General features: G+C 69.8%; 53 protein-coding genes and 1 riboswitch (1 of these 54 cut by a window edge). Of the genes, 29 read left to right on the forward strand and 24 right to left on the reverse strand.

The annotated features are described in order from the left end of the window. From ACIBH4_RS29450 to ACIBH4_RS29460, 3 genes are all read left to right on the forward strand, one after another. Positions 1 to 547: the 3' portion of an RNA polymerase subunit sigma-70 gene (locus ACIBH4_RS29450; protein WP_362765161.1), read on the forward strand. The gene continues 500 nt to the left of window position 1, outside the view; the window shows 547 of its 1,047 coding nt (coding positions 501-1,047); its start codon lies beyond the left edge, outside the window; the stop codon is at positions 545 to 547. Then, positions 547 to 834 carry a hypothetical protein gene (locus ACIBH4_RS29455; RefSeq protein ID WP_362502051.1) on the forward strand — a complete coding sequence of 96 codons (288 nt, stop codon included), beginning with the start codon at positions 547 to 549 and terminating at the stop codon, positions 832 to 834. Before ACIBH4_RS29450 ends, ACIBH4_RS29455 begins: the two co-directional genes overlap by 1 nt. A 155-nt stretch (positions 835 to 989) precedes the next feature. Beyond that, a complete protein-coding gene (locus ACIBH4_RS29460; RefSeq protein WP_362765158.1) occupies positions 990 to 2,117 on the forward strand; it encodes a serine hydrolase domain-containing protein in 1,128 nt (375 codons plus the stop codon). A gap of 38 nt (positions 2,118 to 2,155) precedes the next feature. Here ACIBH4_RS29460 and ACIBH4_RS29465 read toward each other — a convergent pair whose 3' ends face one another. From ACIBH4_RS29465 to lpdA, 8 genes are all read right to left on the reverse strand, one after another. Next, the gene (locus ACIBH4_RS29465; protein WP_362765155.1) at positions 2,156 to 2,968 is read right to left on the reverse strand and encodes a class I SAM-dependent methyltransferase; all 813 of its coding nucleotides are present in this window, start codon (positions 2,966 to 2,968) and stop codon (positions 2,156 to 2,158) included. Then, positions 2,968 to 3,648 carry a DUF4191 domain-containing protein gene (locus ACIBH4_RS29470; RefSeq protein ID WP_350947439.1) on the reverse strand — a complete coding sequence of 227 codons (681 nt, stop codon included), beginning with the start codon at positions 3,646 to 3,648 and terminating at the stop codon, positions 2,968 to 2,970. The genes ACIBH4_RS29465 and ACIBH4_RS29470 overlap by 1 nt, the downstream gene beginning before the upstream one ends. Positions 3,649 to 3,777: 129 nt before the next feature. Next, complete coding sequence (gene lipA / locus ACIBH4_RS29475; RefSeq protein WP_362502058.1) at positions 3,778 to 4,707, reverse strand: lipoyl synthase; 930 nt, start codon at positions 4,705 to 4,707, stop codon at positions 3,778 to 3,780. A 130-nt stretch (positions 4,708 to 4,837) separates the two neighbouring features. Beyond that, positions 4,838 to 5,515, reverse strand: a complete 678-nt coding sequence (lipB, locus tag ACIBH4_RS29480; protein WP_362502060.1) for a lipoyl(octanoyl) transferase LipB — start codon at positions 5,513 to 5,515, stop codon at positions 4,838 to 4,840. Positions 5,516 to 5,543: 28 nt separating this feature from the next. After that, the gene (locus ACIBH4_RS29485; RefSeq protein ID WP_362502062.1) at positions 5,544 to 6,281 is read right to left on the reverse strand and encodes a peptidase E; all 738 of its coding nucleotides are present in this window, start codon (positions 6,279 to 6,281) and stop codon (positions 5,544 to 5,546) included. Between the two features lie 49 nt (positions 6,282 to 6,330). After that, positions 6,331 to 7,227: a TIGR01777 family oxidoreductase gene (locus ACIBH4_RS29490; RefSeq protein WP_362765152.1), complete on the reverse strand. Its 897-nt coding sequence runs from the start codon at positions 7,225 to 7,227 to the stop codon at positions 6,331 to 6,333. A gap of 154 nt (positions 7,228 to 7,381) precedes the next feature. After that, on the reverse strand, positions 7,382 to 8,854 hold the full coding sequence (gene sucB / locus ACIBH4_RS29495; protein WP_362502067.1) for a 2-oxoglutarate dehydrogenase, E2 component, dihydrolipoamide succinyltransferase: 1,473 nt from the start codon (positions 8,852 to 8,854) through the stop codon (positions 7,382 to 7,384). Between the two features lie 37 nt (positions 8,855 to 8,891). After that, on the reverse strand, positions 8,892 to 10,271 hold the full coding sequence (gene lpdA / locus ACIBH4_RS29500; protein ID WP_362502069.1) for a dihydrolipoyl dehydrogenase: 1,380 nt from the start codon (positions 10,269 to 10,271) through the stop codon (positions 8,892 to 8,894). A gap of 11 nt (positions 10,272 to 10,282) precedes the next feature. Here lpdA and ACIBH4_RS29505 point away from each other — a divergent pair, with 11 nt between their 5' ends. Further along, entirely contained in the window at positions 10,283 to 10,414 is a 132-nt protein-coding gene (locus tag ACIBH4_RS29505) for a hypothetical protein (protein WP_362502071.1), read from the forward strand. Between the two features lie 66 nt (positions 10,415 to 10,480). Here ACIBH4_RS29505 and ACIBH4_RS29510 read toward each other — a convergent pair whose 3' ends face one another. After that, on the reverse strand, positions 10,481 to 12,037 hold the full coding sequence (locus ACIBH4_RS29510) for a leucyl aminopeptidase (RefSeq protein WP_362765149.1): 1,557 nt from the start codon (positions 12,035 to 12,037) through the stop codon (positions 10,481 to 10,483). A gap of 90 nt (positions 12,038 to 12,127) precedes the next feature. Between ACIBH4_RS29510 and ACIBH4_RS29515 the strand changes: the two genes are divergently transcribed. The 3 genes from ACIBH4_RS29515 to ACIBH4_RS29525 all read left to right on the forward strand — a co-directional run bounded on the left by ACIBH4_RS29515 (position 12,128) and on the right by ACIBH4_RS29525 (position 14,723). Further along, a complete protein-coding gene (locus ACIBH4_RS29515) occupies positions 12,128 to 12,475 on the forward strand; it encodes a GntR family transcriptional regulator (protein ID WP_350947448.1) in 348 nt (115 codons plus the stop codon). Beyond that, on the forward strand, positions 12,472 to 13,509 hold the full coding sequence (locus ACIBH4_RS29520; protein WP_362502076.1) for a DUF1648 domain-containing protein: 1,038 nt from the start codon (positions 12,472 to 12,474) through the stop codon (positions 13,507 to 13,509). Before ACIBH4_RS29515 ends, ACIBH4_RS29520 begins: the two co-directional genes overlap by 4 nt. A 290-nt stretch (positions 13,510 to 13,799) precedes the next feature. Further along, positions 13,800 to 14,723 (forward strand): CPBP family intramembrane glutamic endopeptidase, encoded by a 924-nt coding sequence (locus ACIBH4_RS29525; protein ID WP_362502078.1) that lies wholly within the window; start codon positions 13,800 to 13,802, stop codon positions 14,721 to 14,723. A gap of 132 nt (positions 14,724 to 14,855) precedes the next feature. Here ACIBH4_RS29525 and ACIBH4_RS29530 read toward each other — a convergent pair whose 3' ends face one another. After that, positions 14,856 to 15,821, reverse strand: a complete 966-nt coding sequence (locus ACIBH4_RS29530) for an adenosylcobinamide-GDP ribazoletransferase (RefSeq protein ID WP_362765146.1) — start codon at positions 15,819 to 15,821, stop codon at positions 14,856 to 14,858. A gap of 216 nt (positions 15,822 to 16,037) precedes the next feature. Next, positions 16,038 to 17,279, reverse strand: a complete 1,242-nt coding sequence (locus ACIBH4_RS29535) for a bifunctional adenosylcobinamide kinase/adenosylcobinamide-phosphate guanylyltransferase (protein ID WP_362502082.1) — start codon at positions 17,277 to 17,279, stop codon at positions 16,038 to 16,040. Between the two features lie 396 nt (positions 17,280 to 17,675). Between ACIBH4_RS29535 and ACIBH4_RS29540 the strand changes: the two genes are divergently transcribed. Then, the gene (locus tag ACIBH4_RS29540; protein ID WP_350947453.1) at positions 17,676 to 17,882 is read left to right on the forward strand and encodes a hypothetical protein; all 207 of its coding nucleotides are present in this window, start codon (positions 17,676 to 17,678) and stop codon (positions 17,880 to 17,882) included. A gap of 76 nt (positions 17,883 to 17,958) precedes the next feature. Here the strand turns inward: ACIBH4_RS29540 and ACIBH4_RS29545 are convergent, their stop codons facing one another. Together ACIBH4_RS29545 and ACIBH4_RS29550 are read right to left on the reverse strand one after the other, a co-directional pair. Next, positions 17,959 to 18,957: an aldo/keto reductase family protein gene (locus ACIBH4_RS29545; RefSeq protein ID WP_362502084.1), complete on the reverse strand. Its 999-nt coding sequence runs from the start codon at positions 18,955 to 18,957 to the stop codon at positions 17,959 to 17,961. A gap of 355 nt (positions 18,958 to 19,312) precedes the next feature. After that, complete coding sequence (locus ACIBH4_RS29550) at positions 19,313 to 19,921, reverse strand: DUF3043 domain-containing protein (RefSeq protein ID WP_362502086.1); 609 nt, start codon at positions 19,919 to 19,921, stop codon at positions 19,313 to 19,315. 148 nt (positions 19,922 to 20,069) lie between these two features. Between ACIBH4_RS29550 and ACIBH4_RS29555 the strand changes: the two genes are divergently transcribed. The 7 genes from ACIBH4_RS29555 (at position 20,070) to ACIBH4_RS29585 (ending at position 27,201) form a co-directional block, all read left to right on the forward strand. Beyond that, entirely contained in the window at positions 20,070 to 20,909 is an 840-nt protein-coding gene (locus ACIBH4_RS29555) for a PspA/IM30 family protein (protein ID WP_362502088.1), read from the forward strand. Next, on the forward strand, positions 20,906 to 21,184 hold the full coding sequence (locus tag ACIBH4_RS29560) for a hypothetical protein (RefSeq protein WP_362502090.1): 279 nt from the start codon (positions 20,906 to 20,908) through the stop codon (positions 21,182 to 21,184). The genes ACIBH4_RS29555 and ACIBH4_RS29560 overlap by 4 nt, the downstream gene beginning before the upstream one ends. Before the next feature lie 9 nt (positions 21,185 to 21,193). Next, the gene (gene htpX, locus ACIBH4_RS29565; protein ID WP_362502092.1) at positions 21,194 to 22,099 is read left to right on the forward strand and encodes a zinc metalloprotease HtpX; all 906 of its coding nucleotides are present in this window, start codon (positions 21,194 to 21,196) and stop codon (positions 22,097 to 22,099) included. Between the two features lie 56 nt (positions 22,100 to 22,155). Next, positions 22,156 to 22,746, forward strand: a complete 591-nt coding sequence (locus ACIBH4_RS29570) for a hypothetical protein (protein ID WP_362502094.1) — start codon at positions 22,156 to 22,158, stop codon at positions 22,744 to 22,746. Between the two features lie 324 nt (positions 22,747 to 23,070). Further along, positions 23,071 to 25,587 carry a protein kinase gene (locus ACIBH4_RS29575; RefSeq protein WP_362502096.1) on the forward strand — a complete coding sequence of 839 codons (2,517 nt, stop codon included), beginning with the start codon at positions 23,071 to 23,073 and terminating at the stop codon, positions 25,585 to 25,587. Position 25,588: 1 nt separating this feature from the next. Further along, the gene (locus tag ACIBH4_RS29580; RefSeq protein WP_362502098.1) at positions 25,589 to 26,341 is read left to right on the forward strand and encodes a maleylpyruvate isomerase family mycothiol-dependent enzyme; all 753 of its coding nucleotides are present in this window, start codon (positions 25,589 to 25,591) and stop codon (positions 26,339 to 26,341) included. Positions 26,342 to 26,475: 134 nt separating this feature from the next. Beyond that, positions 26,476 to 27,201 carry an SIMPL domain-containing protein gene (locus tag ACIBH4_RS29585; protein ID WP_362502100.1) on the forward strand — a complete coding sequence of 242 codons (726 nt, stop codon included), beginning with the start codon at positions 26,476 to 26,478 and terminating at the stop codon, positions 27,199 to 27,201. A 222-nt stretch (positions 27,202 to 27,423) separates the two neighbouring features. Here ACIBH4_RS29585 and nadA read toward each other — a convergent pair whose 3' ends face one another. Continuing rightward, entirely contained in the window at positions 27,424 to 28,578 is a 1,155-nt protein-coding gene (gene nadA, locus ACIBH4_RS29590; protein ID WP_362502102.1) for a quinolinate synthase NadA, read from the reverse strand. A 210-nt stretch (positions 28,579 to 28,788) separates the two neighbouring features. On the opposite strand from nadA, the gene ACIBH4_RS29595 reads away from it, so the two are divergent. Both ACIBH4_RS29595 and ACIBH4_RS29600 read left to right on the forward strand, forming a co-directional pair. Then, a complete protein-coding gene (locus tag ACIBH4_RS29595) occupies positions 28,789 to 29,142 on the forward strand; it encodes an iron-sulfur cluster assembly accessory protein (protein WP_030910261.1) in 354 nt (117 codons plus the stop codon). A gap of 210 nt (positions 29,143 to 29,352) precedes the next feature. Then, a complete protein-coding gene (locus ACIBH4_RS29600; RefSeq protein WP_362502104.1) occupies positions 29,353 to 30,339 on the forward strand; it encodes a carbohydrate kinase family protein in 987 nt (328 codons plus the stop codon). 284 nt (positions 30,340 to 30,623) lie between these two features. On the opposite strand, the gene ACIBH4_RS29605 is transcribed toward ACIBH4_RS29600, so the two are convergent. The 3 genes from ACIBH4_RS29605 to ACIBH4_RS29615 form a co-directional block, all read right to left on the reverse strand. Continuing rightward, entirely contained in the window at positions 30,624 to 31,046 is a 423-nt protein-coding gene (locus ACIBH4_RS29605) for a CBS domain-containing protein (RefSeq protein ID WP_362502106.1), read from the reverse strand. A 62-nt stretch (positions 31,047 to 31,108) separates the two neighbouring features. After that, positions 31,109 to 31,378, reverse strand: a complete 270-nt coding sequence (locus ACIBH4_RS29610) for a sulfurtransferase TusA family protein (protein ID WP_362502108.1) — start codon at positions 31,376 to 31,378, stop codon at positions 31,109 to 31,111. A gap of 25 nt (positions 31,379 to 31,403) precedes the next feature. Then, entirely contained in the window at positions 31,404 to 32,540 is a 1,137-nt protein-coding gene (locus tag ACIBH4_RS29615; RefSeq protein WP_362765143.1) for an aminotransferase class V-fold PLP-dependent enzyme, read from the reverse strand. 295 nt (positions 32,541 to 32,835) lie between these two features. Here ACIBH4_RS29615 and coxB point away from each other — a divergent pair, with 295 nt between their 5' ends. The 4 genes from coxB to ACIBH4_RS29635 all read left to right on the forward strand — a co-directional run bounded on the left by coxB (position 32,836) and on the right by ACIBH4_RS29635 (position 36,943). Further along, a complete protein-coding gene (gene coxB / locus ACIBH4_RS29620; protein WP_362502112.1) occupies positions 32,836 to 33,507 on the forward strand; it encodes a cytochrome c oxidase subunit II in 672 nt (223 codons plus the stop codon). Further along, positions 33,504 to 35,162 carry a cytochrome c oxidase subunit I gene (gene ctaD, locus ACIBH4_RS29625; RefSeq protein WP_362502114.1) on the forward strand — a complete coding sequence of 553 codons (1,659 nt, stop codon included), beginning with the start codon at positions 33,504 to 33,506 and terminating at the stop codon, positions 35,160 to 35,162. The genes coxB and ctaD overlap by 4 nt, the downstream gene beginning before the upstream one ends. Beyond that, positions 35,159 to 35,554, forward strand: coding sequence for a cytochrome c oxidase subunit 4 (locus tag ACIBH4_RS29630; protein ID WP_362502116.1), 396 nt, complete (start codon positions 35,159 to 35,161; stop codon positions 35,552 to 35,554). The genes ctaD and ACIBH4_RS29630 overlap by 4 nt, the downstream gene beginning before the upstream one ends. 159 nt (positions 35,555 to 35,713) lie before the next feature. Continuing rightward, a complete protein-coding gene (locus ACIBH4_RS29635; protein WP_362502118.1) occupies positions 35,714 to 36,943 on the forward strand; it encodes an Ig-like domain-containing protein in 1,230 nt (409 codons plus the stop codon). A 277-nt stretch (positions 36,944 to 37,220) separates the two neighbouring features. Here the strand turns inward: ACIBH4_RS29635 and ACIBH4_RS29640 are convergent, their stop codons facing one another. The 4 genes from ACIBH4_RS29640 to ACIBH4_RS29655 are packed head-to-tail and all read right to left on the reverse strand — an operon-like array spanning position 37,221 to position 41,461. Next, positions 37,221 to 38,903 carry a cytochrome bc complex cytochrome b subunit gene (locus tag ACIBH4_RS29640; protein WP_362765140.1) on the reverse strand — a complete coding sequence of 561 codons (1,683 nt, stop codon included), beginning with the start codon at positions 38,901 to 38,903 and terminating at the stop codon, positions 37,221 to 37,223. Next, the gene (locus ACIBH4_RS29645) at positions 38,903 to 40,015 is read right to left on the reverse strand and encodes a Rieske 2Fe-2S domain-containing protein (protein WP_362502122.1); all 1,113 of its coding nucleotides are present in this window, start codon (positions 40,013 to 40,015) and stop codon (positions 38,903 to 38,905) included. Before ACIBH4_RS29645 ends, ACIBH4_RS29640 begins: the two co-directional genes overlap by 1 nt. Then, the gene (locus ACIBH4_RS29650; RefSeq protein ID WP_362502124.1) at positions 40,012 to 40,827 is read right to left on the reverse strand and encodes a c-type cytochrome; all 816 of its coding nucleotides are present in this window, start codon (positions 40,825 to 40,827) and stop codon (positions 40,012 to 40,014) included. Before ACIBH4_RS29650 ends, ACIBH4_RS29645 begins: the two co-directional genes overlap by 4 nt. Before the next feature lie 16 nt (positions 40,828 to 40,843). Then, positions 40,844 to 41,461, reverse strand: a complete 618-nt coding sequence (locus ACIBH4_RS29655) for a heme-copper oxidase subunit III (RefSeq protein ID WP_362502126.1) — start codon at positions 41,459 to 41,461, stop codon at positions 40,844 to 40,846. A 195-nt stretch (positions 41,462 to 41,656) separates the two neighbouring features. On the opposite strand from ACIBH4_RS29655, the gene ACIBH4_RS29660 reads away from it, so the two are divergent. The 3 genes from ACIBH4_RS29660 to ACIBH4_RS29670 all read left to right on the forward strand — a co-directional run bounded on the left by ACIBH4_RS29660 (position 41,657) and on the right by ACIBH4_RS29670 (position 44,192). Then, positions 41,657 to 42,055: a hypothetical protein gene (locus tag ACIBH4_RS29660; RefSeq protein WP_362502258.1), complete on the forward strand. Its 399-nt coding sequence runs from the start codon at positions 41,657 to 41,659 to the stop codon at positions 42,053 to 42,055. Positions 42,056 to 42,087: 32 nt separating this feature from the next. Next, complete coding sequence (gene trpD, locus ACIBH4_RS29665; protein ID WP_362765137.1) at positions 42,088 to 43,152, forward strand: anthranilate phosphoribosyltransferase; 1,065 nt, start codon at positions 42,088 to 42,090, stop codon at positions 43,150 to 43,152. A 92-nt stretch (positions 43,153 to 43,244) separates the two neighbouring features. Continuing rightward, positions 43,245 to 44,192 (forward strand): histidine kinase, encoded by a 948-nt coding sequence (locus ACIBH4_RS29670; RefSeq protein WP_362502130.1) that lies wholly within the window; start codon positions 43,245 to 43,247, stop codon positions 44,190 to 44,192. Between the two features lie 189 nt (positions 44,193 to 44,381). On the opposite strand, the gene ACIBH4_RS29675 is transcribed toward ACIBH4_RS29670, so the two are convergent. The 3 genes from ACIBH4_RS29675 to ACIBH4_RS29685 form a co-directional block, all read right to left on the reverse strand. Beyond that, entirely contained in the window at positions 44,382 to 44,669 is a 288-nt protein-coding gene (locus ACIBH4_RS29675) for an Lrp/AsnC ligand binding domain-containing protein (RefSeq protein WP_350947478.1), read from the reverse strand. A 55-nt stretch (positions 44,670 to 44,724) separates the two neighbouring features. Beyond that, a complete protein-coding gene (locus tag ACIBH4_RS29680) occupies positions 44,725 to 46,449 on the reverse strand; it encodes a DEDD exonuclease domain-containing protein (RefSeq protein WP_362502133.1) in 1,725 nt (574 codons plus the stop codon). A 191-nt stretch (positions 46,450 to 46,640) separates the two neighbouring features. After that, positions 46,641 to 47,771 carry a phosphotransferase family protein gene (locus tag ACIBH4_RS29685; RefSeq protein ID WP_362502135.1) on the reverse strand — a complete coding sequence of 377 codons (1,131 nt, stop codon included), beginning with the start codon at positions 47,769 to 47,771 and terminating at the stop codon, positions 46,641 to 46,643. Between the two features lie 238 nt (positions 47,772 to 48,009). On the opposite strand from ACIBH4_RS29685, the gene ACIBH4_RS29690 reads away from it, so the two are divergent. The 5 genes from ACIBH4_RS29690 to ACIBH4_RS29710 all read left to right on the forward strand — a co-directional run bounded on the left by ACIBH4_RS29690 (position 48,010) and on the right by ACIBH4_RS29710 (position 53,261). Next, entirely contained in the window at positions 48,010 to 49,272 is a 1,263-nt protein-coding gene (locus ACIBH4_RS29690; RefSeq protein ID WP_362502137.1) for an NYN domain-containing protein, read from the forward strand. Between the two features lie 100 nt (positions 49,273 to 49,372). Further along, positions 49,373 to 50,005 carry a hypothetical protein gene (locus tag ACIBH4_RS29695; RefSeq protein WP_362502139.1) on the forward strand — a complete coding sequence of 211 codons (633 nt, stop codon included), beginning with the start codon at positions 49,373 to 49,375 and terminating at the stop codon, positions 50,003 to 50,005. A gap of 315 nt (positions 50,006 to 50,320) precedes the next feature. Then, positions 50,321 to 51,271, forward strand: coding sequence for an NlpC/P60 family protein (locus ACIBH4_RS29700; RefSeq protein WP_362502141.1), 951 nt, complete (start codon positions 50,321 to 50,323; stop codon positions 51,269 to 51,271). 125 nt (positions 51,272 to 51,396) lie between these two features. After that, the gene (locus ACIBH4_RS29705; protein ID WP_362502143.1) at positions 51,397 to 52,095 is read left to right on the forward strand and encodes a class I SAM-dependent methyltransferase; all 699 of its coding nucleotides are present in this window, start codon (positions 51,397 to 51,399) and stop codon (positions 52,093 to 52,095) included. Between the two features lie 339 nt (positions 52,096 to 52,434). After that, a riboswitch (cyclic di-AMP (ydaO/yuaA leader) is annotated at positions 52,435 to 52,594 on the forward strand. Positions 52,595 to 52,676: 82 nt separating this feature from the next. After that, positions 52,677 to 53,261: a C40 family peptidase gene (locus tag ACIBH4_RS29710; protein ID WP_362502145.1), complete on the forward strand. Its 585-nt coding sequence runs from the start codon at positions 52,677 to 52,679 to the stop codon at positions 53,259 to 53,261. Positions 53,262 to 53,456 lie beyond the last annotated feature (195 nt).

A 53,456-nucleotide genomic window follows, 5' to 3' on the forward strand; every position in this document is an offset into this window, starting at 1 on the left:
GCGGGTGGTACTGATCCTGCGCGACGTGCTCGGCTGGTCGGCGCAGGAGGCCGCCGCCCTGCTGGAGGTGAGCGTCGTCTCGGTGAAGAGCACCCTGCAGCGGGCCCGGTCGACGATGCGGGAGAACCTGCCCGCGCGACGGCTGGAATGGGCGCCGTCGTCGGATCCGACCGGTGAGGAACGCGCGGTGCTGCAGCGCTACATCGACGCCGTCGAGCAGGCCGATCCCGCCATCCTGGCCGGGGTGCTGCGCGCGGACGCGTGGCAGTCGATGCCGCCGGCGCCGATCTGGATCCTGGGCGGACCTTCGATCGTCGACACGTGGCGCCCCGCCATGATCGGTCCCGAGGCGTGGGGGGATTGGCGGGTCCTGCCCACCCGCGCCAACCGGCAGCCCGCCGCGGCGGCGTATGTCAGGCGTCCCGGCGAGTCCGAGTACCACGGCTCGTGGCTCGGGGTCCTGCGGGTCGAGGAAGGGCTGGTCACCCAGATCACGACCTTCGGCGCCGAGATCTTCCCGGCTTTCGACCTTCCCCCGACGTTGTGATGGGCGCCGGTGAGGACCCGGCGCCCATCCCTCCCGGAGGGGCCGGGCCGGCGTTCGACGTGCGCAGGGTCGTCGTCGCGCCCGGGGACTCGCACGTCCGCGACGGGGACGAGTGGCGGGGGGCGATCGTCCTGCTGGAGCGAGGGCGGATCGAACTGGTCTGCTCCGACGGCGATCGCCGGGTTTTCCTGCGCGGTGACGTGCTGTGGCTGGACGGGCTCACCGTGCGGGCCCTGCGCAACCCGGGGCGGGAGCCCGCCGTCCTGCTCGCGATCTCCCGGCGCTGATCTTCCTGCGCTGTTTCCCCTCCCGGTTTTCCGGCGCCGACCTCCCGTGACCGGGCGGCGCCGGACCTCGGAGCGAATTTCTCCTCCCGGACCGATTCCTTTCCCGGCCTCCCGCCGTCGTACAGGTCACACACCTCATCACGAAGGGCGAGACGATGAACGATATGCAGAAGCGGGTCCAGGAAGCGGCCGACAAGCTGGTGGAGTCCGGCGCCGAGCGGGGCCTGCAGGTCGCCGCCTACCGGCACGGCGAGCCGGTGGTCGACGTCGTCGCGGGCGTCGCGGATCCGGCCACCGGGCGTCCCGTCACACCGGACACGCCGATCTGGAGCGCCTCGACCGGCAAGGGCGTCACCTCGACGGTGGTGCACGTGCTGGTGGAACGGGGCGTCCTCGGCTACGACACGCCGATCGTCGAGCTGTGGCCGGAGTTCGGTGCCTACGGCAAGGAGCGCGCGACCGTACGGCACGCCCTCACCCACTCGACGGGCGTGCCGGGCGTACCGGTGGCCACCACGCCGGAGGACCTGTGCGACTGGGAGGGGATGTGCGCGGTGATCGCCGACGCCAAGCCCTGGTGGGAGCCGGGCGCCGGCAGCGGCTACCACCCCCAGTCGTTCGGCTACATCGTCGGCGAGATCGTCCGCCGGGCCACCGGCAGGCCGATCTCCCAGGTCCTGCGGGAGGAGATCGCCGGACCGCTGGGTGTGACCGACGAGCTGTTCTTCGGCGTCCCCGAATCCGAGCTGGGCAGGCTCGCCCGCCTGGAGGACGCCCCGAGCGACTTCGAGATGTCCCCGGAGATGTTCGCGGACATCCCGTTCTTCAGGGTCGTGGACGGCTACACGGCGGCGCCGATGGCGGCGATGCCCGACGCCGGTTTCGGCAACCGCGCCGACGTGCTGACCTCCGACATCCCGGCGGGCGGCACCATGTCCGCCCGTGCCGTGGCCCGGATGTACGCCGCCCTGCTGGGCGAGGTGGACGGTGTCAGGCTCGTCTCGCGGGAACGGCTCCGCGAGATCACCGCGGTGGAGTTCAGCGGGACGGACGAGATCACCGCCTTCCCCGCCACCCGGTCACTCGGATACGCCCTCGGCGCCACCGAGCTCCTCAGCAACCCCACCCTGTTCGGCATGGCGGGGAGCGGAGGGTCGGCCGCGTACGCCGACACGGCCACCGGGATCTCGGTCGCCGTGACCAAGAACCTCGTCTCCGCCGGGGATTTCACCACTTTCGACATCCTCGGCGGACTCGTCATGGATCTCGGCGGCGACCGTTAGGGCGTCGCTCGGCGCGAGCGCGCCATCCCACCGGCTGTTCAGGCGGGATGGCGCGCCTGGCGTGCGCAGGTGAAGATCGCGGTGCCGGGCAGGTGGCGGCCGCGCAGCGGACTCCAGCCACCCCACTCGCGCTCGTGACCCGGCGGCCACTCGGGCTCGACCAGCCCTCGCAGCATCAGCCCTGAGGCGGTGATGAGCCCGACCCAGTCGGCCATCGTGCGGTGGTGCTCGACGTAGGAGGGCCGTCCGTCCTCGCCGATCTCCACGTACGCGGAACGGTCGAAGTAGGAGCGGTCGGAGGTGAGCCCGGCGGGGCCGGGGTCGTCGGGGAAGGCCCAGCGGATCGGATGGCTCACCGAGAAGACCAGCAGGCCCCCGGGGCGCAGCACCCGATGGATCTCGGCCAGCACGGCCCCGGCGTCGGCCACGAAGGGCAGCGCGCCGTACGCCGAGCAGGCCAGGTCGAACGTCCGGTCGGCGAAGGGCAGGACCTCGGCGTCCGCCTGGACCACCGGCAGCGCCGACCCGGCGTCCAGGTCGATCCGGCCGGAGTGCTGCAGTTGCCTGAAGGACAGGTCGAAGGCGGCCACCCTGGCCCCCTGCCCGGCCAGCCAGCGCCCGCACTGTCCGGCACCGCAGCCGATCTCCAGCACGTCCTTGCCCGCGACGTCGCCCAGCAGGCGGGCGTCGGCCTCGTCCAGGCCCTCGGGGCCCCAGACGAACCCCGAGTCGCGCAGGAACTCCCCGTGCTCCGCCTGGTATTCGTCGGCGGAGGCGTCCCACCAGCCGCGGTTGGCCCGGGAGGTGTCCGCGGCGTCCACCCGGTGGCGCCCCAACCCGGCGAGGCCCATCAGCGCATCTTCGGGCGGGGCATCTTCGCGCCGCGCGGCAGCGGGCCCTTGGGCATCGGCAGCGTCTGCGGGAGGGCCTTCAGCCGGTTGTTGATCTCGTACAGGGCGGGCTTCTTGAGGTTGCGGGGCAGCTTCATCAGGTGGCGTTGCAGCTTGGCCAGCGGAACCTGCCCATCGCCGTCGCCGGACTGGATGTCGTAGACCGGGACGTCCAGTGCGACCCGCTGGACGCGCTTCTTCTCGGCGACCAGCATCTTCTGCACACGGCTGCCCGGTCCCTCGGAGACCAGGATGATGCCGGGGTAGCCGACCACACGGTGCACGATGTCCTGGTCGCGGGTGACGGCGACGGCGGGAGTGACCTCCCAGTTGCCGCGCATGCCCTGCAGGATCGCGGCGGCGGCGCCGACCTGCCCGTGCAACATGGAGTACTGGGCCCTCTGGGCGAGCTGGCCGAACACCACCAGCCCGACGGTGAGGGCCAGCATGATCCCGATGAAGAGGAGATACCAGAACCAGCCCGTGACCAGGCCGATCACCACGCACAGCGCGAGCGTGCCCAGCGCCGACGCGTAGACGATCGGCATCCCCTTGGGATTGGCTTCCTTGATGATCTTCGCGATCATGCGGAGCTGCTTGATGCGCCCCGGGCGCTCTGAGTCTTCGGGCTTCTTGGCCATGTTCTGAAGGATACAAATCCAGGGGTCAAGAAGTGAAAACGTAATCTGCCGGGCACCGGCTCGTGAAACCGGAAGGACCCCGCTCGGCGAGCGGGGTCCTTCCGGTTTCACGAGCCGCCCGAAGAGGGCTCAGGCGTGCTGGCGAGCCTCGACGGCCTGCTTGTACAGGCGCCCCGCCCGGTAGGAGGAGCGGACCAGCGGCCCGGAGAGGACCCCTGCGAACCCGATCGCCTCCGCCTCCTTCTGGAGCTCCACGAACTCCTCGGGCTTCACCCAGCGCTCGACGGGGTGGTGGCGCGGGGTGGGCCGCAGGTACTGGGTCACGGTGAGCAGGTCGCACCCGGCCTCGTGCAGGTCGCGCATGGCCTGGACGATCTCCTCGCGCTCCTCGCCCATGCCGAGGATCAGGTTGGACTTGGTCACCAGGCCGGCCTGGCGGGCCTTGGTGATCACTCCCAGGGACCGGTCGTAGCGGAACGCGGGCCGGATGCGCTTGAAGATCCGCGGCACGGTCTCGATGTTGTGCGCGAACACCTCGGGCCTGGAGGAGAACACCTCCTCCAGCTGGGCCTGGTCGCCGTTGAAGTCGGGCACGAGCAACTCGACGCCGCAGCCGGGCAGGAGGGCGTGGATCTGCCGCGCGGTCTCGGCGTACAGCCACGCGCCGCCGTCGGGCAGGTCGTCGCGGGCGACACCGGTCACGGTCGCGTAGTTGAGCCCCATCTGCCGCACCGAGTCGGCCACACGGCGCGGCTCGTCGGTGTCGTACGCCTTGGGCTTGCCGGTGTCGATCTGGCAGAAGTCACACCGCCGGGTGCACTGGTCACCGCCGATGAGGAAGGTGGCCTCGCGGTCCTCCCAGCACTCGGAGATGTTGGGACACCCGGCCTCCTGACAGACCGTGTGCAGCCCTTCGCGTTTGACCAGCTCCCGAAGCTCGGTGTGGTTCGGGCCCGTCCTGAACTTGGTCTTGATCCAGTCGGGCTTCTTCTCGATGGGGGTCTCGGCGTTGCGGACCTCAAGGCGGAGGAGTTTCCGCCCGTCGGGGGCGACGGTCATGCGAGCTCCTTCGTCGGTCGAGGGACCGAGGTGGTGCATATCGAGGTGCTGTAAATGTCGTCACGCTCGCTCACCTCACCAGCTTATGTCCCGCCGTAAGCTGCGGCGGCCCCGGGGCGCGGCGCCCGGATCAGCGCCGGAAGAGGTCTTCCTCGAAAAGCTCGAAGGCCTGCGCGCCGAGCGCCTCCGCCAGGTGCTTCTCGGCGTACGGCAGGACCTCGTCGACCACGATCCGGCGGCCGGTCTCGGCCGACAGCGAGGAGACCCCGGCGTCGCTGATGCCGCACGGGACGATCCGGTTGTACCAGCTCGGGTCGTTGGAGCAGTTGAGTGCGAATCCGTGCATCGTGACGCCGCCGGAGACCCGGATGCCGATCGCCCCGACCTTCCTGTCCGGCAGGCCGTGCGAGGGGTCGCCGGCCACCCAGACGCCGCCGCGCCCCTCCACCCGGCCCGCCTGGACCCCGAAGTCGGCGCAGATGTGCACCAGGGTCTCCTCCAGGAGCCTCACGTAGGCGTTCACGTCGAGGGAGCCACCGAGTTTGACGATCGGGTAGCCGACCAGCTGACCGGGACCGTGCCAGGTGATCCGCCCACCCCGGTCGACCTCGACGACAGGGGTGCCGTCGGAGGGCCTCTCGTGCGGCGCGGTGCGTTTGCCCGCCGTGTAGACCGGCGCGTGTTCGAGCATCAGGCAGGTGTCGGGGATCTCCTCGGCCACCCGGCGCGCGTGGATGCGCCGCTGAAGCTCCCACGCCTGCTCGTAGGGAAAGTCAACGCCAAGACGGACGACTGCCAGGTCACTCACGCCTCAAGAGTAGTTGACCCGCCCGTGGTTAAGACGTGAGAAGCCGAGGCTCGATGCGGAACTCCTTGGCTCCACCCGCCCCGTCGTGCTCCACCTTGTAGGCGTAGGCGTCCGGATGGACGCTGACGGCCTGGATGAACTCGGTGCCCACGTAGTGCAGGGCGACGCCCTCGTCGGCCGCGTAGCCCTCGGGCAGCTCGCCGGAGGCCACCGCCTCGTGCAGCAGCCGCCGGCGCTGCGGTTCCGAGTTGTAGTGGACTCCGCAGGAGTAGGGCAGCATGCCCAGCCCGTCGGACCACACCCGCAGTGTCGGCCCGAAGGAGTCGGTGTTGCCGCCCACGTGCCAGCAGAGCGCCCCGGCGCTCTGGCCCGCGAGGACCACGCCCGCCCGCCACGCCTCCTCGAAGATCTCGTCGAGGCCGTGCAACCGCCACAGGGCCGCCAGGTTGGCCACGCTGCCGCCGCTGACGTAGATGATGTCCTGGCTGAGCATCCACTCGCGCGGGTCCTCGACGTTGGGCATCGGGAACACGCTCAGGTGGCTCACCTCGGTGTCCCACGCGCCGAACGCGCCGTACATCCGCAGCAGCCACTCCGCGTCGTCGCCGGTGGCGGTGGCGAGCAGGCCCAGGCGGGGCCGGTCCTGGCCGGTGAGGTCGAGGGCGTATCTGAGCAGTGGGCTCGCCTCCATGGTCCCCTGGCGCGTGGAGAGGCGGAACGAGCCGCCTCCGATCGCGAGGATGTGCGACTGCCCGGGGCTGCCCATGTCTGTCTCCCAAGTGGTTTCATCGACCGGAACGCTGAAAACGGGGATTTCAGATTACGGCGGCGAGTGCCTCGTCGAGACGCGTATGCCGGAACGCGTAGCCGCTCTCCAGCAGGCGCCGCGGGAGCACCCGCTGACCGGTCAGCACCCCTTCCTCGGCGAACTCCCCGATGGCCGCGCGCAGCACGAACCCCGGCACGGCGAGCGGCATCGTGGGCCGGTGGAGGGCCGTGCCGAGAGCCTTGGTGAACTCGGCGTTGGTGACCGGCTCGGGTGCCGTCACGTTCACCGGCCCCGAGATCCCAGGATTTTTCAGGATGTGTTGTACGGCGAGGACCCAGTCGTCGATGGAGATCCACGACCAGTACTGCCGCCCCGATCCCAGCGGGGCGCCCAGCCCCATCCTGAAGACGGGAAGGATCTGCGACAGCATGCCACCCCGGCCGCTCAGCACCAGGCCGGTACGGAGTCTCACCACCCGGATGCCCGCCTCCTCGGCGGGCGCCGTCTCCGCCTCCCACGGCACCACGACCTCCTGGGCGAGGAACCCCTCGCCCGCGGACGCCGTCTCGTCCACGGCCACGTCCCCGGTGTCGCCGTAGAAGCCGATCGCCGAGCCGGACAGCAGCGCCGCGGGCTTCGCCCCCAGACCGGCGAGCGCGCCCGCCAGGGTCCTGGTCCCCTCGACCCGGCTGCGGGTCAGCTCACGCTTGTGGTCCTCGCTCCAGCGCCGGTCGCCGATGCCCGCCCCCGCGAGGTGGATCACCGCCTCCGCGCCCTCCAGCGCGGCCTGGTCGACGACCCCCTTCGCGGGGTTCCAGAAAGCCTCGTCATCGCCTTCCGGCACTCGCCTGACCAGACGGACCACCCGGGCGCCGTCGTCCCGCAGAGCCTCGACCAGAGCCGTTCCCAGCAGCCCGGAGGACCCGGTCACGATGATCGTCATGTCGTCCAATGTAATCGACCTCCCCCTGGAGCTTCGGAAACCGGGCGCCCACCGGATTCGCGTCGCCCCGCCTCTCGGCCGGTCCGCCGCCGGGGAGAACGAGCCGGGCCGGCCCGCGAGGTCGCGGACCGGCCCGGAAGGAGAGAACGGACGGCTAGCCGTGCAGGCCCAGCTGGTTCTCGAAACGGCCGTCCTCGAGACGACGCTTGATCGTCGTCAGGAAGCGGGCGGCGTCGGCGCCGTCGACCAGGCGGTGGTCGTAGCTGAGCGCCAGGTACATCATCGAGCGGACGGCGATGACCTCGCCGTCGGGGGTGTCCAGCACCACGGGACGCTTGACGACGGCACCGGTGCCCAGCATGCCGACCTGCGGCTGGTTGAGGATCGGCGTGTCGAACAGCGCGCCACGGCTGCCGGTGTTGGTCAGCGTGAACGTGCCGCCGGTGATCTCGTCCGGGCTCACCTTGTTGGTGCGGGTGCGCTCGGCGAGGTCGGCGATCTTGCGGGCGAGCCCGGCGATGTTGAGGTCGCCGGCGTCCTTGATCACCGGGACGAGCAGGCCGCGCTCGGTGTCCGTCGCGAAACCGAGGTGCTCGGTGTCGAAGTACGTGACCTCGTTGGTCTCGCTGTTGATCGTGGCGTTCAGCTTGGGGTGCTGCTTGAGCGCCTCGATCGTGGCGAGGGCGAAGAACGGCGTGAAGGTGAGTTTGACGCCCTCGCGCCGCTGGAACTCGGCCTTCGCCTGCTCACGCAGCCGCGCGATCTTGGTGACGTCGACCTCGACCACGCTGGTGAGCTGGGCCGAGACCTGCAGCGACTCGACCATGCGCTTGGCGATGGTCTGGCGAAGCCGCGACATCTTCTCGGTGCGCCCGCGCAGCGTGGTGTCCACCGCGACCGGCTCGGGGGCCTGCGGCGCGGACGGCTGGGCGGCGGCCTGCGGGGCGGAGGTCTGCGGCTGGGCCTGCTGCTGGGCCTGGGCCGCGCTGGCACGCTCGCGCTGCTCGCGGGCCGCCTCCAGGACGTCCTGCTTGCGGATGCGCCCGCCGACACCGGTGCCGGTGAGCGAGTCGAGGTCGACGCCGTGCTCGCCGGCGAGCTTGCGCACCAGCGGGGTGACGTACGGGCTGTCGCCCGACGGCTGCGCGACGGGCTCGGACACCGCCATCGGGGACGGAGGCGCGGCCTGGGAGGGCTGGGCGGTCTGGGGAGCCTGCTGCGGGGCCTGCTGCTGCGGAGCCGGGGCCTGCTGTGCCTGTGCGGGGGCCTGCTGCTGCGGAGCGGGCTGCGGGATCGAGGAGGCCGGCTGCGCCTGCTGCTGCGGGGCGGGCTCAGGCTCGGGCTCGGGCTCGGGGGCCTTCTCCTGCGCGGGGGCCGCGCCCTCGGTGCCGTTCTCGTCGATGACGGCGAGCTCGGCGCCGACCTCGACGGTCTCGTCCTCGGCCACCACGATCTTCGTGAGGATGCCCGCGGCCGGGGACGGGATCTCGGTGTCGACCTTGTCGGTGGAGACTTCGAGAAGGGGCTCGTCGGCCTCGACGCGCTCGCCCTCCTTCTTCAGCCAGCGGGTGACGGTGCCCTCCGTGACGCTCTCACCGAGCTGGGGCATCTGTACGGACTTCGGCATAGGTTGTCTTCTCTCGCGTTCCGAGTGAGGGCTTGCGTTAGTTGTGGACGTGGAGCGGCTTGCCGGCGAGCGCCAGCATCGCCTCGCCGACGGCCTCGGACTGGGTGGGGTGCGCGTGGACGAGCTGCGCGACCTCGGAGGGCAGGGCCTCCCAGTTGTAGATCAGCTGTCCCTCGGTCACCAGCTCGCCGATGCGGCGGCCGACCATGTGCACGCCGAGCACCGGGCCGTCCTTCTCCGCGATGATCTTGACCGCGCCCTGCGTCTGCAGGATCTGGCTCTTGGGGTTGCCCGCGAGGTCGTAGGTCATCTCGACGATCTCGTGGCCGCGCTCCCTGGCCTGGGCGGAGGTGATGCCCACCGAGGCGACCTCGGGGTCGGAGTAGGTGATCCGGGGGACGCCGTCGTAGTCGATCGGCACGGGGTTCAGACCGGCGATGTGCTCGGCCACCAGGATGCCCTCGGCGAAGCCCGCGTGCGCGAGCTGAAGGGTCGGGATGAGGTCGCCGACCGCGTACACGCCCGGCACGCTGGTCTGGCAGAACTCGTTCACCGTGACGGTGCCGCGCTCGATCGCGATGCCCGCCTCCTCGAAGCCCAAGCCCGCGGAGACCGCGCCGCGGCCGACCGCGACCAGCAGCAGCTCGGCGTCGAGGGTCTTGCCGTTGGCCAGGCTGACGACCACGCCGGTGTCGGTGGTCTTGACGCCCTCGAAGAAGACGCCCAGCTCCTGCTTGATGCCGCGGCGGCGGAAAGAGCGCTCCAGCAGCTTGGAGCTGGACTCCTCCTCCAGGGGCAGCAGGTGCGGCAGTCCCTCGACGATCGTCACCTCGGCGCCGAAGGAGCGCCAGACGCTGGCGAACTCCACGCCGATGACGCCGCCGCCCAGGACGACCACCGAGGTGGGCACCCGGTCGAGCTTGAGCGCGTGCTCGCTGGTGATGATCCGCTCGCCGTCGATCTCCAGGCCCGGGAGGGACCTGGGCGCGGAGCCGGTCGCCAGCACGATGTTGCGGCCCTCGTAGACCTCGGAGCCCACCGCCACCCGGTTCGGGCCCGCGAGACGGCCCTCACCTTCGATGATCGTGATGCCCTTGCTCTTGAGAAGGCCCTGCACGCCCTTCCAGGCGCGCGTGACGATCTTGTCCTTGAACGCGTGGACCGCGGGCACGTCGATGCCCTCGAAGCGGGCCTTGACGCCGTAGGTCGCGCTTTCGCGAGTCTCGTCGGCGACCTCCGCGGAGTGCAGAAGCGCCTTGGTGGGGATGCACCCGCGATGCAGGCACGTACCGCCGATCTTGTCCTTCTCGATCAGCGCGACCGTCTTGCCCAGCTCGGCGGCCCGCAGAGCGCAGGCATACCCGCCGCTACCGCCACCTAGGACGACGATGTCGTAGGGGCCGCTGCCATCAGCCACAGGAAAGCTCCTTGTCGGATCGTAATACCGTCTTCACGGTCGCACCCCTCGTCGTGCCCTGGGCGGCCGCGTGGATCCTCGATCGCATCCACGCCGCCACCGGACCCGGCTCGGCGCCGCACCGGTGCCCGCCCTCGGCCTGACCCCGGCAACCGCATCTTTTCATTTGTCCAGAGTTGCTTGTGACCCCGCCCGCGCGGGGCCGACGGTCAGCGCGAAGGCTCGCCCGCGTAACGCTCGGCCAGGCCGACGAGGGTCCGGGTGATCGCCCCGGTGCCGCCCTTCGGCGTGTAGCCGTGGGCCTCGCCCTTGTTGAAGGAGGGGCCGGCCATGTCGATATGTGCCCAACGGACCCCGTCGGGCACGAATTCCCGCAGGAAGATGGCGGCTGTCAGCATCCCGCCGAAACGCTCGGGGTGCAGGTTGGCGATGTCGGCCACCGGGGAGTCGAGACCCTTGCGCAGCTCGTCGGGCAGGGGCATGGGCCACGCGGCCTCGCCCTGCTCGCCCGCCGTCGCGACGATCTCCGCGCGCAGGTCGTCGTCGTTGCCCATCACGCCCGCCGTCCGCCAGCCCAGCGCGACGATCTGCGCGCCGGTGAGCGTGGCGACGTCGACGATCACATCGGGGTCGTCCTGCCCGGCGCGGGCGATGCCGTCGATGAGGACCAGACGGCCCTCGGCGTCGGTGTCGAGCACCTCGACGGTCTTGCCCGCGAAGCTGGTGAACACGTCGGAGGGGCGCTGCGCGGTGCCGCTCGGCATGTTCTCGGCCAGGCAGAGGTAGCCGACCGCGTTCACCTTCAGGCCCAGCCTCGCGATCGCGAGGAGGGCGCCGAGGACCGCGCCCGCGCCGCTCATGTCCGACTTCATCCAGTCCATCGAGGTCGTCGGCTTGAGCGACAGGCCACCCGAGTCGAAGGTGATGCCCTTGCCGACGTACGCGAGTTTCTTGCCGGCCTCGGGGTGGCTGTAGGAGAGGCGGACCAGCCGGGGAGGGTTGGCCGACCCCTGGCCGACGGCGACGATGCCGCCGTAACCGCCCTCCTTGAGCGCTTTTTCGTCCAGGACCTCCACCGACAGGCCGGCCTCGGAGCCCACCCGCTCGGCGATCTCGGAGAAGCGGGCCGGCCACAGGTCCGACGGCGGGGTGTTGACCAGGTCGCGGACGAGGGAGACCGACTCGGCCAGGGTGCCGGCGCGCTCGATCGCGGCCTGGGCGCCCTCGGCGTCGGTGAGCACGGCCAGCTCCGACACCGGGGAGACCTGCTCTGAGCTGGTGCGGTACTTGGTGAAGGAGTAGGCGCCGAGAAGGCCGCCCAGGGCGACGGCGCCGGCGTGCTCGGCGCTCGCGGCGGGCAGGGCGAGCGCCACCCGGCCGGTGCCGGCCAGGGCGCGGACCGCGGTGCCCGCGGCGCGGCGCAGGACCTCGGCGTCGTAGCCGTCGCCGGAACCGTCGTGGGGGACCTCGGGGGCCTCGCCCAGGCCGACGACGACCAGCAGGGGCGCGGTCAGCGCGCCGAAGGTGGGGATCTTGGAGATCTCGCCCGGCTTACCCTTGGCGCCCACGCTCTCCAGCGTGGCGGCGAGTCTGCCACCGAGCGCCTGGTCGAGGCCTTCGGCCCCGGGAGCCGGGAGCAGGCCGTCAGGTCCGGTGTGGACGCCGACGACCAACGCGTCGGTGGCGAACGAGACAGCGTTGTCAGTTGGGGTAAGCCGCACAGTGGTCACGTATGCCGATGCTAGTCGGGCTGGGGCAGTACGCATAAACGAGGGTTCATCCTACGAATCGTGGTCTTCGATGGTGCTATTCGGGGTGGCATCATCGGGCGTATTGGTGCTAATGTCGCTAGCATCATGTTACTCACCTTGGATCTCAACGATCCCCGGCCCCTGCACGAGCAGGTCGCCGAGGCGATCAGGCGCGCCGTCGCCGAGGGATCGTACGCTCCGGGAGACCGGCTCCCGCCGGCTCGCGACCTGGCCGCCGCGTTGGGCATCAACGCCAACACGGTGCTGCGCGCCCTGAGGGACCTGCGCGACGAGGGGGTGCTGGAGTTCCGCCGGGGCCGCGGCGTGACCGTGCTCAGCCGGCCGAATCCGCGCAGCGTCATCGAGGAGAAGCTGCGCTCCCTGCTCGACGAGGCCGTCCAGTACGGCTACCGCCACGACGACGTCATCGAGCTCATCAGGGAACTGTCATGACCGGGCCGGGTGCCCGGTCCTTCGAAGAGGGGACCGACGTGGGTCTGCGAGCCCGATTCCTGTCCATCGCCACCTGCTGGTTCGGGCTGGTAACCGTCGCGCTGATCGCGGCGCCGTTGGCGCTGCGGGATCGGCTGCCCGATCCGGTCGCCACCCACTGGGGGCCGTCCGGCGCGCCCGACAACTCGATGCCGTTCCTCGCGTCGTTGCTGTTCCAGGTGGGCCTGTGGACGCTGCTCGCGGGCGGCGCGCTGGGGTTCGCGTTCGTCAACACCGCGATGTTCAGACGCAGGACGAGCCGCATGGCGCTCGGCGCCGTGCTGGGAGGCGTCGGCCTGTTCTTCCCGGGGTTGCAGGTCGTCACGCTGATGGCCAACCTCGACGCCCCCCACTGGAGGCAGGCCGACGACCTGGGGTGGGGCGCGCTGCTCGCGGTCGCGGGGCTGGTGCTGGGCGGCTGGCTCGGTGCCCTCGCCGCCCGCCCGGGGCCCGACGAGCGTCCCGAGTCGTCCGCCGTCCCCACCCGGCGGGTCCCGCTCCGCCCCGGCCAGCGCGCGGTGTGGGTCTCCTCGGTGAGCAGCGGCCCTCTCGTCGCGCTCGGCGGCTCCGTGCTGGCCGTGGGAGGAGGGCTCGCCGTGCTCGCCCTGATCGGCGGCGACAGCGCGCTGTGGACCCCCGCGACGATCACGTTCCTGGCGGGCCTGCTGGCACTGACCTTCAGCTCGGTGCGGGTGCAGATCACCGAGGAGGGTGTCGTGCTCTTCTACGGGCCGCTCCGCCTGCCCCGCAAGCACATCCCGATCGAGCGGGTGGAGCGGGCCTGGTCGGAGCAGCTGTTCCCGTCCGACGTCGGAGGCTGGGGCATCAGGGGCCTGCCCGGGGCCGTGACGGTCATGATCCGCGGCGGGGAGTGCCTCATGGTGGGTTACGTCTCCGGTGGCCGCTTCGCCGTCTCGATCGACGACGCGGCGAGCGGGGCCGCCCTGCTGAACACCCTCGTGGACCGGGCGGCCACCGAGCCGTCCGCCCGCTGACCTCCTGTCCTCCGTCCTGCCTTCTCCTGCCTTCCCCGACTTTCCCCGACTCCGACTTTCCCCGGCTCCGGCCCTCTCCGCCCCCCTTTGATCTCCGTCCCTCGACGTCCTGTCTTCCGGACTTCGCCCGCTGTTCCGCTCTCCGCCCGTCCATCCACCCCGTCTCGTCCTCCACACGTTCCTGTCCCCGCTCCCCGCTCCCCGCGGCGTCCCGGCCCTACTCCTGCGGTCGTCTCCGCTGCTTTCCGCTCCTCCCGTCCCCCCGCGTCCAAGCCCCCGAAGGTGGTGTCATGCTTCGCCGAGCCCCTGACCTGTGGTTGTTCCTGCTCGTCGCGTTCGGCCTGTCCTGGTTGTTCGCCCTCCCCATCTGGCTGGCGGACGCCTCGACCAGCATGCCCGTGTTCATGGCGATGGGGGTGGCGATGATGTTCACCCCGACGCTCGGAGTCCTCGCCGTCCGGCTGCGCGACAGGCGGCTCGGAGACGCCACCACCAGGCGTGAGTGGGCCGTGCGAACCGGCCTGTCGGCGGGCGGGAGCCGGGGCCGCATGCTCGCACTGGTCGCACTCGCCTGGTTCGGCGTACCCGTGCTGGTCGTCGTCGCGACCGCGCTCAGCGTCGCCTTCGGCCTGCTCTCCGTCGACCTGCGGGAGTTCAGCCTGTTCCGCCAGAGCCTGGCGGCCGCGCCGGGCGGGCCGCCCCCGGTGGAGGTCGGAGTCCTGGTGATCGCGCAGATCGTGTCGATGGTGCTGGTCGCCCCAGTGATCAACTCGATCGCGGCCTTCGGTGAGGAGTGGGGGTGGCGGGGGTGGCTGCTGCCGCGCCTGATGCCGCTCGGCACCTGGCGGGCCCTGCTGGTGTCCGGAGTGATCTGGGGGCTCTGGCACTTCCCGCTCACCCTGCGCGGATACAACTATCCCGAGCTGGGGGCGTGGGCCGCACCGATGTTCATCATCTTCTGCGTGGGCTTCGGAGCCCTGCTCAGCTGGCTCCGCCTCTATTCGGGAAGCGTCTGGCCCGCGGTCGTCGGGCACGGGTCACTGAACGCCTCCGCGGGCCTGGCGATAATCCTCGGTGACGCGGCAGACCCGCCGGTGTTCGTCTTCGCGGGGATCACGGGTCTGGTCGGCTCGGTGTTGCTGGCCGTGGTCTCGGCACTGCTGTTCAAGTACCGTCCGGTCGAGCGATCGGCCCCGGCCACCGTCGCCGCGTGAGAGCCGGGCGAGTGCCCTCTCGCCCTCCTCGTTCGGCCGGCATCCGCTGGACGGGCTCCGCTCGGCCGGCATCCAGTGGACGGGGCGAGAGAGGTCGCGCGCTTCGGTCCTGGTAGAAGGCAAAAAAGGCGGTCAGTTCGTGAGGATCGTGCAGGCCAGCAGGGTCGTCGCGGTGGCGATCTCGACGAGGGCACCGAGCACGTCGCCGGTGACGCCACCGAGCCGCCGTACGGCCCTGCGCCGTACGGCCCAGGCCGCCAGCAGCCCCACGAGCATGGCGAGGGGGAGTCCCCAGGGGGCGAGGAACGGCCCCAGGCCCGTCACGGGAATCACATCGGTGATGCCCGTCAGGTCGCCGGTTTCCATGTAGGTGGTGTCCATGTAGGCGAAATAGCCGAATTCGCCGGAGGACCCGGACGGGGAGCCGGAAGTCCACGGGCTGAAGGCGCCGATGCCGTGGAGATAGACCAGCGCCGTCGTTCCCACGAGCATCAGCGCGGTCACGATCACCGCGACGCTCCGCCGCACGGTGCCCGCGACCATCGTGCCGAGTCCGTCGGGGCGTGCCGGAGGGATGCCCCGACGGCAGGCCCAGGTGAGGGCGAGCCGTCCGGCGGTGCAGGCCGCGACCAGGATGATCGCGCCCGCGCCCGCTCCGGCATAGGTGACGGCCTCCTGCAGGGCCGCCACCTGGACCAGCAGGACGAGAATCAGCGTCACCACGCCGAAGGGACCGATGTCCGACCGCTTCATGATCTCCAGCGCCCGCTCGGCGGGCTTGGCGCTGCCCAGCCCGTCGGCGAGGTCGGCCAGCCCGTCCAGGTGCAGACCCCTGGTGAACAGCGCGACGGCCGCCACGGCCAGCACCGACGCCGGAAGCGGCGTCACCCCCAGCCCCACGGAGATCACCAGCGTCATCCCGCCGCAGGCCCCGATCACCGCTCCCACCAGAGGGGCCACCGCCATCGCGATCCCCCCTGCCCGGCGGTCGACCACCCCGGGACGAACCGGGAACACGCTCAGAGTTCCGATCGCGAGACGCACTCCGTCGGTGAAGCCGGACGGGCCGTCCTCGGGCGGGGGCGAGGGCTGGGACATGACCGACGATCGTAGTTCTTGCGGCTCCTGGCGCGGTGCCCGCATCCGTTCACCGTTCTTGGTGACTCCTCCGCTCCCTGAAGGGAGCGGCTTCTCGCTTTCCTCGGTCGAGGTAGGCGACGGCCAAGCCCTGACCGTTTCAAACACAGGAACGGTAACAGGGAAGCGATTCACCTGCCAGGTAAACCTGGCAGTCCCCTCGCTAAGAATGATGGGTCAGAGGGGGAGGGGGAGGAGACGGCCGGAGACGACGAGGGTGACGTCCTCCGACTCCAGGGCGAGGCGCTGGTTCAGGCGGCCGAGGGTGTCACGGAACATCCGCCCGCCGGCGGTGTCGGGCACCAGGCCGAGACCGACCTCATCGGATACCGCGACGACCCGGGAGCGGGTCTGCCTCCAGGCCGCCACCAGGTCGTCGCACCGGGCGGCGACAGCCTCCATGGCGCCGGGGGTGTTGTCGCCCGCTCCGCCCGGCCAGGCGTCGCATTCGTCGAAGACCGCGGCCACCCAGGTGCCGAGCCCGTCGATCAGCAGTGGGGTGTCGGCGGACCGCAGCAACCCGGACAGGCCGATGGTCTCGGCGGTGCGCCAGTGGGCGGGCCTTCGGTCGCGATGTGCCCGGACCCGGCGCAGCCACTCGAGATCGCCGTCGCCGGACGGGCCGGTCGCGACGTAGAGCACCTCGGGCTCGGCCGCCAGCCGCAGTTCGGCCTCCGCCGACTTGCCCGACCGGCTTCCCCCGAGCAGCAGGGTTCTCCTGGGCGGGGGAGCCGGAGCGGGAGGGGGCTCGCTCGTGTCGACCACTGTGCCGTCCGGTACGACGCGCACTCCCCACAGCGCGGCCCGCCGGGTCAGTTCCGTCTCCGTCGGCACCCGGTGGTCGACATCGACGGCCACCACGTGCGTCCGCTCGCCGACCAGACCTCGCCGGCGCAGGTCCCCGAGCCGTTCTGGCCGGTCCAGCACGTCCAGCAGCACCAGGTCCAGCGTCCGCTCACCCCGCTCGTCATCTGAAGACCCACCGCGCGGAGAGTCGCCGTACGGGGGTGGGAGGGGCGGGGAGGAAGCGGCGTAGAGGACGCGCCGGCCGCCGGGGGTGGTGACGGTGAGGCCGTCCGGGCCGGGCGAGGCGCGGTAGCCGGGCGGGAGCGGGCCGGACAGCGGCAGCCGCACGGGGCCGTTGGGCGGCATCGAACGGTTGGACGTCATCGGGTCGTCGGGGGTCGTCGAACCGCCGAGTGCGGCCGGGCCGCCGGAGACCGTCGAAGTGTCGGGCGCTGCCGGGGCGTCGGGCGAAGGGGAGCCGCAGAAAGGCAGGGGGCCACCCACTGCCACCGAGACGTCGAGCAACACGGAGGTGGCGCGACGACCCGGTGTGACACGGGCGCAGGAGGCACACCCGCAGTCCGGGGACGGCCACCCGCCGGCGCCCGCCGTGCCGGAGATCAGAACCTTCACATCCGGTCTCCTGTCGTGTCGAAAGGCTGGTCGAGAAACTGCGGGCCACCCGCCTCCGGGAGGAGGCGGGTGGCGTACAGGGAGGTGGGGGAGGTCCGGCGGTGAAGCGCGGCCATCGTACGGGGAGGTGGGGGACGTCCCGGCGGTGCAGTGCGGTCATCGTGTTCCTCATCGGTTGTGGGAGTAAGCCATCCGGCAGGTTCCCGGTGGCGGCCGCCGACAGGTGAACACTCCGGTGTCCTGGACCTTGAGTCCTGCTTTCAGCCGGAAACTCCCACCTTCGGCCGTGGGGAGGAAATCAAGATCTCGCCTTCATGCCCGGGAGTGCCCGGGAGAGGTAGGGTTCGCTGAGGCCGCCGAGGGGCACCGGCAGGACCTGCGAGAAGGAGCTGTGGCATGACGTGGCGCTGGCGTTACGAAGACGCGAATGGTGGCGAGGTGGTCGAAGGCGTTTCGCCCTCCGACACGTTCCCGAGCCAGGCGGACGCCGAGTCGTGGCTGGGTGAAAGCTGGCGTGAGCTGCTGGAGGCCGGGGTCGAGAGAGTCACCCTGATCGAAGGCGAACGTGTCGAGTACGAGGGAATGTCGCTGCGCCCTGAATGAGCGCCCTGAATGACCCGGGTGAACGGAAACCCTTCGGCTCCTCGACGAAGAACGAGGGCCGAAGGGTTTTTTGCCGCTAGGGGCGACGCTCGGGGCTCACGGTCTTGGCGGGGTCGCGCTCGACGACCGGGCCAAGGATGTCGTCGATCTTCTTCAGCACCTCGGACTCCAGCTTGACCCCGGAGGCCTTGACGTTGTCGCGGACCTGCTCGGGCCTGCTGGCCCCCACGATGGCCGAGGCCACGTTGGGGTTCTGCAGCACCCAGGCGACCGCGAGCTGGGCCATGGTCAGGCCGAGGTCGGCGGCGATCGGCTCCAGCTGCTGGACGCGGGTGAGCACGTCGTCGTTGAGCATCCGGGCGATGAAGTTGCCCCCGGTGGGGTCGGTGGCACGCGAACCGGCGGGGGGCGGCTGCCCCGGCCGGTACTTGCCGGTGAGCACGCCCTGGGCGATGGGGGAGAAGACGACCTGGCCGACGCCCTCCTTCTCGCTCAGCGGCACGATCTCGGTCTCGATGACCCGCCACAGCATGGAGTACTGGGGCTGGTTGGAGACCAGGCGGTCGAAGCCCATCTCGTCGGCGATCTTCAGCGCCCGGCCGATCTGGTCGGCGGTCCACTCGCTGACGCCGACGTAGAGGACCTTGCCCTGGCGTACGAGATCGTCGAAGGTCTTGAGGGTCTCCTCAAGCGGTGTCTCGTTGTCGAAGCGGTGCGCCTGGTACAGGTCGACGTAGTCGGTCTGCAGGCGGCGCAGCGAGCCGTGCAGCGACTCGGTGATGTGCTTGCGTGAGAGCCCTCGGTCGTTGGGGCCGGGTCCGGTCGGCCAGTAGACCTTGGTGAAGATCTCCAGGGACTCGCGGCGGACTCCGGAGAGGGCGCGGCCGAGCACCTCCTCCGCCTTGGTGCCCGCGTACACGTCGGCGGTGTCGAAGGTGGTGATCCCCTCGTCGAGTGCTGCCTGCACGCACTGCTTGGCGGCGTCCTCCTCTACCTGGGAACCGTGTGTGATCCAGTTGCCGTAGCTGATCTCGCTGACCATGAGACCGCTGCGGCCAAGGTGGCGGAATTCCATGGTTCGAGATTAGTAGGCGCCATGCTTCGCGATGACCCGGGATACCTCGCCGGACGTGTTGCGGTTGATCACTGTTCGGAAGGTACGGCTCGCGCTCGCCGTCGCGGCGCCGGCGGCCGTCGTGGCGGTCGCCCGCCTGTGGCGGTGAGCGGAGACGGACGCCGGAAGAGCCGCTGGACGAGGTCACCCGGCTGGAACCAGGAGGGCGGAATCGTCCGGGGAGGCCCTTTTTGCGGGAGGCCGGGGAGGCCCTTCTGGCGGGAGGGATGCGAAGAGCCCCGTCCCCTCCATGGAGGGGACGGGGCTCGGGGACGGACGCGCTCGGCCGCGGTGCTCCTCGGGTCGGGCTCCGCCGTCAGTTCTTCGGCGGGACGGGCTTGCCGCCGGGCAGCACGGCGGGCGGCGGGAAGCGCAGCTTGCGGATCTGCAGCGCGCGCATGGCGGCGTAGAAGCCGACGCCCTTGAGGTTCTCGTTGGGGAACTTCTCGGCGGCGAGGTTCTTCACCTTCCAGGCCACCCAGATCGAGGTGAGCAGCACGGTGACCATCATGAGCGGCCAGCCGACCGTGATCACCGCGGCGTAGATGTAACCACGGACCTCAAGGGGGAACGGGATCCAGGTGAGCAGCAGGATGAGAAGGGAGAACGGCAGGAAATACTGGCTGACGAGACGACGGGAGTCGACCCAGTCGCGCGCGAACTTCCTGACGGGTCCCTTGTCGCGGGCGGGGAAGTAGCGCTCGTCGCCGCGCAACATGCCCTCGCGCGCCTTGACGCGTTCGTTGGCCTGACGCTCGCGGAGGTTCTTGTAGGCCTCTTTGCGGTTTTGAGGGGCGTTCACCGGCTGCCGGCGACGGCCTTCGGCGTCCCGTCGCTTGGGTGTGGGACGCCCCTTGCCCGCAGGCTTAGGATCGTTAGCGGAGGCGGGGGAGTCGTCCGCGGTGGTCTGGGTACGTCGGAACACAACGTCAGCCTACCGGGACTGCAACTTAGTGACGCCCCCGCGCGTTATGCGTAGGGTGAACCCTACGGTGGCTCCGGTGCTTTTCGGTGGGGCTGGAATCACTTGGGGTGACCCGAAGCGCACTTGAAGAAGGGGACGGCCGACGCGCATGAGCGTGATGAAGAGACTTTCGCTGATCTTCAGGTCCAAGGCGAACAACGCGTTGGACAAGATGGAGGATCCTCGCGAAACCCTGGACTACTCATATCAGCGACAGCTGGAGCTGTTGCAGAAGGTGCGCCGGGGTGTGGCGGACGTCGCCACCTCGCGCAAGCGCGTGGAGCTCCAGATCAACCAGATCGAGGCGCAGTCGCGCAAGCTTGAGGAGCAGGGCCGTAAAGCGCTCGGGGTCGGCCGTGAGGACCTGGCCCGTGAGGCGTTGACCCGTCGCGGCAGCCTGCAGACCCAGATCGCCGACCTCCGCGTGCAGCACGACAACCTGCAGGCCGAGGAGGAGAAGCTCACCACGGCCTCCCACAGGCTGCAGGCCAAGGTCGACTCCTTCCGTACGAGGAAGGAGACGATCAAGGCGACCTACACCGCCGCCGAGGCGCAGACGCGGATCAACGAGGCCTTCTCCGGCATCTCCGAGGAGATGGGCGACGTGGGCCTGGCGATCCAGCGCGCCGAGGACAAGACCGCCTCCATGCAGGCCCGCGCGGGTGCCATCGACGAGCTGCTGGCCAGCGGCGCGCTCGACGACTTCAGCGGACAGCGCGGCGACGACATCCAGGCCGAGCTCGACCGCATGGGCGGCGGGAACGACGTGGAGCTGGAGATCGCCCGGATGAAGGCCGAGCTGGGTCAGGGCCCCGCGCCGCAGGGCGCGATCACGCCCGGACCGGCTCAGCACCAGCAGCAGCCTCAGCCCCAGCAGCACCAGCAGCCACAACAGCAGCCGCAGTCCAACCAGACTCAGCAGCTGCGCCAGCCGGGGGAGGGCCTGTGATCGTCCGCATCATGGGGGAGGGGCAGATCGACATCGCCCCCGCCGACCTCGACGTGCTGAACGCGCTGGACGCCGAGCTGGAGGCCGCCATCGAGGCCGGCGAGGAGGAGACCTTCCGGGTGCGGCTGCACGCCCTGCTCGACAAGGTCCGTCACGTCGGCAAGGCTCTGCCCGACGACAGCCTGGAGTCCTCGGAGCTGATTTTGCCTCCCGCCGACGCGTCCATGGACGAAGTGCGGGAGATGCTCGGCAACGAAGGACTGATCCCCGGTTAGATTGGGGATATGGCAAAAACCCGGTTTGCCCCGGACCGGGGCCTGACAAGGCGCATGGTGATCACCATGTTCCTGCTCGGGCTGCTCTACGTGACCTTCGTGGCCGTGTTGATCGCGTTGGGCGTCCGGGCCGTCGTGGTGCTCGTGATCGCCGGTGGCATCCTGCTCGTGCAGTACTTCATGTCCGATCGCATCGCGCTGTTCGCGATGCACGGGCGTGTCGTCTCCCCGCAGGAGGCTCCCGAGTTGCACGGCATGATCGACAGATTGTGCGCTCTCGCCGACATGCCCAAGCCGCGGGTGGCGATCGCCGACTCGGACGTCCCGAACGCGTTCGCCACCGGCCGCAACCAGAAGAACTCCGTGGTCTGCGTGACCACGGGGTTGCTGCGGCGCGTCGACAGGGGCGAGCTGGAGGGCGTGCTGGCCCACGAGATGTCCCACGTGGCCCACCGCGATGTCGCGGTCATGACGATCGCGTCCTTCCTCGGCATCGTCGCCGGGCTCATGACCAGGGTCGCGCTCTACAGCGGCCTGGGCGGACGCGGGCGCGACGACAGGGGCGGCCTGCCGATCGGCCTCATCATCCTGCTCGTCTCGGCTCTGGTGTACGCGGTCAGCTTCCTGCTCACCCGCGCCCTGTCGCGCTACCGCGAACTGGCCGCCGACCGCGCGGGAGCGCTGCTCACCCAGCGTCCCTCCGCCCTGGCCAGCGCCCTCGTCAAGATCAGCGGTGAGATGGCCCGCATCCCGACGAGGGATCTGCGCGAGGCCGAGCCGTTCAACGCCTTCTTCTTCGCGCCGGCCCTGTCCGGCAAGGCGGGCCTGTCCGCCCTCTTCGCGACCCACCCGCCGCTGAACCAGCGCCTGGACCAGCTCAACAGGATCTCCACCCAGCTCGGGCAGGGTGGATGACCGGACGCGCGGACAGGCGCGCCGGGCCGCGGAGGGACGAGACGAAGGAGTGATCGATGCGCTGGTGGAACGTGCTGATGGGGCGCAGCGAACCGGCCAAGGCCGACCTGGACGCGCTGTTCGCGCTGCCCTCGGCCGCGGTGACTCTGCAGGCCGCCACCGGCCTGGCACCGACGGGCGTGGGGGCGGTCTGCTTCCGCTCGGCCGAGGGTGGGGCGTTCGCCGAGCTGGAGCGCGACATCACCCAGCTGCTGAACGCCGGAGGCGGCCCCCCGGTGGAGATCTCGAAGGACTCCTTCGGCTACACGTGGCTGCTGGTGCGCCGTAGTCCCGACATGCTGGGTGATCTGGTCACGGACCTGCACGCGGTCAACTCCTCCCTTGAGGCGGCGGGTTTCGGCCCCTCCCTGCTCTGCTCGCTCATCTCCTTCACCGACCCCGACGGTCGCGGGCTCGCCCTGGTCTACCTCTACAAGCAGGGCACCTTCTACCCGTTCGCCCCTCTGCCCGCCGAGCATGGGACGGGGCAGACGCAGCGCAGGGACAATGCCCTGGAGCTGCAGGTACGCGGCGCGATCGGCGGCGAGCTGGAGATCGAGCCCGATCTCGGCCGCTGGTTCCCCCTCTGGGGCGCGCCCGGCCTCTGATGAAAGGCCCGCCACGACGTGCCCGCGAGGTGCGCCTGGCCTGGAGAGTTCGCCGCCCCCGGTGACGTGCCCGCGTGGCGCGGTGAAGTGTGCCCGGCCTCCGAGACGTTCGCCCCCCGGCGCCGTGCTCGTGCGACCCGGCGAGGTGCGCCCTGCCTCCTGGAGGTTCTCCCGCGAACCCCTTTCCCGCAAGGCCCTGCCGTGTGACCGGTGAGACGCATGGAGCGTGCCACACCGCCCGTCCGGCTTGCGGTTTGATGTACGTCCTGTGACCCTTTGCCCTCACAATGGGACCGGAAATCATCACGGGAGAAGGGTGTGACCATGGCGGACCTCGTGTCCCTGCGGCCCGGGGATCCCGAGCGGGTGCGGGAGTATCGGCTCACCGCCCGGCTCGGCGAGGGAGGCCAGGGAACGGTCTACCTGGGCGTTTCCCCGACGGGAGCGCGTGTCGCGGTCAAGTTGCTCCGCGCGGATCTCACGCAGGACGAGGAGGCGATGGAACGCTTCGTCCGCGAGGTCAGCACGACCCAGCGTGTCGCGCCCTTCTGCACCGCCGCGGTGATCGAGACGGGTGTCGACGAGCATCGCCCGTACATCGTCAGCGAGTACATCGACGGCCCGACGCTCGACGCGGTCGTGACCGGCGAGGGGCCTCGCGAGGGCGCGGGCCTGCACCGCCTGGCGATCGGCACGGTCACCGCGCTCGTCGCGATCCACCAGGCGGGGATCGTGCACCGCGACTTCAAGCCTTCCAACGTGCTGCTCGCCTCCGACGGCCCCCGAGTGATCGACTTCGGCATCGCCAAGGCGCTCGACCGGACCTCCACGCTGACCGCGATGGCGATCGGAACCCCCTCGTACATGACCCCCGAGCAGCTGGCGGGGGAGAACGCGGGCTCGCCCGCCGACATGTTCGCGTGGGGCTGCACGATGGTCTTCGCGGCCACCGGGCAGCCGCCGTTCGGCACGGACAGCCTTCCGGCGATCTTCAACCGGATCATGAACATGGAGCCGGAGCTGGGAGCGATCGCCGATCCGGCGCTGCGCGACCTGGTCGGGCAGTGCCTGTCCAAGGACCCCACCCAGCGCCCCACCGCGGGTGAGGCGCTGCTGAGGCTGCTCGGCCACGCGGGTGGCCCCGGCGACACGGGCGGCGCGACCGGTGCCGCACTGCCCACCGCGCCGCGCGGCATCCTCGCCGAGGGCTCGGCCGCCGCGGCGCAGCGGACCGGCCCCGGTGGACATCCGGGCGGGAACGATCCTGAGCACACCGCGTACGGGCAGCGGCGTCCGCAGGGCGAGGGGGAGCAGTGGCAGCACTCGGGGCCACAGCCTTATCCCCAGCAGAGCGGGCCCGGCGTGGGCTACCCGATGGGGGGTCCGCAGGGCGGCCCCGCCGGTCATGTCCCGCACCTCCAGCAGTCGAATCCGCACGGTCATGTCCCGAATCCCCAGCAGTCCGATCCGCGCGGTCAGGTTCCGTATTCTCAGCATCCTCAGCAGTCGGACCCGCGCGGCCACGCCCAGCAGTCCGGGCCGCACGGTTACCCGCAGCAGGAGCCGCCCACGCGGCACTTCCCCGGCGGGTACCCCGGCGACGGCTACGCGGGCGGCTACCCCCCGCAGGGCCCCGGGCATCCGCAGCCCGGATATCCGGGACATCCCGGACCCCAGTCCTACGGTGCTCCCGCGACCTTCCCCTCCTCCGCGGGTCCCCGGTACCAGAACCCCGGGGCGCCGACGTACCCGGGGCAGTCGGCCCCCGCGCGGCGCGGGCGCAAGATGTGGCCGGCGATCGTGGGGGGCGTGCTGGTCACCGCGCTCGTGGCCGGGGGCGTCGTACTGGCGACGCGCGGCACCAAGGAGACGCCGGGGGGTGCGCAGGCGGGCAGCACGAGGGGCGTGAGCACCCCCACGCCCACCCCCACCGTCCCGACGGTGCCGCAGGACACGAGCACGATCAAGCTGCCCGGCAGCTCGATCACCCTTCACGAGAGCACGCAGGACCCGATCAAGCTGAGCTCCTACAGCCTGGAGTGGGACAAGACCCTCTACGTTCGTCAACAGGGCACCGAACGGTTCGTCAAGAACGGCAAGTACTTCCAGTACACGGTCAACGCCGAGGGCACCCAGGCGCTGGGCACCGACCGGGTCTATGACACGGACAGTTACGCGGTCGTCTCGGTCATCGACCATCGATCCGGTGCGGCGACTAGGATCAGGGTCACCAAGGCGCCGGTCTACCCGACGTTGCCGCAGTGGTCACCGGACGGCAAGCGCGGTCTGGTCACCCTCTACGAGGCGGCCGGCGACACCAGCAAGGAGTACGGCTTCGCGATCATCGACGTCGCCACGAAGAAGGCGAGGGTCGTCCGCGTGAAGGAGAAGGACGCCGGCACGTGGAGTTATTTCTGGAGGGGCGACGGCCGGGCCGTCGGCACCTGGGCGCTCACCGGCAAGACCCAGCGCATCCGCTTCTACGACACCCAGGGCACCGTGCTGCAGACCCTGCTGGACGTGGGCACCCCGATCACGGTCGAGGGCGACGACATCTCGCCGTCCGGCTCCTCCCTGCTGACGTACTGCAAGGAGAGCAAGAAGGAGATCTGCGTCTGGTCCACCGGCTCCGACGCACCCGCGAAGGTCAGGATCCCGTTCGAGACGGAACGGCTCATCGGCTGGTACGACGACGAGCACATCGCGGGCTGGCGGCGCAAGGGCTCCGGCTACGAGGCGGTGGTGTTCGACTTCAAGGGGAAGGCGCAGCGGGTGCTGGCCACCAGCACCGACGCCAAGGAGTACGAGAAGCAGTTCATGCGCTTCACGCGAGAGGGCTGACATGAGGGAGTGGACCCACGCCGAGCACACCGCGGCCGCCGCCGCGGAGATCACCCGGATGGCCGACGTCCTGCGCGGACGTGACCTGTCCGTTTCCGTGCTCACCTGTCCAGGCTGGGATCTGGCGAGGCTCACCGCCCACACCGGAGGCGTGCATCGGTGGGTGGCCGCCATGGTGCGGGACCTGGCCGAGAGGCGCCACGACCGCGACGGCATGGACATGGGCCTGCCCGCCGACCCGGCCGGATATGCCGCCTGGCTCGGCGAGGGCGCCTCCTTCCTGCCCGAGGCGCTGCTGTCGCGGGATCCACAGGCGCCGATGTGGTCCTGGGGAGGGGAGAGGCGGGTGCGGTTCTGGTCGAGGCGGATGCTGCACGAGACCCTGGTGCACCGGGTGGACGCCGAGCTCGCGCTGGGCGTCCCAATCGCGATCGACGAGCACGTGGCGGCCGACGGGGTCGAGGAGTTTCTCGACGTCCTGCCGCATGTGAAGTGGAACCCGGACGTGGCCGAGATCAGGGGCGGTGGTGAGACGATCTCGCTGCAGGCCGACACCGGAGCCGGGTGGGTGATCACTCTCGACCCCGACCGCTTCCACTACCACCGGTCCCTGCAACCGGGCACCGTGACCGTGCTCGCCGCCACGTCGGCCGACCTGCTCCAGGTCGTGTGGGGACGCCGCAGCCCCGACGACTACGCGATCGAGGGGGACGGCGGGCTGCTGGGCTGGTGGCGAGGGCTCGCCCGGATCTAGGCTCACCCGGTTTCCCGGGCAGGTCCCCGATCTGGAGGGGGAAGGCAAAACAGCCGTCCGAGGTTCGGCCAAGACACGACAGGGAGCGCACGGGGCTCGCCGCCGTGATCACGGTCCCGTGGTGTCATGACTTCATGATCAAGATGTCTCAGGCGATCACCTCGGCGGTGCTCGTCACCACGGGACTGTGCTTCGCCGGTCTGTCCGGCGGCGCCGCGCTCGCGGACTCCGGTTCCTCCGTAATGACCGTGGAGGGGAGCCGCCCTCAGATCACGGTCGTGGGAGAGGGCAGCGTGTCCACCACCCCCGACATCATGCGACTGGACACCGGCGTCGAGGTGCGCCGTCCCACCCCCGGTGAGGCTTTCACCGCGGCCCGTGCCGCCGCCGCCGACCTGACGCATGCGCTGCTCGCGGCCGGGGTCGCGCCGAAGGACCTGCGGACCGACGAGCTCACCCTCGCCCCCGAGTACAAGGACTACCCCACGATCTCCGGATACCGGGCCACGCAGGGCGTCGAGGCCGTGGTACGCGACCTCGACAAGGCGGACGACGTGGTGGACGCGGCGGCCGCCGCCGGAGAGGCGGTCCGGTTCGACGGCGTCACCTTCGAGGTGTCCGACAACCGTGTGCCGCTCAGGCTGGCGCGCGACATCGCGTTCAGGGACGCGAAGAGCCGTGCCACGCAGTACGCCAGGCTCGCGGGCCGCGGGCTCGGCCGCGTCATGGAGATCACCGAGCAGAACGTCACCCCGCCGACGCCGTTCGTCGGTTTCGCCGCGGCCGTCGACAGGTCGTCGATCAGCCCCGGCCGCAAGAACGTCTCCGTCAGCGTCAGGGTGGTCTACGAGCTCGAATAGGCCCCGCTCACGCGGTGCTCCCCCGACCCCGGGTACGCGACAGGTCCCCGGCACGCGACGGGCCCCGGCGGGTCACCACCCGCCGGGGCCCGTCCATCTTGAGGTCCCTGAGGTCCCTGAGGTCCCTGAGGTCCCTGAGGTCAGGGTGGAGCCGCAGGGACCCTCAAGCCCGGCAGGATCAGAGATCGTGAGACCTTCCCCGGCCGGGGCCTCGCCACGAGGTCAGGGCAGGGCCAGCATCCGGTCCAGGGCGACCCCGGCCCAGTGGGTGGTGTCGGCGTCCACGGTGATCTGGTTGACGACCTGGCCGGAGGCGAGCGACTCCAGCGCCCACACCAGGTGTGGAAGGTCGATCCGGTTCATCGTCGAGCAGTAGCAGACCGTCCGGTCCAGGAACGTCACGTTCTTGTCGGGGAACATGGCGCCGAGCCGCTTGACCAGGTTCAGCTCGGTGCCCACCGCCCAGGAGGATCCGGCCGGAGCCTCCTCGATCTTCTTGATGATGTACTCGGTCGAACCGACGTGGTCGGCCTTGGTGACGACCTCGTGCCTGCATTCGGGGTGGACCAGCACGTTGACGCCGGGGATGCGGGCGCGGACGTCGTCCACGCACTCGGGGCTGAAGCGGCCGTGCACCGAGCAGTGCCCCTTCCACAGGATCATCTTGGCGTTCCCGAGCTGCTCGGCGGTGAGGCCGCCGTTCGGCCGGTGCGGGTTGTAGACGACGCAGTCCTCCAGCGACAGGCCCATCTCCAGCACCGCGGTGTTGCGGCCCAGGTGCTGGTCGGGGAGGAAGAGCACCTTCTCCCCGCGTGAGAAGGCCCACTCCAGGGCGCGCCTGGCGTTGGAGGAGGTGCACACGGCACCGCCGTTGCGCCCGCAGAACGCCTTGATGTCGGCGCTGGAGTTCATGTAGGTGACGGGGACGGTGATTCCGGCGATCCCCGCGTCCTCCAGGGCCTCCCAGCACTCCTCGACCTGGTCGAAGGTGGCCATGTCGGCCATCGAGCATCCCGCCGCGAGGTCGGGCAGGACGACCTTCTGGGAGTCCGACGTGAGGATGTCGGCGGATTCGGCCATGAAGTGCACACCGCAGAAGACGATGTACTCGGCGTCGGGCCGGGCCGCGGCCTCCTTCGCGAGTTTGAACGAGTCGCCCGTCACGTCGGCGAACTGGATGACCTCGTCGCGCTGGTAGTGGTGGCCCAGCACGAAGACCCTGTCGCCGAGTGCCGCCTTCGCCCTCCTGGCGCGCTCGACGAGCGCCGGATCGGAAGCGGACGGCAGCTCGCCGGGACAGTCGACGCCGCGCTCGCTGTGCGGGTCGATCCCCCTGCCGAGGACGAAGAGCGGAAGCCCGGTCTCGGTGGTCGTCACGGCCACACCCCCTTATCGTCTAAGTGACGACTAATGATGACACACAGGATTGGGGCTTTATTCCGGGGGAGGGGTCTTTGTCCAAAGGTGGATGGTTCTGGCGGCTGAGGAATGTGTGCCGAGGGACGGGTGTTGGTAGCGTCTGAGAAGGACGTCAAAAAAGACAGCCGTTCCCGGGGAGCGGCCGACGCAGACGCGGGAGTCACCAACATGTCGGTTGAGAGCAGCGAGACCACGGCGCAGGGCCTGATCCTCAGTTCCGCGGCCGCGGCGAAGGTCAAGAGCCTGCTGGAGCAGCAGGGCGAGGAAGGTCTCCAGCTGCGCGTGGCCGTGCAGCCCGGCGGCTGTTCCGGCCTGCGCTACCAGCTCTTCTTCGACGACCGTTCGATGGACGGCGACGTCGTCTCCGACTTCGACGGCGTGAGCGTGGTCACCGACCGGATGAGCGCCCCCTACCTCGTGGGCGCCACCGTCGACTTCGTCGACACGATCGAGAAGCAGGGCTTCACGATCGACAACCCCAACGCCACCGGCTCGTGCGCCTGCGGCGACTCGTTCAACTAGGCGAGTTACCCGCGAGTCGGGCAAGCGAGAATGTCCCGCCCCGCGGGGGTGACATTGGTCACCCCCGCGGGGCTTTCGCATGCGCGGCCGGGATAGCACGCTGACACGAGCGGGACGCGAGCAAGGTCGCGTATTCTTGCGTGGCTCATCTTCCCGCGTGGACCAACCGCCCGCGTTCCCAGAGATGCTGACAACGAGGAGAAGAACCCCGTGCGCATCGCCGTCACCGGCTCAATCGCGACCGACCAACTGATGACCTTTCCCGGCCGCTTCAGTGACCAGCTCATCGCCGATCAGCTTCACCGGGTCTCCCTGTCGTTCCTCGTGGACGACCTGCAGGTCCGCCGCGGCGGCTGCGCGGCCAACATCGCGTTCGGAATGGGCTGCCTGGGCCTCAGGCCCGTCCTGGTCGGCGCGGTCGGCTCCGACTTCGCCGACTACCGCTCCTGGCTGGAGCGCCATGGCGTCGACTGCGAGTCCATCCACATCTCCGAGACGCACCACACCGCGCGCTTCCTGTGTACGACCGACGAGGACCACAACCAGATCGCCTCGTTCTACACCGGCGCGATGGCCGAGGCCCGCCTCATCGAGCTCGGCCCGGTGGCCCAGCGGATCGGTGGCCTGGACCTGGTGCTGATCAGCCCCAACGACCCCGAGGCGATGCTCAGGCACACCGCCGAGGCGCGCCAGCGCGCGATCCCGTTCGCGGCCGATCCCTCCCAGCAGCTCGCCCGTATGCCCGGGGAGCAGATCCGTGAGCTGGTCGACGGCGCCGCCTATCTGTTCGGCAACGACTACGAGAAGGGCATGATCGAGCAGAAGACCGGCTGGAGCGACGAGGAGATCCTCGGCAGGGTCGGCGTCCGCGTCACCACGCTCGGTCCCAAGGGCGTCGTCATCGACCGCAAGGGCGAGCCGTCCCTGCACGTCCCCTCGGCGCCCGAGCTCGGCAAGGTCGACCCCACCGGCGTCGGCGACGCCTTCCGTTCCGGTTTCCTCGCCGCCCTGGCCTGGGGGCTGTCCCTGGAGCGCTGCGGCCAGGTCGGCAACCTCACCGCCACCCACGTCCTGGAGCGTGTCGGCGGCCAGGAGTACGAGCTCGGCCAGAAGGTCTTCCTGGAGCGCCTCGCCGACGCCTACGGCGCCGACGCCGCGGCCGAGGTGGCCGCCTTCGTGAAGTGCCACCACGCCTGAGCCGCCACGCCTGAGCCACCGCGCCTGAGCCACCACGAGCCACCAGGCCTGTGACGCTCCTCCCGAGTCGCCACGGCCGTGACCGTCATCCCTGAGCCGTCACGGCCGCGACGCCTCCTCTGAGCCGTTGTGTCGCGGCGGTTCTTCGGGCCCATGTCTTTCCCGGGCACCGTGTTCGAGCCGCCGATCGGACCACCGGCCGGGCCGTCGCCCGGCGGTGGCCCGGCCGGTGCCGCCGGTACGGCGGCCACCGTCAGGCACCTGTGCCGGTCGGGTGCCTGGTGTCAGAGATTCGCGTAGACGCGATGCACGAACTCGGCCATCTTGTCGTCGGGCAGTTTCCTCGCCAGATCGGCCTCGGTGATCATGCCGACGATGCGGCCGTCCTCGATCACCGGCAGCCTCCGGATCTGGTTCTCCTCCATCTTGGCGAGCGCCTCCTCGACGCTCGCGTCCGACGACACCCAGACCAGGCCGGTGGCGAGGTCTTCCGCGGTCGTCGTGGAGGGGTCGAGGCCGTGTGCCACGCACTTGACCACGATGTCGCGGTCGGTGATGATCCCCTTCAGCCGGTCGTCGCTGCCGCAGATGGGCAGGGCACCCACGTTCATGTCCCGCATCATCTGCGCCGCCCGGTCGAGCGTCTCGTGCGCCTCGACGCACCTGACCCCGGTGTGCATCAGATCTCTCGCCGTCTCACCGCTCATGTCGTCCCCCCGAACTGTTTGGGCGTGTTTTCGGGGAGGGTCATACCCAATTTCAGGACATGTCAGTAATTGCGGCGCACATGGATGGCCCAGCCGCCCTCGGGGAGCTCGTGGCTGCCCACGTGGTGGTGTGACTTCAACCGGCACCAGGCCGGGATGTCGGTGAAGGCGGCCGGGTCGTCGGCGAGGACCGCGACGATCCCCTCGCGCGGCACGTCGTTGATCTGGGCCGCGAGCATGATGATCGGGATCGGGCACTTCTTGCCCAGCGCGTCGATCGTGAGGGCGGGAGGCTGCGCCGATCCCGCCGGGGTGGCCTGGCTGGAGGTCATCGCGTCTTCACTCCCCGAATGTTGATCAAAGCTTGACCCCCGCCTCCTCGCGGATCCTGCGCACCATGCCCGGCAGGACGGAGAGGAAGCGGTCGACATCCGCCGTCAAGGTGCCCCGGGGTAGCGAAACGCGGACGTTCCCGTGTGTGAGCACGCCCATGGCCTCCAAAACATGCGACGGACGAAGCGTACTCGCCGTGCAGGAACTGCCGGACGACACCGAGAACCCGGCCTTGTCGAGCTCGGTGAGCAATGCCTCACCTTCCACGTAAAGACACGAAAAGGTGACAATGTGCGGTGCCCGGGCGACCGGATCACCGATGACCTCGACGTCGGGGACGAGCCGGGGCACCTCGGCCCTGACACGATCCACGAGCGCCGAGAGCCTGGCGGACTCCACGGCCGACTCGGCCACCATGGCACGCAGCGCGGCTGCCGCCGCGACGATCGCGGGGACGTTCTCGAACCCGGGGACCCGGCGGCGCTCGCGGTCGTCCTCGGGCAGCGGGGTGCGCCACCGGGTGCCCTTGCGGACCACCAGCACGCCGACCCCGGCGGGGCCGCCCCACTTGTGCGCGCCGGCGGCGAGCACCGACCAGCCGGGGGGCGGCGGCATCCTGCCCACCGTCTGGGAGGCGTCCACCAGCAGGGGCACCCCCGCCTCCGCGCAGGCCGCCGCCGCCTCGGCGATCGGCTGGAGCGTGCCGACCTCGTGGTTGGCGCTCTGCAGGCAGGCCAGCGCCGTGCCCTCGGCGCGGACCGCCTCGCAGAAGGCGTCGGGGTCGACCGCACCGGTGATGCCGACGCCGACCGTCTCGACCGAGCCGCCGTCGCGCTCGTGGACCCCCGCCGCGTGCAGCACGCTGGAGTGCTCCACGGCCGAGGTGACCAGGCGGCGGCCCGTCCTGCGGCGCCCGTGCAGGGTGCCGAGGACGCCCAGGTGCACCGCCTGGGTGCCCGAGGTGGTGAAGGAGACCTCGTCGGGCCTGGCGCCCAGCGCCTCGGCCACCTCGATACGCGCCTGTTCCAGTAACATCCTTGCCCGGCGGGCGGCACCGTACAGTCTCGCGGGGTCGGCCCAGCCGACGTCGAGGGCCGCGATCAGAGCCTCGCGAGCCTGGGGGTGCAGCGGCTCCGTGGAGGCCGCGTCGAAGTACGCCACCTCTCAATCGTCGCACCACGCGCGGTGCGTGCGGGGGCTGCGGGGGAGGGCGAGGGTGGTCCGCGCTAATGTGTCCCCCAGCGTGAAGCTGTGAACTACGAAATCTTGAACGTGAACAAACGACCGCCCAGGAGCGACTCCTGGGCTTCATCTGTGGGGTAGGCGATCCGTGAGTCCGACCCGCCGTTCTGCACGGCGTCCGTTGGCCCGCCGCCGGGTGCCGCGCGCTGCCGCTCTGGCACTGCTGCTGGTTTCCCTGACGGCGTGCAGTGCCGAAGACTGGTCCCGAGCCGGCTTGCCCGAGGGCGTCACCAAGCAGTCCGAAGCCGTTCAGAGTCTGTGGAACGGATCGTGGATCGCCGCCCTCGCCACCGGTGTGGTCGTGTGGGGCCTGATCCTGTGGTCCGTCGCCTTCCACCGTAAGAAGAAGAACTCCAAGGACGAGTTGCCGCCTCAGGTGCGGTACAACCTCCCGATCGAGATCCTCTACACGGTGGTGCCGATCATCATGGTCGGCGTCTTCTTCTTCTTCACCGCGCGCGACCAGAACTACATCACCAGCATGTCCGAGAAGCCCGACGTGACGGTCAAGGTCGAGGGCTTCCAGTGGAGCTGGCGCTTCACCACGGAGTACAACGGCAAGACCGCCCAGGTGGTCGGCCAGCCCGCCCTCGACTACACCAAGGGGCCTGAGCTGGTGCTGCCGACCGGTAGCAAGGTGAGGTTCGACCTCCACTCGCCGGACGTCATCCACTCCTTCTGGGTCCCGGCGTTCCACTTCAAGCTCGACGTGATCCCCGGGGTGAACAACAAGTTCGAGATCGACACCCTGGACAAGCCCGGCGTCTATGCCGGCCGCTGCGCCGAGCTCTGTGGCGTCGACCACAGCCGGATGCTCTTCTCGGTGAAACTCGTGCCCCAGGCCGAGTTCGACCAGTACATCGCTAGCCAGGCGGGTGCCCAGTGACCGCACTTAACGAACCCCTTGTCCACTCCCCGGTGCCGACCCGTAAGGGCTCGATCATCACGAAGTGGGCGTCGTCCACCGATCACAAGATCATCGGACACCTCTACCTGATCAGCTCGTTCATCTTCTTCCTGATCGGCGGCGTGATGGCGCTGATCATGAGGGCGGAGTTGGCGCAGCCCGGTCTGCAGTTCACCAGCAACGAGCAGTTCAACCAGCTGTTCACCATGCACGGCACGATCATGCTGCTGATGTTCGCGACCCCGCTGTTCGCGGGCTTCGCCAACGAGCTCATGCCGCTGCAGATCGGCGCCCCCGACGTCGCGTTCCCGCGGCTGAACATGGTCAGCTACTGGCTCTTCACCTTCGGCAGCCTCATCGCCCTGTCGGGTTTCATCACCCCGGGCGGCGCGGCGAGCTTCGGCTGGTTCGCCTACACCCCGCTGTCGAACGCGATCAGCTCGCCCGGGATCGGCGGCGACCTGTGGATCGTGGGCCTCACCATCAGCGGTCTGGGCACCATCCTCGGCTCGGTGAACTTCATCACCACGATCATCTGCATGCGCGCGCCCGGCATGACGATGTTCCGCCTGCCGATGTTCACCTGGAACGTCCTGCTCACCTCGATCCTGGTGCTGATGGCCTTCCCGGTGCTGGCCGCCGCGCTGCTCGCGCTGGAGGCCGACCGCAAGCTCGGCACGCACATCTTCGCCCCGGAGACCGGCGGTGCGCTGCTCTGGCAGCACCTGTTCTGGTTCTTCGGGCATCCTGAGGTCTACATCATCGCGTTGCCGTTCTTCGGCATCGTGACCGAGATCCTGCCGGTCTTCAGCCGCAAGCCGCTGTTCGGCTACATCGGCCTGGTCGGCGCGACGATCGCGATCGCGGGTCTGTCGATCACCGTGTGGGCGCACCACATGTTCCCCACCGGACAGGTGCTGCTGCCGTTCTTCTCCTTCATGACGTTCCTCATCGCGGTGCCCACCGGGGTGAAGTTCTTCAACTGGATCGGCACCATGTGGCGCGGCCACCTGTCGTTCGAGTCGCCGATGCTGTTCTCGATCGGCTTCCTGGTGACCTTCCTGTTCGGCGGCCTGACCGGCGTCATCCTCGCCTCCCCGCCGCTGGACTTCCAGGTCTCCGACTCCTACTTCGTGGTCGCGCACTTCCACTACGTGGTCTTCGGCACCGTGGTCTTCGCGATGTTCGCGGGCTTCTACTTCTGGTGGCCCAAGTTCACCGGCAAGATGCTGAACGACACGATGGGCAAGATCCACTTCTGGACGCTGTTCATCGGCTTCCACACCACCTTCCTGGTGCAGCACTGGCTCGGCGCGCAGGGCTTCCCGCGCCGCTACGCCGACTACAGCCCGATCGACGGGTTCACCGACCTCAACATGATCTCGTCGGTGGGCGCGTTCCTGCTGGGCGCCTCCACGCTGCCGTTCCTGTACAACGTGTGGAAGACCCACAAGACCGCTCCGAAGGTCACCGTGGACGACCCGTGGGGTTACGGCAACTCCCTCGAGTGGGCGACGTCCTGCCCGCCGCCGAGGCACAACTTCACCTCGCTGCCCCGTATCCGGTCCGAGCGCCCGGCGTTCGACCTCAAGCACCCGCACATCCCGGCCCGTGAGCTGGAGGAGAGCCGATGAAGGTCCAGGGCTGGCTGTTCATCCTCTGCGGCGTCTTCTTCGCCGCCGTGGACGTCGTCTACTGGTACTGGTCGAGGGAGCCGGTCGGCACGACCGCGATGGCCATCTCGGTGGGCTTCGCGTTCATGATCGGTTACTACCTGATGTACACGGCCCGCCGCATCGGCGACCAGCCGGAGGACGACAAGCAGGGCGAGATCAGCGACGGCGCGGGGGAGCTCGGCTTCTTCAGCCCGCACAGCTGGTGGCCGCTCTTCGTCTGCCTCGCCGTCGCGCTCAGCGCGGTCGGCCTGGTCATCGGCTGGTGGCTGTTCCTGATCGGCGTCTTCGCGATCGTGATGAGCATGATCGGTTTCGTCTTCGAGTACTACCGGGGCAACTTCTCGCACTGACCCCGCGCTTCTCGCCACAAACCGGGCGGGCCACGGAAGAGCTTCCGTGGCCCGCTTTTTGGCGTTTATTGGACGCTCAAGATGGCCGTCTTATGTGGCGAACCGCTTACTCCGGGTAATAACTGACTCAGTGGTTCAGTCCGGGACAGGGGAGTTCATGTGGGGCACGCGATCCGTGGTTCGAGCCAGGGAGCGGGACTGCTTGCCCTCGCACTGGTGACGGCCTCCTGCTCGGGAAACACCGCCGTACAGGGCGAGAAGACGCCGCAGGCGTCACAGAACCCGGCCGCCGCCGCGGCCGTCGTCACCGTGGCCCCCCTCGACAGGGCCAACGGGGTCGCCACGGACACGCCCGTCCTGGTCGCGGCGCAGGGCGGCACCCTCAAGCAGGTCGCCGTGAAGGCCGTGAAGGGCGCCAAGGGCTCCCTGCCGGGCGTTCTCAGCGCCGACGGCACACAGTGGCGCAGCAGTGGCCTGGCGGCTCCCGGGGCCTCCTACGAGGTCTCCGTGACGGCCGTCAACCCGGAAGGCGCCGTCACCACCAAGACCTCCTCCTTCTCCACGGTGAAGGGCAACGAGACCTTCACGATCGAGAGCTTCATGCCGGGCAGGGACTCGACCGGCCTCACCGTCGGCGTCGGCATGCCGGTGATGATCACCTTCGACCGCGACGTCACCGACCGCGTCTCCATCGAGCGCAACCTTCTCGTCCGCACCTCCAGGCCGGTCCTGGGCGCGTGGCACTGGTTCGACAACCGGAACGTGCACTTCCGGCCGAAGAACTTCTGGCCCTCGGGCACCAAGGTCAGGGTCGAGGCCCGCCTCGCGGGGGTGCGCGGCGGTGACGGCCTCTACGGAGCCGCGAACAAGGTCGTCAACTTCAAGATCGGCCGCTCGCAGATCACCCGGGGCACCATCCAGTCGCACAACCTCACGGTGAAACGCAACGGCAAGGTCGTCCGCGAGATGCCGATGAGCGCCGGGCAGGGCGGCGACTGGAAGTACCACACGACCAGCGGGGTGCATCTCGCCATGTCCAGGGAGAACGTCACCGTGATGACCTCCCCGGGCATCGGCCCCGGTTCCGCCGGCTACTACCAGCTGACCGTCTACGACACCGTCCGCATCTCCAACAGCGGCGAGTACATCCACAGCGCCCCGTGGTCGGTCGGCTCCCAGGGCAACTCCAACGTCAGCCACGGATGCGTCAACGTCAGCCCGAGCAACGCCAAGTGGTTCCTCGACAACACCCTGATCGGGGACCCGATCATCATCACCGGCTCGCCCCGCGTCCTGGAGCCCACCAACGGGTGGGGCCACTGGCAGGAGAGCTGGAAGGAATGGCTCAAGTGGAGCAGCCTCAAGCACTTCACCACCGACGACGTCTGACGGTCCCGACGCGAGGACGCGGTTGAGCGCCTCGGGGCGGGGACGGCCGCTGGCCGCGGCGCCCTGAAATCCGCTGAGGGCGGGAGACGCGCTCAGCGGCCCCCGACTTCTCACCTGCTCCACCAAAGCCCCCGAGAAGTCCTCTGAGGGCCTTCCGGGGGCATCGTGGCAGCTCAAGCGTCTCCCGACCCGCGAAGGACCCGTGAACGACGAGGGGCCCGGACACCGGGTGGTGTCCGGGCCCCTCGGGTGGCCGGGTGGTGCCGGCCGTGACGGATCAGCGGGTCAGGGACTTGTCCTCGCCGCCCTGGCCGACCGTCGCGTGCTCCTCGTGGCTTCCGTCGCCGATGGCGTGGTGACCCTCGCCGTGGCCGTCGTCCAGCGGGATCTTCTCGCCGCCGTACGCCGCGCTCATCTTGGCGCGGAGCCGGCCGAGCGGGCCGCGCATCCCCTTGGAGGGGATGTCGTCGCGACTCTTCGGACCCGCGCCGTCTCCGGAGACGATCGGGACCGCCTCCTTGCCCCGCATGTGGGCCTCGATCGCCTCGTGCGGCGGTACGTGGACCTCGATGTACTCGCCGTGGGGCAGCCGCTTGATCACACCGGACTCCACGCCGTGGCTGATGATCGCCGCGTCGCTGCGCTGCAGGCCGAGGCAGATCCGGTAGGTGACGATGTAGGCGATCACGGGACCCGCGATGACCAGGAACCGGCCGGCGTAGGTCGTCCAGTTCAGCGAGATGTGGAAGAACGCGGAGATCTCGTCGTTGGCGCCCAGCAGCCACAGGACACCGTAGAACGTGATCGCCGACATGCCGATCGCGGTGCGGTGCGGGTTGTTGCGGGGACGGTCCACGACGTGGTGCTCGCGGCGGTCCCCGGTGACCCACTGCTCGATGAACGGATACAGCGCCAGGCCCGTCATCACGATGCCCATCGGCACCAGGGCCGGGATGAGCACGCTCATCGCGACCGTGCCACCCGCGCCGCCGAAGAGGTTGAGCTCCCAGGCGGGCATGAGGCGCAGCGAGCCTTCGAGGAAGCCCATGTAGAAGTCGGGCTGCGAGCCCGCCGAGATGTCGGCGGGGGTGTAGGGACCGTACAGCCAGATCGGGTTGATCTGGGCGAAGGTGCCCAGCAGCGCGATGACCCCGAAGGTGAACATGAAGTAGGCGCCGGCCTTGATCATGAAGGCCGGGTAGAACGGCGCGCCCACCACGTTCTCGTTGGTGCGGCCCTTGCCCGGCATCTGCGTGTGCTTCTGGACCCACATCAGGATCATGTGGGCCGAGATGAGCGCCAGCAGGATGGCCGGGATGAGCAGGATGTGCAGCGAGTAGAAGCGGGCGATGACGTCCTCGCCCGGGTACTCGCCGCCGAAGAGGAAGAACGTGAGCCAGGTGCCGATCAGCGGCAGCGAGATCGCCACGCCCTCGGTGATCCGCAGACCGGCGCCGGAGAGCAGGTCGTCGGGGAGGGAGTAACCGGTCAGGCCCGCGAGCAGCGCCAGCGTCAGCAGCAGCACGCCGATCAGCCAGTTGAACTCACGGGGCTTGCGGTAGGCGCCGGTGAAGAACACCCGCAGCATGTGGACCATCATGCCGCCGATGAACAGCAGGGCCGCCCAGTGGTGCATCTGCCGCATCAGCAGGCCGCCGCGCACGTCGAAGCTGATGCTCAGCGCCGAGGCGTACGCCTCGGACATGACGACGCCCTGCAGCGGACCGTAGGACCCGGTGTACTCGACGTGGCCCATGCCGGGCTTGAAGAAGAACGTCAGGAACGTGCCGGTCAGCAGCACGACGATGAACGAGTAGAGGGCGATCTCACCCAGCAGGAACGACCAGTGGTCGGGGAAGATCTTCCGTAGGTTGCGCCGCAGGAAGTTTCCCGCGCCGATGCGGTCGTCGACGTAGGTGCTCGCGCCCTCGATGGGCTTCGGAACGGTCTCCATGCTCATTACTGTTGGGCTCCGTTCTCACGGACCTCGGCCTCGGCGTCGCCGCGCTCCCAGAAACTGGGGCCGACGGGGACCGGGAAGTCCGCCGTTGCGACGAGGTATCCCTCATTATCGACGGCGATCGGCAGCTGAGGCAGGGGCCGGGCGGCCGGGCCGAAGATGACCTTGGCGCCGTCGGCGGCGTCGAAGGTCGACTGGTGACACGGGCACAGGATGTGGTGGGTGGTCTGCTCGTACAGGGCCGCGGGGCAGCCGACGTGCGTGCAGATCTTGGAGTACGCCACGATCCCGTCGTGTGTCCAGTTCAGGTTAGTTCCTGATTTGAGCTCCTCTGGACGGAACTTGATCAGGATCAGTGTGGCCTTGGCCAGCGCGTTCAGGTCGTGCTCGTATCCCTCGGGTACCACGGAGAGGATGCCGCCCGGGGAGTTGAAGTCGGCGGCCCTGATGGGGGAGCCGCTTCCCTCGACGATGAGCTTGCGCTGCTTGCCGTCCTTGGTCTTCTCTCCCCAGACGGTGTGCCGGAGCTTGGCGGGGAAGTCCGAGTAGCTCGGGCCGAGGTCGCGCAGCAGGACCAGCGGGGCGAGGCCGAGAGGGGCGGCGGCGAGCAGCAGGGTGCGGCGCAGCAGCGGGCGCTTGAGGATGCCGCTCTCGTTCGCGCCCTGCACGAAGGTCGTGCCCACATAGGACCTGGTCTCTGAGTCGGAGGCCATCGGGTGGCGCTCCTGGATCAGGTTGTACTTGGGCATGACCATGCGGGCCCAGGTCGTCATGCCCGCGGCCAGCCCGAGCAGCGCCAGCGTGAGCGAGGCGCCCAGCGCGAAGTTGGAGACCTGCGTGGTCTCGAGGTCGCCGACCTGGAAGACCACGTACGACACCACGAAGCCGATGCCGCCCAGGAAGGCGACGAGGAAGCACAGGGCGGCGTACCGCTCGCCCTTTCTCGCGGTCGCCTCGTCCTGCGGGGTCACACCGGGCACCTGGACGGGCTCAGCCCTTCTCGGCTCCTCATGGCCGAGAAGGGAGGTGCTCGCCGCCGGGGAGGGGGTGCCGATCACGCGCTTGGGCGCGCGCTCCTCCGGCTGTTCGATGTCGTGATTGTTGTCAGTCATTTGGCCTGTCGCCTCTTCGCGGTGATCCAGATGGCGGCCAGGGAGAGGAGGCTGAGGCCGACGATCCAGGCCACCAGACCCTCCGTGACCGGGCCGATGCGGCCGAGACCGGCGCCACCCGGGTTGGGCTCCTCACGCACGCCCACGATGTAGGCGATCATGTCCCGCTTCTGCTCGGGGGTGATGATGCTGTCGTTGAACACCGGCATCGCCTGCGGACCGGTGATCATCGCCTCGTAGATCTGCCTCTCGGTGGACTCGTGGAGCGGCGGTGCGTACTTGCCCTGGGTCAGGGCGCCGCCGGAGCCGACGAAGTTGTGGCACTGGATGCAGTTGGCGCGAAACAGCTCGCCGCCCCTGGCCTTGTCGCCCTTGGAGGCGTCGACCTGCTCGTCGGTCGGGATGGTCGGGCCACCGCCGAGTGACTGCACGTAGGCGGAGAGCTGCCGGATGGTGTCCTCGTTGACCCAGGGCGCCGGGGGCTTACGCGGTGCCTGCGCGCCGGGGTTGGCCAGGGGCATACGGCCGCTGCTGACCTGGAAGTCCACGGAGGCGGCGCCGACGCCGATCAGGGTCGGACCCTGGGCGGTGCCCTCGGCGTTGAGCCCGTGGCAGCTGGAGCAGCTCTGCTCGAAGAGCTTCTTGCCCTCCGCCACGTCGTCGGCCCTGCCGGAAGCGATGGCGGCGTCGGCCTGCCGGCTCGGGGAGATCGAGAGCACGACGGTGTAGACACCGCCTATCAGGCCCAGGGCCAGAAGCAGGACGGCGTATCTCGCGAGGGGATGCCGCCGCCCAGCGGTGATCCTATTCACAGAGATCCCCGATTCCTTAGTGAATGCCATAGATGGTTACGAAAAGCCCGATCCAGACCACATCGACGAAGTGCCAGTAGTAGGACACGACGATCGCGCTGGTCGCCTGCTCACGGGTGAAGCGCTTCGCGGCGTACGTGCGTCCCAGCATGAACAGGAACGCGATCAGTCCACCCGTCACGTGCAGGCCGTGAAAGCCGGTGGTGAGGTAGAACACGGAGTCGTACGCGGAGTGCGACAGCGTGTGCCCCTCGTGAACCAGCTCGCTGTACTCGTACAGCTGGCCGGCCACGAACACGGAGCCCAGCACGAAGCTGACGATGTACCAGAAGCGCAGCTTGGCGACCTGGCCCTTCTCGGCCGCCCACACGCCCATCTGGCAGGTCACACTCGACAGGACCAGGATGGTCGTGTTGGCCAGGGCGAAGGGGACGTTCAGATGGGCCTCTGGCCAGGGCAGTCCCTGGCCGATGCTCACCGACCGGATGGTGAAGTACATCGCGAACAGCGCCGCGAAGAACATGAGCTCGGAGGACAGCCAGACGATCGTCCCGACGCTGACCAGATCGGGCCGGCGGGACGAGTGTGCTGTCGTCGTCGTTGAAATTGCGGATGCTGTCGCCACGGGCAGCATTATTGCGGCTCTCCTGCTCGGGTCGCCGCACGACCCCCCGTTAGGGGGTACCTACGCCCCCCCAAAGTGGACGTATAGGGCAATTTTCTCGGCGCTGGCTCCGGCCTGGGTCTCCGGAGCGGCCGACCGGTAGCATCCCAGGTGACCATACATCGACGAGGGATAGTGAGCGCGACCGTGAGCACCGACGACAAGATGAGGGTTCTCGTCTACAGCGACGACGCGAGCACCCGCGAGAAGGTGCGGCAGGCGATCGGCCGCCGCCCCGCCGGAGACGTGCCCCTCGTGGAGATCGTGGAGTGCGCCACCCACGCCAAGGTCGTCCAGCACTTCGACTCCGGAGAGATCGACGTCGCCGTGCTCGACGCCGAGGCTCGGCCGGCCGGAGGCATGGGCGTGGCCCGCCAGGCCAAGGACGAGGTCCACGACTGCCCGCCGATCTGCCTGCTGATCGCCCGCCGCGACGACCGCTGGCTCGCCGAGTGGTCGCGCGCCGAGGCCGTCGTGCCGCAGCCGATCGACCCGGTCGTCCTCGCCGAGACCGTCGCCGACCTGATGCGACGCCGCTCCGCCACCCGCCTGTCCGCCCGCTAGCCCCTCGGAACCCCCCTCTGGAGAGACCTCTGATGGACGCGCGCACCACCTGGCCAGCGCTGTTGTCCGCCCTGCTCGCGGGCGAGCACCTGACGGCCGACGAGACCGCCTGGGCGATGAACCAGATCATGTCGGGCTCCGCCACACCCGCCCAGATCGCGGGCTTCGCGGTGGCGCTGAGGGCGAAGGGCGAGACGGTCGCGGAGGTGACCGGCCTGGCGCGCACGATGCTGGAGCGGGCCACCCCGCTCTCGGTCGCCGGTCCCGTCGTCGACGTGGTCGGCACCGGCGGCGACCGGGCACACACCGTCAACGTCTCGACCATGGCCGCGATCGTGGCCGCCGCGGCGGGGGCGAGGGTCGTCAAGCACGGCAACCGGGCCGCCTCCTCCTCCTGCGGCGCCGCCGACGTCCTGGAGCACCTCGGGATCGTGCTCGACCTCGCCCCGGCCGACACCGCGAGGGTCGCCGTGGAGGCCGGGATCGCCTTCTGCTTCGCGCCGGTCTACCACCCGGCGCTGCGCTTCGCGGGCCCGCCGCGCAAGGAGCTCGGCATCCCCACGGTCTTCAACTTCCTTGGCCCGCTGACCAACCCGGCCAGGCCCGCGGCCCAGGCGATCGGCATCTTCGACGAGGGCATGCTCCCCGTCGTCGCGGGCGTCTTCGCCGAGCGCGGGGTCTCCGCCCTGGTCTTCAGGGGTGACGACGGGCTGGACGAGCTCACCATCGCGACGACCTCCACGGTCTGGGTGGTGCGCCAGGGTGCGATGGAGAAGGTGGTCTTCGACCCGGCCGCCTTCGGCGTCCCCAGGGCGGCGCCCGACGCGCTGCGCGGGGGGGACGTGGAGTTCAACGCCCAGGCCGTCCGCGACCTGGTCGGCGGCAAGACGGGACCGGTCCGTGACGCGGTACTGCTGAACGCCGCCGCCGCGCTGGTCGCCCTCGACGGCGCGGGTGAGGGCGCGGGCGCCGGTGACGACCTGAACGCCGCGCTGGCCGCGGGCTACGAGCGCGCGACGCGGGCCGTCGACTCCGGTGCCGCCGCCGAGACCCTCGACCGCTGGATCGAGGTCAGCCGGGCGCTCACGCCGTCCTGACCCTCGATCGCCGGGTCCTCCCCTCTTGGGCGGATGGAAGATCCGCCCAAGAGAGGATGTGTCGCCGAGGGGAGTCGTTCTAGATTGCGGCCATGTGGCGTGTTGACCCCCTGGACGAGCAGGTGCTCCCCATCGTGCTGTCGTGTGCGGCGCTCGCACTGGGCGTGGCCGTGGCGAGCCTGGTGTGGGAGCGCAGGCTCCTGTTGCTGAGGCTCAGGTCCTGGGAGGCCAGGTTCGCCGACCAGGGGGAGGCACTGGCCGGTGCCCAGCTCGCGCAGCGGCGGGCACGCATCGCCCGCGAGCTGCACGACGTCGTCGCACACGGGATCAGCATGATGACGCTCGGCGTGGGCGCCGGACGGATGATCATGGACAAGGATCCCGAGCGGGCCAGGCAGACCCTGCGGGTGGCCGAGGAGACGGGACGCCAGGCACTCGTCGAGCTCCAGCGCACCCTCTCGCTGCTCGACCTCGACGGCCCCTCGACCGGCAGGACGCCCCAGCCCAAACTGTCCGACCTTCGCGACCTGCTCGCCGAGGTCAGGGAGAAGGGCCTGCGGGTGGACGTGGTCGAGGACGGCAGGCCCGCCGAGGTCGGGCTCGCCCTCGAACTGGTGGCCTACCGCATCGTCCAGGAGGCGCTCGCCAACACCCTGCGGCACGCCGGTGCCCGTTCGGTCCGCGTCACACTGCGCTGGCGGCCGGGTTTCCTCGACGTCCTGGTACGGGACGACGGCAGGGCCGCTCTCTCGGCCGTCGCGGGGCACGGCCTGCTCGGCATGCGCGAGCGGGCCACCCTGTTCGGCGGGACGCTGGCGGCGGGGACCCTGCCCGGTGGGGGCTTCGAGGTGCGGGCGAGGCTGCCCACCGCGGGCGAGGTGGGAGGCCGCATGAGTGAGGGAGACGTCACCGTCGTCGGGCCGCTCCGGGGATTCGCCGGTGTCGGCGAGGCGGACGAGGACGACACGGTCCCGGTCTCGCGCTCCGCCTCGGCCCGTACGGGTGAGGATGGCGCCCCCTCAGGCTCCGACACGGGGTGAGGATGCCGCCGGGCCCGCTGCGGCTCCGCCTCGGCCCGTACGGGTGGGGACGCGGCCGTCCGTGGGAGCTGACACGGGCCGAGGATGCCGGGCCCGCCCCGCGCTCCGGCTCGGCACGTGCGGGCCGAGGATGCCGGGCCCGCCCGGCGCTCCGGCTCGGCCCGTGTGGGCCGAGGATGCTCCTGGATGTCAGTCGGACTCGCCGAGGCCGATCGAGAAGGCGGCGTCCAGGTCGTGCCGCGAGTAGGCGCGGAAGGCGACGTGGGTCTCGGTGTGCAGCACCCCGTCGACCTTGTTGATCCGGCCGGGGACGACCTCGGCGATCTCCTCGTAGGAGGTGACGCGGACCATGGCCATCAGGTCGTACTCCCCGGTTATGGAGTAGACCTCGCTCACCCCGTCGATCTCGGCGACCGTCTGGGCGACCTCGGGGATCCGGTCCACCTCGGCGTTGATGTGAACGATCGCGGTGACCACGAGCTTCCTCCTCGTTGAGTGCGGCTTGCCGCCTCAGAAGCTATCAGCGCGGCCGTCAGCGCAGCGGGCGGCCCTCACGTGCCCTGCGCGGCTCGGCCGTCTGGTAGGCGCGGTCGATGCGGGCCTTGAGCCGGCCCGCGCCGGAGACGGGCAGGCTCCAGGTGCCCTCCACCTGCACCAGCCGCACCCCCGGGGACTCCAGCCAGCGCAGGACGCACTCCGTCTCCTCCGCGCTGGCGGCGTGGACCGGCCCGGGCCCTCGCGGCACCGTCTCCGCGGTGGCGGTCAGCGCCTCGACGAACGGGGTGGGGTGGGCGCCCCTCGGCATCACCCCGGCCGAGGCGAGCCGCCCGTAGCGGACGACGTGGATCTCCCAGGCGCCGTCGGGCAGGGGGGCGGCGGCGACCATCTGGGAGATCGTGGTCAGCGACCGCAGCCGTTGCATGCGGGCCGAGGTGCGGACGTAGGAGGCGAGCCGGTCGCGGTCGGCCGCGGCCTCCTCGTAGCGCTGGTCCAGGGCGAGGCGCTCCATCCTGGCCTCGATCGCGGAGAAGACCGGGGCCGCGTCCAGCTCCATCGCCCGGCGGGCCGCCACGACGTGCACGGCGTACTCATCGGGGCTCTGGCGGCCCTCGCACGGCGCCCCGCACCTCCCGATCTCGGCGAGGGCGCAGGCGGAACGCCTGGTGCGCGGGGTGATCCGCTCGGTGCACTGCCGCAGCGGGACCGTCTCGTGCAGGGCGGTGCGGGCGTCCTCCGCGGCGCGGACGCTGTTGAACGGGCCCAGGTAGGAGGCCGCGTCGTCCTTGACCTCGCGGACGACCGACAGGCGGGGGAACGGCTCGTCGGTCAGCTTGAGCCAGAACATCTTCTCGGGGAAGCGCGACCTGCGGTTGTAGCGGGGCTTGGCCGAGCCGATCAGCCGCAGCTCCCTCACCTCGGCCTCCAGCGAGGTCGCGCAGCCGATGGTCCTCACCCTCGCGGCGATGCCGATCATCTCGCGGACGCGGGGCCTGGTCTCGCTCGCGGTGAAGTAACCGCGCACGCGGTTGCGCAGGTTGGTGCTCTTGCCGACGTAGAGCGGGTCGCCGCCCTCGTCCTCGAACACGTAGACGCCGGGACCCGCGGGAACCGCGTCGGCCAGGTGCCGCTTGCGACGCTGCTCGGGGGTGGGCGCGCGGACGAAGCCCTTGAGCTCCTCCAGCGTCCGCACCCCGAAGGAGCCCGCCCGCTCCAGCAGGGCGTGCAACACGTCGACGGTGGCCTGCGCGTCGGCGAGCGCCCGGTGGCAGGGCTCGGTGCCGCTGAAGATCCTGGCCAGGGTGGACAGCTTGCAGTTGGGAGCCTCGTCGCGGGTGAGCAGCTTGCGGGCGAGATCGACGGTGTCGACGACCTGGTGGGCCGGCGGGGGATACCCGTGCGCGGCGCAGGCCGCCTTGAGGAACCCGAGGTCGAACCCCGCGTTGTGCGCCACGAGGGTGGAACCCGTGGCGAACTCCAGGAAGGACGGCAGCACCGACTCGATCCTCGGCGCGGCCACCACCATGCTGTCGGTGATGCCCGTCAGCACCGAGATGAACGGCGGGATCGGCGAGCCGGGGTCGACCAGGGTGGCGAACTCGCCGAGCACCTCGCCGCCCCTGACCTTGACGGCGCCGATCTCGGTGATCGCGTGCTCGCCCGCGGAGACGCCGGTGGTCTCCAGGTCGAACACGACGAAGGTGACCTGGCTGAGCGGGGTGCCCAGCTCGTCGAGTGTTCCCTGCACGGCGTAGTCCACGATTCACGACCATAGAAGCCTCGACCGACATTTACCGCACCGGACCCTTCCACGCCCGGTGCGCACCGGGCGCGGGGAGCTCCGGGACCTTCACGGATCATCGAGGGCCTTCAACGGACCTCCGACGGGCTTTCCGGGTGGCCTTCACGAGTGCCTTCTCGGGTGCCTTCACCGGTGTTCTCTCCGGGGCCTCAGCCCCAGTGGCTTCCGTCCAGCATCCGTTCGAGGGTGGCCCGGTGCATCACCAGGTCGTCGGGGTCGCCGGGCATGACCCGCTCGCCGAAGTGGATCCTGCGGTGCTCGATGCGGGCCATGATGCTGCCGTGCCTGAGGGCGGCGTACGTCTCGTAGAACTCCATGTCTCGAGGCTTGTATCCCGTTATTTCGTGGTAGGTCTGGCATACATCCTCGCGCCGCATGAAGTCCGGCATCCCCGGCAGTTCCATGAACTCGGTGATCTCCTGGAAGAAGGCGTGCAGGAAGATCATCCAGGAGATGTCCAACTCGCGGGGGCCGATCGCGGCCATCTCCCAGTCGAGCACCGCCACGGGGGTGAAGTCCTGGTACATCACGTTGCCGATACGGGCGTCACCCCAGTTCAGCACGTCGGGTCCGGGATCCGCCGGCCAGTGCTCCTCCAGCCAGGCGAACGCCCGCTCCAGCAGCGGTACGGGCATGGAGCCGTGCGCCCACTCGTAGTAGGCCCGCTGTTCCTCGACGTGCCTGCGCAGCGCCGTTTCGCCCGTCTCCGGGCTCCGCAGGGGGCGCAGTTCCTCCGCGGTGAACCGGGCGTCGTGCAGCGTGGCCAGGATCTCGACGCTGCCGCGCTGCAGCCGGTCGCGGTCGGCGGGGGAGGCGTCCAGCAGCCGGCTCCCGAAGGTGTAGGGCATCACGTCCGGCGGTACGTCGCCGGTGAGCCGCTCCATCACGAAGAAAGGGGCGCCCAGGGGGCCGGGGTCGGGCTCGTACCACAGGGTCCGGGGCGCGAGCACGCCCGCGCGCTCCCTCGCCAGCCGCATGACCTCGTACTGCCTGCCGAGGTCGTAGCCGGGGAAGACCGGGACGGCCTCGTCCGCCGGGGCCATCCTGGCGACGCACGGAAGGTCGTACCCGCCCTCGGCCGAGGCCCAGGAGGCGTCGAAGAACAGGGTCTCGCTGGACATGCCGTTGTTCTGGGGACGTGAAAGCGGAGAGATCGTGACCGGGCCTCCCACCCTCAGGGAGAGCCACGACCTCATCCGCTCACGTAACTCCCCGAGGTCGCGGGTCGAGGTCCGTATCTTCTGGGTCCGCCGGTCGTGCTCGTTCGTCGGCTCATGCATCGCGCTCTCCCGGGTGGCGTGCGTCACAAGGTGATCCGCACAGTCGTAACCCAGCAGCAAGCGCTTGTCCATAAAGCGTTCACGGCCTCGTCGATCGCCGGTCCACGTACGGTCAGGTCGGGGTCACGGTGCGGTAGCCGTACCCTTGACGTGAAGACCGATCCGAGTAGGGGCCGTGATGAGTTCAGCCGGAGAGGGCCTGTCTCGTCCGTTACCCGAGCAGGTTCGCTTACACGTTGTGGAGCTGGCCTCCCAGATCCTCGGTTCGATGCCCGCGGCCTCGGTGCCACTGCCGCTGAAGGGGATCGCCAGGTTCGATCCCCGCAAGCGGGCCAAGCTGGGCGGCGCCCCGATCGCCGCGCAGCTGGAGGTCGACAAGAAGTTCCGCGAGCTGGTCGCGGAGACGCTGACCGCGGGCTGGCCCGAGCTGGTCGCGAGCCTCGCCGAGGGCACGGTCCCGCCGGCGGCCGAGCCCGTCATGGTGGCCGCCGCCGCATACCTGACCAGGCCGCCGGGCTGGGCGGACATGGTGGAGGCGGCCCGCGCCGAGCTGGAGAGGTCGGCCGTCGCGGCCGAGGGCTCCGCCCAGGAGCAGACGGTCTCCCGGCTGCGCGAGCAGCTGGCCACTCAGAAGGCCGCGGCCAAGGAGGAGTCCGAGCGGCTGCGCGAGCAGCTCAAGACCTCGCGCTCGGAGGTCTCCGACCTGCGCCGCAGGCTGCACGAGGCCCGCGAGCGGACCAAGGCGGCCGAGGCGCGTGCCGCCGCGGCCCAGGAGGTGGCCGACGAGGCCAAGGCCGCCGCGCTCTCGGCGGGCAGCACCGTGGAGAGCGAGCTGCGCCGCCTGCGCGAGCGGCTCGCCGACGCCGAGCGGCAGCTGGAGTCGACGCGCAGGGCCGCGCGCGAGGGCCGCAGTGTGGAGGACACCAAGGTCCGGATGCTGCTCGACGCCCTGCAGGACGCCGCCGCGGGGTTGCGCAGGGAGCTCGCCCTGCCCTCGGGCATCCACCGTCCCGCCGACTCGGTCGTCTCGGTGGCGCCGGGCAAGCAGGGGGTCCAGGCGGTTCCCGCGCGGGCGCTCGCCGACGACGACCCCGCCCTGCTCGACCAGTTGCTCGCGCTGCCGCAGATCCATCTGATCGTCGACGGCTACAACGTGACCAAGACCGGTTACGGCACGTTCACCCTGGCCGACCAGCGAAGCCGTCTCCTCACCGGTCTCGGCGCGCTCTACGCGCAGACCCGCACCGAGCTGACCTGCGTCTTCGACGGCGCCGAGCTGAACGGGCCGGTCCCGGTGTCGGCACCCAGGGGAGTGCGCGTGCTGTTCAGCGCCCCGAACCAGATCGCCGACGACCTGATCCGCCAGCTGGTCCGCGCCGAGCCCGCGGGGCGCGCGATCGCGGTGGTCTCCTCGGATCGCGAGGTGGCCGAGTCGGTGCGCAGGATGGGCGCGAGGCCGGTGCCCTCGGTGCTTCTTCTCAGACGTCTGGGCCGAGCGTAAACCTTTTGGGGGCGTGGGGCATCGGATCACCCAGGAGGCTCGATTCGTTGACTTTCTCCCCACGGCTGAAGGCGGGGGTCTCCGCGCTGAAAGGGTTCAGATGAAGAAGATCATAACGCTCGCCCTCGCCGTCCTGGCCGTAGGGGCGACCGTCACCACCCCCGCGACGGCCGAGGCGGCCGCCATTCCCAGAGGTTTCCTGCTGTACGAGAAGGACGCCGCCAAGAAGGACAACGATCCCGAGACCAACTGGACGGTCGGCAACTCGGCGAAGGCCAGGCTCGCCGTCAACCCGTGCGACAGGGGCACACTGGCCGCGACCGGCCGCGTGGCCGCCCGGACAGTGACCTTCACCGGCGTGCCGGACTTCATGAAGGTCGAGCAGGTGATTCTGTACGGCTCACGGGCCTCGGCCGCCTCGGCCATAGCCCAGGTGCGTGCCGCCCTGGTCAAGTGTGCGGCCAGGACCAACTCCGGCGCGAGTTACCGCTACGCCTCCTCGCGCCTGACCGGGCTCGGTGACGAGGCGCTGAGGATCTCCGGCCAGGTCTACTACGGCAGGAAGGCCGGGGTGGGCGGTGACCGGAGCGTGCTGGTCAGGAAGGGCAACGCCGTCCTGGTCTATCTCTGGGCGGGGGAGTACTACAAGCCGGCGAAGGGTGACTGGAGCGTCCAGCTGCGCGACGCCAGGAGGATGACCGCCAAGATCTGCGACATCGCCACCTGCGGGTAGCGCGCCCGGGGTCCCGGCGGAGGTGCTTCCCGCGGCCGAGACACCACCCGTTTCCCGGCGGGATCGCTTCCCGCGGTGCCACCCCCAGCGGCCGAGGTGCCGCTCCTGACAGGGCCGCCTCCCGCGGCCGACGGCGCCCCCCGGGGAGAAAACCGTCGGCCGCGGGTAAAGCGGTCACCTGCGAACAAGGAGCAAACCCGGTGAAAAGGTGAGTCAACCATTACTTCTTCTGTACTATTCGCCGCAGGTCTGGTGCAGTCGGGAGGCGTTGACGTGGCCGTGGCGGGTTTGCCGGTTGGACTGATTCGGATACCGGTGGCGGTAGGGCTCGCTCTCGCGCTGTTGACGATGCCGGTGAGCGGAGCGTCCGCCCAGCTGAGGCCGACCCCCGCCGAGGCGAAGAAGAAGCTGGAGAAGCTCAACGAGCAGGCCGACCAGATCGTCGAGAAGTACAACCAGGCCTCGGAGAAGTGGAAGCGGGCCAGGAAGAAGTACGGCGATCTGAACGCCGATCTGACCCGCAAGAACAAGCAGGTCGTCGGGCTGCGCAAGGAGCTCGTCTCGATGGCCGTCAGCAGCTACCAGGTCGGGTCGATCAACGGCTGGGAAGGCATGATCTACCAGTCCGACCCCGGTGCCCTGCTGAGCGGTCTGGCGGCCGCCGACCAGATGTCCACCTCCCGCGCCCAGTCGCTGAACGCCTTCGACGAGGCCACCAAGGCGCTGCGGATCGGCAGGGACGAGGCGAAGAAGGCCCTGGTCGAGGCCGACGAGACGCGCGACGAGCTGGCCGAGGAGAAGGCCAAGGCCGAAAAGATGGTCAGGGCCCAGACGAAGCTCCTGCGCGAGCTCAACGCCTTCAAGGTGGGCAACCCCCAGAGCACCGGGATCCAGTACACCGGCTCCGCCTCGGGCAACGCCCGCGCCGCCCTGCAGTTCGCCTTCGCCCAGATCGGCAAGCCCTACCGGTACGGCGGCACGGGCCCGGCCGGCTGGGACTGCTCCGGCCTGGTCCAGGGCGCCTGGCGCAACGGGGGAGTCTCCCTTCCCCGGACGACCTGGGAGCAGTGGAGCTGGGGTGCGAGCCGCAAGGTCTCCCTGAGCGACCTCCAGCCCGGCGACCTCATCTTCAGCGAGGGCCTCGGCCACGTCAGCATGTACGCGGGCAACGGCCAGATCGTGCACGCCCCGCAGACGGGCGACGTCGTCAAGACCGTCCCGCTGTCGTCCTACGGCCGCCGCATCGTCGGAGCCGTCCGCCCCTGACGTTTCCCCAGTGGCTCCCCGTGGCCCCACAGCGGCCCTCCAGGGGGCGGCGCGGCTCTCGTGCCGGGTGAGGGTGCCGGAAAAACCGGATGTGCCGGGCGCGGTGCTGCTGCGAGCATCGGAACATGATCAAATCATGGATACCCGACGAGCTCGCGTACGCCGGGCCGGAGCACCTCGACGCCGCGTTCGTCGCCGGGTTCGACCGGAAGCAGGGCAGGCCCGATCCCGAAGAGGACCTCGCCGTGTTCGCGAGGCACGGTGTGGGGGAGAGCGCGACGGTCGTGGAGCTCGGCGCGGGGACCGGACAGTTCGCCCTGGCCGCGGCGCGGCGGTTCTCGCGGGTGGTGGCGGTGGACGTCTCCCCGGCGATGCACGACTTCCTGGCCGCCCGTGCCGCCGAGAACGGGCTCTCCGCCCTTGAGTGCGTGCGGGCGGGCTTCCTGTCCTACGAGCACACCGGGCCGCCCGCCGACGCGGTCTACACCCGCCACGCGCTCCATCAGCTCCCCGACTTCTGGAAGGCCGTCGCGCTCGACCGCGTCGCGCGGATCGTACGGCCGGGGGGCGTCCTGCGCCTGCGTGACCTGATCTTCGACTTCCGGCCGGACGAGGCCGACGCCGTGTTCGGCCGCTGGCTCGACGGTGCGGCGGACGACCCCGCGCTGGGCTACACGCGCGAGGACTACGCCGAGCATCTGCGCACCGAGTACAGCACCTTCAGATGGCTGCTCGAACCGATGCTCGACGCCGCCGGATTCGAGATCGCCGAGGCGGACTTCCGGGAGTCGATCTACGGGGCCTACACCTGTGTCAGGCGCTGAGAGCGTCCGGCCGATCACCCGGGAACGGTCCATCATCACTAGATCATCATGAATGTGACGAACATTACGAAACCGTGATCTGTCTGGCGTGATGCGAAGGATGTGACGAGAGTCATATCTCATTAGCATAAATAGCCATTAAGCAGGGGTAACGGGAAGATCAAGATGGGGATCGGCTCTCCCGAATTTGGCGAATGCTTTGCCGAATGTTGGGGATCGGGGTAACTTCTGGCGTCGCGACGTGCAAGCCACGCCGTCGCGGCGAATGTCGGTCTTCGGGCCGGTTCCCTCATAAGAATCCAGCCGGCCGCCGTGCCCCCAGTCGGGGGCGGAGATCATTACGGCGGCCCGCCGAATCCATGCAGCCAGGAGGCATGGAACCGGGGACCCAAAAGGCCCAGCACGCTGCGGCCAGGGGTGAATCGGCATGTTTATGCCGTAGGGCATCTTCCAAGCCCGAATCCGTCAGCTAACCCGGTAGGCATCAGTGGAAGCCCCAAGGAGAAATCCTGTCCAGCACCCTGCACAACCCTCGTCTGTCGCGCCTTTTCCGCCTTTCCCTCGGCGGTATCGCCCTCACGTTGACCGCCTCAGCCGGAGCGGTCACCCTCGGGCCCACGGCGGCGCAGGCGGCGGACGGTCCCCCCGAGATCCTGGTCAACAGCGCGGCCGGCGTCTCTGAGAAGACCGAAGGCACCACCAAGACCGTCACTCAGGCCTCGGCCACAGCCACGGCGAAGGCCAAGTCCACGGCGAAGGCCAAGGTGAAGGCCAAGGCCAAGATGAGCAAGGCGGCACGACAGAAGGTCCGGGCCGGTAAGGCGGTCTCGACGGCCAAGAAGCAGATCGGCACCCCTTACCGGTGGGGAGCCTCCGGGCCCGGAGCGTTCGACTGCTCGGGGCTCGTCCGGTACGCCTGGAAGAAGGCGGGCGTCTCCCTCCCCAGGGTCACGCACAGCCAGTACAGGGCGCTCAAGAAGAAGGTCTCGTGGAGCAAGCTGCGCCCCGGTGACCTGATGTTCTTCAGCGGGAAGGGCCACGTCGGCATGTACGTCGGCAAGGGCAGGATGGTCCACTCGCCGAGCAGTGGCAAGACGGTTCGTGTCGTGAAGCTGGCGGGCTACTACAAGTCCTCCTTCGCCGGAGCGGCACGGCCCGGAGCCTGAGCCCGCGCCCGGGTGGGGAACCCGGGACCGCGTCGAGCGCGGCTCCCGAGACCCGAGCCCGAGCGCCGGACCCGAGCCCGAGCGCCGGACCCGAACCGGAGCCCGAGCGCCGGACCCGAACCGGAGCCCGAGCGCCGGACCCGAACCGGAGCCCGAGCGCCGGACCCGAACCGGAGCCCGAGCGCCGGACCCGAA

Origin of the sequence: Streptosporangium sp. NPDC050284 (assembly GCF_044459525.1) — a bacterium.
GTDB lineage: Bacteria > Actinomycetota > Actinomycetes > Streptosporangiales > Streptosporangiaceae > Streptosporangium.

What these genes read in the sequence shown, in the direction of transcription:
- ACIBH4_RS29455 (WP_362502051.1), top strand. Translation starts at nt 547, where the DNA reads ATGGGCGCCGGTGAGGACCCGGCGCCCATCCCTCCCGGAGGGGCCGGG.
- ACIBH4_RS29460 (WP_362765158.1), top strand. Translation starts at nt 990, where the DNA reads ATGAACGATATGCAGAAGCGGGTCCAGGAAGCGGCCGACAAGCTGGTG.
- ACIBH4_RS29465 (WP_362765155.1), bottom strand. Translation starts at nt 2,968, where the DNA reads ATGGGCCTCGCCGGGTTGGGGCGCCACCGGGTGGACGCCGCGGACACC.
- ACIBH4_RS29470 (WP_350947439.1), bottom strand. Translation starts at nt 3,648, where the DNA reads ATGGCCAAGAAGCCCGAAGACTCAGAGCGCCCGGGGCGCATCAAGCAG.
- lipA (WP_362502058.1), bottom strand. Translation starts at nt 4,707, where the DNA reads ATGACCGTCGCCCCCGACGGGCGGAAACTCCTCCGCCTTGAGGTCCGC.
- ACIBH4_RS29485 (WP_362502062.1), bottom strand. Translation starts at nt 6,281, where the DNA reads ATGGGCAGCCCCGGGCAGTCGCACATCCTCGCGATCGGAGGCGGCTCG.
- ACIBH4_RS29490 (WP_362765152.1), bottom strand. Translation starts at nt 7,227, where the DNA reads ATGACGATCATCGTGACCGGGTCCTCCGGGCTGCTGGGAACGGCTCTG.
- sucB (WP_362502067.1), bottom strand. Translation starts at nt 8,854, where the DNA reads ATGCCGAAGTCCGTACAGATGCCCCAGCTCGGTGAGAGCGTCACGGAG.
- ACIBH4_RS29510 (WP_362765149.1), bottom strand. Translation starts at nt 12,037, where the DNA reads ATGCGTACTGCCCCAGCCCGACTAGCATCGGCATACGTGACCACTGTG.
- ACIBH4_RS29515 (WP_350947448.1), top strand. Translation starts at nt 12,128, where the DNA reads ATGTTACTCACCTTGGATCTCAACGATCCCCGGCCCCTGCACGAGCAG.
- ACIBH4_RS29520 (WP_362502076.1), top strand. Translation starts at nt 12,472, where the DNA reads ATGACCGGGCCGGGTGCCCGGTCCTTCGAAGAGGGGACCGACGTGGGT.
- ACIBH4_RS29525 (WP_362502078.1), top strand. Translation starts at nt 13,800, where the DNA reads ATGCTTCGCCGAGCCCCTGACCTGTGGTTGTTCCTGCTCGTCGCGTTC.
- ACIBH4_RS29530 (WP_362765146.1), bottom strand. Translation starts at nt 15,821, where the DNA reads ATGTCCCAGCCCTCGCCCCCGCCCGAGGACGGCCCGTCCGGCTTCACC.
- ACIBH4_RS29540 (WP_350947453.1), top strand. Translation starts at nt 17,676, where the DNA reads ATGACGTGGCGCTGGCGTTACGAAGACGCGAATGGTGGCGAGGTGGTC.
- ACIBH4_RS29545 (WP_362502084.1), bottom strand. Translation starts at nt 18,957, where the DNA reads ATGGAATTCCGCCACCTTGGCCGCAGCGGTCTCATGGTCAGCGAGATC.
- ACIBH4_RS29555 (WP_362502088.1), top strand. Translation starts at nt 20,070, where the DNA reads ATGAGCGTGATGAAGAGACTTTCGCTGATCTTCAGGTCCAAGGCGAAC.
- htpX (WP_362502092.1), top strand. Translation starts at nt 21,194, where the DNA reads ATGGCAAAAACCCGGTTTGCCCCGGACCGGGGCCTGACAAGGCGCATG.
- ACIBH4_RS29570 (WP_362502094.1), top strand. Translation starts at nt 22,156, where the DNA reads ATGCGCTGGTGGAACGTGCTGATGGGGCGCAGCGAACCGGCCAAGGCC.
- ACIBH4_RS29575 (WP_362502096.1), top strand. Translation starts at nt 23,071, where the DNA reads ATGGCGGACCTCGTGTCCCTGCGGCCCGGGGATCCCGAGCGGGTGCGG.
- ACIBH4_RS29580 (WP_362502098.1), top strand. Translation starts at nt 25,589, where the DNA reads ATGAGGGAGTGGACCCACGCCGAGCACACCGCGGCCGCCGCCGCGGAG.
- ACIBH4_RS29585 (WP_362502100.1), top strand. Translation starts at nt 26,476, where the DNA reads ATGATCAAGATGTCTCAGGCGATCACCTCGGCGGTGCTCGTCACCACG.
- ACIBH4_RS29595 (WP_030910261.1), top strand. Translation starts at nt 28,789, where the DNA reads ATGTCGGTTGAGAGCAGCGAGACCACGGCGCAGGGCCTGATCCTCAGT.
- ACIBH4_RS29605 (WP_362502106.1), bottom strand. Translation starts at nt 31,046, where the DNA reads ATGAGCGGTGAGACGGCGAGAGATCTGATGCACACCGGGGTCAGGTGC.
- ACIBH4_RS29610 (WP_362502108.1), bottom strand. Translation starts at nt 31,378, where the DNA reads ATGACCTCCAGCCAGGCCACCCCGGCGGGATCGGCGCAGCCTCCCGCC.
- ACIBH4_RS29630 (WP_362502116.1), top strand. Translation starts at nt 35,159, where the DNA reads ATGAAGGTCCAGGGCTGGCTGTTCATCCTCTGCGGCGTCTTCTTCGCC.
- ACIBH4_RS29640 (WP_362765140.1), bottom strand. Translation starts at nt 38,903, where the DNA reads ATGAGCATGGAGACCGTTCCGAAGCCCATCGAGGGCGCGAGCACCTAC.
- ACIBH4_RS29645 (WP_362502122.1), bottom strand. Translation starts at nt 40,015, where the DNA reads ATGACTGACAACAATCACGACATCGAACAGCCGGAGGAGCGCGCGCCC.
- ACIBH4_RS29655 (WP_362502126.1), bottom strand. Translation starts at nt 41,461, where the DNA reads ATGCTGCCCGTGGCGACAGCATCCGCAATTTCAACGACGACGACAGCA.
- ACIBH4_RS29660 (WP_362502258.1), top strand. Translation starts at nt 41,657, where the DNA reads ATGAGGGTTCTCGTCTACAGCGACGACGCGAGCACCCGCGAGAAGGTG.
- trpD (WP_362765137.1), top strand. Translation starts at nt 42,088, where the DNA reads ATGGACGCGCGCACCACCTGGCCAGCGCTGTTGTCCGCCCTGCTCGCG.
- ACIBH4_RS29670 (WP_362502130.1), top strand. Translation starts at nt 43,245, where the DNA reads ATGTGGCGTGTTGACCCCCTGGACGAGCAGGTGCTCCCCATCGTGCTG.
- ACIBH4_RS29685 (WP_362502135.1), bottom strand. Translation starts at nt 47,771, where the DNA reads ATGCATGAGCCGACGAACGAGCACGACCGGCGGACCCAGAAGATACGG.
- ACIBH4_RS29695 (WP_362502139.1), top strand. Translation starts at nt 49,373, where the DNA reads ATGAAGAAGATCATAACGCTCGCCCTCGCCGTCCTGGCCGTAGGGGCG.
- ACIBH4_RS29705 (WP_362502143.1), top strand. Translation starts at nt 51,397, where the DNA reads ATGATCAAATCATGGATACCCGACGAGCTCGCGTACGCCGGGCCGGAG.